This window comes from Pseudomonas sp. UBA6753 (assembly GCF_002453565.1).
Classification (GTDB): domain Bacteria; phylum Pseudomonadota; class Gammaproteobacteria; order Pseudomonadales; family Pseudomonadaceae; genus Aquipseudomonas; species Aquipseudomonas putida_Z.
In genome coordinates, this window is record NZ_DKHD01000002.1 from 253,174 (window position 1) to 310,575 (window position 57,402).

50 protein-coding genes, 1 pseudogene and 1 riboswitch (2 of these 52 cut by a window edge) are annotated in these 57,402 nt (G+C 64.3%); of the genes and pseudogenes, 13 read left to right on the top strand and 38 right to left on the bottom strand.

What is annotated here, in order from left to right:
• From B2790_RS24920 to B2790_RS01455, 12 genes and pseudogenes are all read right to left on the bottom strand, one after another.
• Window positions 1-649 (bottom strand): annotated as a pseudogene (locus B2790_RS24920) (methyl-accepting chemotaxis protein) (its annotated part extends 44 nt beyond the left edge of the window); the annotation flags it as partial.
• A 614-nt stretch (window positions 650-1,263) separates the two neighbouring features.
• On the bottom strand, window positions 1,264-2,556 hold the full coding sequence (locus tag B2790_RS01405) for an adenylosuccinate synthase (protein ID WP_013974430.1): 1,293 nt from the start codon (window positions 2,554-2,556) through the stop codon (window positions 1,264-1,266).
• Window positions 2,557-2,612: 56 nt separating this feature from the next.
• Window positions 2,613-3,800, bottom strand: a complete 1,188-nt coding sequence (locus tag B2790_RS01410) for an ATP phosphoribosyltransferase regulatory subunit (protein ID WP_286918092.1) — start codon at window positions 3,798-3,800, stop codon at window positions 2,613-2,615.
• Window positions 3,801-4,101: 301 nt separating this feature from the next.
• On the bottom strand, window positions 4,102-4,971 hold the full coding sequence (gene hflC, locus B2790_RS01415) for a protease modulator HflC (protein ID WP_013974432.1): 870 nt from the start codon (window positions 4,969-4,971) through the stop codon (window positions 4,102-4,104).
• Window positions 4,971-6,152 carry an FtsH protease activity modulator HflK gene (hflK, locus tag B2790_RS01420; protein WP_025340824.1) on the bottom strand — a complete coding sequence of 394 codons (1,182 nt, stop codon included), beginning with the start codon at window positions 6,150-6,152 and terminating at the stop codon, window positions 4,971-4,973. The genes hflC and hflK overlap by 1 nt, the downstream gene beginning before the upstream one ends.
• Window positions 6,153-6,248: 96 nt before the next feature.
• The gene (gene hflX / locus B2790_RS01425; protein ID WP_015272005.1) at window positions 6,249-7,550 is read right to left on the bottom strand and encodes a ribosome rescue GTPase HflX; all 1,302 of its coding nucleotides are present in this window, start codon (window positions 7,548-7,550) and stop codon (window positions 6,249-6,251) included.
• Between the two features lie 12 nt (window positions 7,551-7,562).
• Complete coding sequence (hfq, locus tag B2790_RS01430; RefSeq protein ID WP_003258160.1) at window positions 7,563-7,823, bottom strand: RNA chaperone Hfq; 261 nt, start codon at window positions 7,821-7,823, stop codon at window positions 7,563-7,565.
• Window positions 7,824-7,917: 94 nt separating this feature from the next.
• On the bottom strand, window positions 7,918-8,889 hold the full coding sequence (gene miaA / locus B2790_RS01435) for a tRNA (adenosine(37)-N6)-dimethylallyltransferase MiaA (protein WP_013974436.1): 972 nt from the start codon (window positions 8,887-8,889) through the stop codon (window positions 7,918-7,920).
• Between the two features lies 1 nt (window position 8,890).
• Window positions 8,891-10,786: a DNA mismatch repair endonuclease MutL gene (gene mutL, locus B2790_RS01440; protein WP_286918094.1), complete on the bottom strand. Its 1,896-nt coding sequence runs from the start codon at window positions 10,784-10,786 to the stop codon at window positions 8,891-8,893.
• Entirely contained in the window at window positions 10,783-12,213 is a 1,431-nt protein-coding gene (locus B2790_RS01445; protein WP_075046528.1) for an N-acetylmuramoyl-L-alanine amidase, read from the bottom strand. The genes mutL and B2790_RS01445 overlap by 4 nt, the downstream gene beginning before the upstream one ends.
• Before the next feature lie 11 nt (window positions 12,214-12,224).
• The gene (tsaE, locus tag B2790_RS01450; RefSeq protein ID WP_414708551.1) at window positions 12,225-12,683 is read right to left on the bottom strand and encodes a tRNA (adenosine(37)-N6)-threonylcarbamoyltransferase complex ATPase subunit type 1 TsaE; all 459 of its coding nucleotides are present in this window, start codon (window positions 12,681-12,683) and stop codon (window positions 12,225-12,227) included.
• A 2-nt stretch (window positions 12,684-12,685) separates the two neighbouring features.
• Window positions 12,686-13,546 (bottom strand): NAD(P)H-hydrate dehydratase, encoded by an 861-nt coding sequence (locus tag B2790_RS01455; protein WP_085691366.1) that lies wholly within the window; start codon window positions 13,544-13,546, stop codon window positions 12,686-12,688.
• A 65-nt stretch (window positions 13,547-13,611) separates the two neighbouring features.
• Between B2790_RS01455 and queG the strand changes: the two genes are divergently transcribed.
• Window positions 13,612-14,676, top strand: a complete 1,065-nt coding sequence (gene queG, locus B2790_RS01460; RefSeq protein ID WP_025340830.1) for a tRNA epoxyqueuosine(34) reductase QueG — start codon at window positions 13,612-13,614, stop codon at window positions 14,674-14,676.
• 227 nt (window positions 14,677-14,903) lie between these two features.
• Here the strand turns inward: queG and B2790_RS01465 are convergent, their stop codons facing one another.
• Window positions 14,904-15,515, bottom strand: coding sequence for a trimeric intracellular cation channel family protein (locus tag B2790_RS01465; RefSeq protein WP_103445901.1), 612 nt, complete (start codon window positions 15,513-15,515; stop codon window positions 14,904-14,906).
• Window positions 15,516-15,614: 99 nt separating this feature from the next.
• Window positions 15,615-16,157 (bottom strand): oligoribonuclease, encoded by a 543-nt coding sequence (gene orn, locus B2790_RS01470; RefSeq protein ID WP_025340831.1) that lies wholly within the window; start codon window positions 16,155-16,157, stop codon window positions 15,615-15,617.
• A 143-nt stretch (window positions 16,158-16,300) separates the two neighbouring features.
• Here orn and rsgA point away from each other — a divergent pair, with 143 nt between their 5' ends.
• Window positions 16,301-17,332 (top strand): small ribosomal subunit biogenesis GTPase RsgA, encoded by a 1,032-nt coding sequence (rsgA, locus tag B2790_RS01475; protein ID WP_137162514.1) that lies wholly within the window; start codon window positions 16,301-16,303, stop codon window positions 17,330-17,332.
• A gap of 174 nt (window positions 17,333-17,506) precedes the next feature.
• Here the strand turns inward: rsgA and motB are convergent, their stop codons facing one another.
• Together motB and motA are read right to left on the bottom strand one after the other, a co-directional pair.
• Window positions 17,507-18,520: a flagellar motor protein MotB gene (gene motB / locus B2790_RS01480; protein ID WP_085587910.1), complete on the bottom strand. Its 1,014-nt coding sequence runs from the start codon at window positions 18,518-18,520 to the stop codon at window positions 17,507-17,509.
• Between the two features lie 3 nt (window positions 18,521-18,523).
• On the bottom strand, window positions 18,524-19,375 hold the full coding sequence (gene motA, locus B2790_RS01485; protein WP_015272014.1) for a flagellar motor stator protein MotA: 852 nt from the start codon (window positions 19,373-19,375) through the stop codon (window positions 18,524-18,526).
• 130 nt (window positions 19,376-19,505) lie between these two features.
• Here motA and B2790_RS01490 point away from each other — a divergent pair, with 130 nt between their 5' ends.
• The 3 genes from B2790_RS01490 to asd are packed head-to-tail and all read left to right on the top strand — an operon-like array spanning window position 19,506 to window position 22,768.
• Window positions 19,506-21,041, top strand: a complete 1,536-nt coding sequence (locus tag B2790_RS01490; RefSeq protein ID WP_286918097.1) for an HDOD domain-containing protein — start codon at window positions 19,506-19,508, stop codon at window positions 21,039-21,041.
• 44 nt (window positions 21,042-21,085) lie between these two features.
• Complete coding sequence (locus B2790_RS01495) at window positions 21,086-21,895, top strand: rhodanese-like domain-containing protein (RefSeq protein ID WP_025340834.1); 810 nt, start codon at window positions 21,086-21,088, stop codon at window positions 21,893-21,895.
• Window positions 21,896-21,904: 9 nt separating this feature from the next.
• A complete protein-coding gene (asd, locus tag B2790_RS01500) occupies window positions 21,905-22,768 on the top strand; it encodes an archaetidylserine decarboxylase (protein WP_108480755.1) in 864 nt (287 codons plus the stop codon).
• 158 nt (window positions 22,769-22,926) lie between these two features.
• Here asd and serB read toward each other — a convergent pair whose 3' ends face one another.
• Entirely contained in the window at window positions 22,927-24,141 is a 1,215-nt protein-coding gene (serB, locus tag B2790_RS01505; protein ID WP_025340836.1) for a phosphoserine phosphatase SerB, read from the bottom strand.
• Between the two features lie 135 nt (window positions 24,142-24,276).
• Here serB and B2790_RS01510 point away from each other — a divergent pair, with 135 nt between their 5' ends.
• On the top strand, window positions 24,277-25,734 hold the full coding sequence (locus B2790_RS01510) for an AhpA/YtjB family protein (RefSeq protein WP_286918098.1): 1,458 nt from the start codon (window positions 24,277-24,279) through the stop codon (window positions 25,732-25,734).
• Window positions 25,735-26,151: 417 nt separating this feature from the next.
• Here the strand turns inward: B2790_RS01510 and B2790_RS01515 are convergent, their stop codons facing one another.
• From B2790_RS01515 to B2790_RS01555, 9 genes are all read right to left on the bottom strand, one after another.
• On the bottom strand, window positions 26,152-26,862 hold the full coding sequence (locus B2790_RS01515; RefSeq protein WP_025340838.1) for a PqiC family protein: 711 nt from the start codon (window positions 26,860-26,862) through the stop codon (window positions 26,152-26,154).
• Window positions 26,863-27,034: 172 nt separating this feature from the next.
• Complete coding sequence (gene parC / locus B2790_RS01520; RefSeq protein ID WP_075046538.1) at window positions 27,035-29,293, bottom strand: DNA topoisomerase IV subunit A; 2,259 nt, start codon at window positions 29,291-29,293, stop codon at window positions 27,035-27,037.
• 10 nt (window positions 29,294-29,303) lie between these two features.
• Window positions 29,304-29,822 carry a retropepsin-like aspartic protease family protein gene (locus B2790_RS01525; protein WP_085663629.1) on the bottom strand — a complete coding sequence of 173 codons (519 nt, stop codon included), beginning with the start codon at window positions 29,820-29,822 and terminating at the stop codon, window positions 29,304-29,306.
• Complete coding sequence (locus B2790_RS01530) at window positions 29,819-30,805, bottom strand: esterase-like activity of phytase family protein (RefSeq protein ID WP_286918099.1); 987 nt, start codon at window positions 30,803-30,805, stop codon at window positions 29,819-29,821. The genes B2790_RS01525 and B2790_RS01530 overlap by 4 nt, the downstream gene beginning before the upstream one ends.
• Window positions 30,802-32,706, bottom strand: coding sequence for a DNA topoisomerase IV subunit B (parE, locus tag B2790_RS01535; RefSeq protein WP_015272020.1), 1,905 nt, complete (start codon window positions 32,704-32,706; stop codon window positions 30,802-30,804). Before parE ends, B2790_RS01530 begins: the two co-directional genes overlap by 4 nt.
• Before the next feature lie 35 nt (window positions 32,707-32,741).
• On the bottom strand, window positions 32,742-33,350 hold the full coding sequence (locus B2790_RS01540) for a YqiA/YcfP family alpha/beta fold hydrolase (protein WP_025340842.1): 609 nt from the start codon (window positions 33,348-33,350) through the stop codon (window positions 32,742-32,744).
• Between the two features lie 241 nt (window positions 33,351-33,591).
• On the bottom strand, window positions 33,592-34,392 hold the full coding sequence (cpdA, locus tag B2790_RS01545) for a 3',5'-cyclic-AMP phosphodiesterase (protein WP_286918100.1): 801 nt from the start codon (window positions 34,390-34,392) through the stop codon (window positions 33,592-33,594).
• Window positions 34,393-34,477: 85 nt separating this feature from the next.
• Complete coding sequence (locus tag B2790_RS01550) at window positions 34,478-34,930, bottom strand: DUF1249 domain-containing protein (protein ID WP_016501905.1); 453 nt, start codon at window positions 34,928-34,930, stop codon at window positions 34,478-34,480.
• Window positions 34,921-35,538, bottom strand: a complete 618-nt coding sequence (locus B2790_RS01555) for an NUDIX domain-containing protein (protein WP_015272022.1) — start codon at window positions 35,536-35,538, stop codon at window positions 34,921-34,923. Before B2790_RS01555 ends, B2790_RS01550 begins: the two co-directional genes overlap by 10 nt.
• Window positions 35,539-35,723: 185 nt before the next feature.
• Here B2790_RS01555 and B2790_RS01560 point away from each other — a divergent pair, with 185 nt between their 5' ends.
• The gene (locus B2790_RS01560) at window positions 35,724-36,470 is read left to right on the top strand and encodes an RsiV family protein (RefSeq protein ID WP_286918101.1); all 747 of its coding nucleotides are present in this window, start codon (window positions 35,724-35,726) and stop codon (window positions 36,468-36,470) included.
• On the opposite strand, the gene cytX is transcribed toward B2790_RS01560, so the two are convergent.
• Together cytX and thiC are read right to left on the bottom strand one after the other, a co-directional pair.
• Window positions 36,439-37,722 (bottom strand): putative hydroxymethylpyrimidine transporter CytX, encoded by a 1,284-nt coding sequence (gene cytX, locus B2790_RS01565; protein ID WP_286918102.1) that lies wholly within the window; start codon window positions 37,720-37,722, stop codon window positions 36,439-36,441. The two genes, B2790_RS01560 and cytX, sit on opposite strands and share 32 nt — an antisense overlap.
• A 142-nt stretch (window positions 37,723-37,864) precedes the next feature.
• Entirely contained in the window at window positions 37,865-39,745 is a 1,881-nt protein-coding gene (thiC, locus tag B2790_RS01570; RefSeq protein ID WP_015272025.1) for a phosphomethylpyrimidine synthase ThiC, read from the bottom strand.
• A gap of 154 nt (window positions 39,746-39,899) precedes the next feature.
• Window positions 39,900-40,006: riboswitch (TPP riboswitch) on the bottom strand.
• 160 nt (window positions 40,007-40,166) lie between these two features.
• Between thiC and B2790_RS01575 the strand changes: the two genes are divergently transcribed.
• On the top strand, window positions 40,167-41,603 hold the full coding sequence (locus B2790_RS01575) for a TolC family outer membrane protein (RefSeq protein WP_085587887.1): 1,437 nt from the start codon (window positions 40,167-40,169) through the stop codon (window positions 41,601-41,603).
• A 152-nt stretch (window positions 41,604-41,755) separates the two neighbouring features.
• Here B2790_RS01575 and waaA read toward each other — a convergent pair whose 3' ends face one another.
• Window positions 41,756-43,027 (bottom strand): lipid IV(A) 3-deoxy-D-manno-octulosonic acid transferase, encoded by a 1,272-nt coding sequence (waaA, locus tag B2790_RS01580; protein ID WP_286918103.1) that lies wholly within the window; start codon window positions 43,025-43,027, stop codon window positions 41,756-41,758.
• Between the two features lie 11 nt (window positions 43,028-43,038).
• Window positions 43,039-43,929, bottom strand: a complete 891-nt coding sequence (locus B2790_RS01585) for a LysR family transcriptional regulator (RefSeq protein ID WP_025340850.1) — start codon at window positions 43,927-43,929, stop codon at window positions 43,039-43,041.
• A gap of 87 nt (window positions 43,930-44,016) precedes the next feature.
• Between B2790_RS01585 and B2790_RS01590 the strand changes: the two genes are divergently transcribed.
• The 4 genes from B2790_RS01590 (at window position 44,017) to B2790_RS01605 (ending at window position 47,514) form a co-directional block, all read left to right on the top strand.
• On the top strand, window positions 44,017-44,349 hold the full coding sequence (locus B2790_RS01590) for a DMT family transporter (RefSeq protein ID WP_137162525.1): 333 nt from the start codon (window positions 44,017-44,019) through the stop codon (window positions 44,347-44,349).
• Between the two features lie 161 nt (window positions 44,350-44,510).
• Window positions 44,511-45,686, top strand: a complete 1,176-nt coding sequence (locus B2790_RS01595) for an NAD(P)/FAD-dependent oxidoreductase (protein ID WP_286918104.1) — start codon at window positions 44,511-44,513, stop codon at window positions 45,684-45,686.
• Window positions 45,683-46,495 (top strand): aldo/keto reductase, encoded by an 813-nt coding sequence (locus B2790_RS01600; RefSeq protein WP_013974470.1) that lies wholly within the window; start codon window positions 45,683-45,685, stop codon window positions 46,493-46,495. Before B2790_RS01595 ends, B2790_RS01600 begins: the two co-directional genes overlap by 4 nt.
• Before the next feature lie 50 nt (window positions 46,496-46,545).
• Complete coding sequence (locus tag B2790_RS01605) at window positions 46,546-47,514, top strand: metal ABC transporter ATPase (RefSeq protein WP_075046548.1); 969 nt, start codon at window positions 46,546-46,548, stop codon at window positions 47,512-47,514.
• Window positions 47,515-47,642: 128 nt separating this feature from the next.
• Here the strand turns inward: B2790_RS01605 and hldE are convergent, their stop codons facing one another.
• The 3 genes from hldE to B2790_RS01620 form a co-directional block, all read right to left on the bottom strand.
• Complete coding sequence (hldE, locus tag B2790_RS01610; RefSeq protein WP_025340854.1) at window positions 47,643-49,064, bottom strand: bifunctional D-glycero-beta-D-manno-heptose-7-phosphate kinase/D-glycero-beta-D-manno-heptose 1-phosphate adenylyltransferase HldE; 1,422 nt, start codon at window positions 49,062-49,064, stop codon at window positions 47,643-47,645.
• A 130-nt stretch (window positions 49,065-49,194) separates the two neighbouring features.
• Entirely contained in the window at window positions 49,195-51,003 is a 1,809-nt protein-coding gene (msbA, locus tag B2790_RS01615) for a lipid A export permease/ATP-binding protein MsbA (RefSeq protein WP_286918105.1), read from the bottom strand.
• A gap of 15 nt (window positions 51,004-51,018) precedes the next feature.
• A complete protein-coding gene (locus B2790_RS01620) occupies window positions 51,019-52,194 on the bottom strand; it encodes an O-antigen ligase family protein (protein WP_286918126.1) in 1,176 nt (391 codons plus the stop codon).
• A gap of 101 nt (window positions 52,195-52,295) precedes the next feature.
• Here B2790_RS01620 and B2790_RS01625 point away from each other — a divergent pair, with 101 nt between their 5' ends.
• Window positions 52,296-52,901 (top strand): toluene tolerance protein, encoded by a 606-nt coding sequence (locus B2790_RS01625; protein ID WP_286918106.1) that lies wholly within the window; start codon window positions 52,296-52,298, stop codon window positions 52,899-52,901.
• Window positions 52,902-52,904: 3 nt separating this feature from the next.
• Here B2790_RS01625 and B2790_RS01630 read toward each other — a convergent pair whose 3' ends face one another.
• The 5 genes in view from B2790_RS01630 to B2790_RS01650 are tightly spaced (at most 58 nt apart) and all read right to left on the bottom strand, a layout consistent with a single transcriptional unit that may run on beyond the window.
• Window positions 52,905-53,996, bottom strand: a complete 1,092-nt coding sequence (locus B2790_RS01630) for a glycosyltransferase (protein ID WP_286918107.1) — start codon at window positions 53,994-53,996, stop codon at window positions 52,905-52,907.
• Between the two features lie 37 nt (window positions 53,997-54,033).
• Window positions 54,034-54,807: a glycosyltransferase family 2 protein gene (locus B2790_RS01635; protein WP_286918108.1), complete on the bottom strand. Its 774-nt coding sequence runs from the start codon at window positions 54,805-54,807 to the stop codon at window positions 54,034-54,036.
• A 58-nt stretch (window positions 54,808-54,865) separates the two neighbouring features.
• Window positions 54,866-55,822: a glycosyltransferase family protein gene (locus B2790_RS01640; RefSeq protein WP_075046554.1), complete on the bottom strand. Its 957-nt coding sequence runs from the start codon at window positions 55,820-55,822 to the stop codon at window positions 54,866-54,868.
• A gap of 48 nt (window positions 55,823-55,870) precedes the next feature.
• Window positions 55,871-57,274, bottom strand: coding sequence for a PIG-L deacetylase family protein (locus B2790_RS01645; protein ID WP_286918109.1), 1,404 nt, complete (start codon window positions 57,272-57,274; stop codon window positions 55,871-55,873).
• Window positions 57,271-57,402: the 3' portion of an antimicrobial resistance protein Mig-14 gene (locus tag B2790_RS01650; RefSeq protein WP_286918110.1), read on the bottom strand. Its footprint extends 765 nt past the window's final position; the window shows 132 of its 897 coding nt (coding positions 766-897); its start codon lies off the right edge, out of view; it ends in the stop codon at window positions 57,271-57,273. Before B2790_RS01650 ends, B2790_RS01645 begins: the two co-directional genes overlap by 4 nt.

Below are 57,402 nucleotides of genomic sequence, written 5' to 3' on the forward strand. Positions count from 1 at the left end.
GGTCATCGAGGGCGGCAATCAGCAGGCGCAGCTTGCTCAGCACTCGGCGGCCAAGCACCACAGCCACCACCACCAGCACACCCAGGCCGACCAGCATCAGGCCCAGGCCGATACGCCAGCGCAGTTCGGCGGCAGCATCACGCACGGTCTGTGCGGTATTGGCCTGCATCGCGACTGCGCTGCCCTGCGCCTTTTCCAGGCGCTCGCGCAAGGTTTTGCCACTGTCGGCTGCAGCACCGACCAGGCTGTCGCCGACCAGTTGCTCGCCGCTGGCGATCAGTGCGGCGAAGCGCTGGTCGAGGGCCTTGAGCTCCTGATCGATGCCGGCGGTGGAAACGCCCATCACCACCTTGCCGATTTCTGCACCATTGGGGTTGATCGAGGCCTCGACGAAGTACACCGCCGGGTCGCGCCGGGCCGCGTCGATCACCTTGTCCAGCGCACGCTCGCCCTGGCCTTTGTCCATCAATGCCTGGTTGATCGGGTTTTGCCGGTTCAGGTAGCGAGTCAGGTGCTGGCCCTGGGCGTCGTCGTAGACCACGAACAGCACGTTAGGGTTGCGCTGCGCACGCCGGGCGAAGTCGGAGAGCACCGGCACGTCGTTGTCCCATATCGCCCGCGGTGCGACCGACGCCAGCAGCTCGGCCATATCGTTGGCGGAGTCCTTGAGGTTCTTTTCCAACGTGCTGCGCAGCTGCTGCTGCTCGCTTTGCAGGCGCGCCGACAAACCTGCGCTAAGGCGCTGGCGGGTGCTGCTGGAGAGGCCGTCGAGGCCTGAGCGCACGTCTTGCCCGGCTTGCTCCAGCTCACTGGCGAGCTGGCGGCTGTCATTGCCCAGGCGTTCGCCCAGGTCGGCTTCCAAGGCGGTGACCGTGCTTCGGGTAAGCGCAACGGCGACCAGCACCTGCACCAAAAGAGCGATACCAAGGGCAACAAACACAGGCCGCAAAAGGCGGCTTCGTAACAGTGAGAGGATGGCAGACACGGTGTAACCCTCGTGTTTTCTGGCGCCACTATTTTGATGGCATCTTCAGAAACTTCTTACAGCAAGGGTTGTGCCGGGGGCAGCAGGGATAAGTGCCAAGGTTCAGCAATGGGTTTTCCTGCACTGGCCTCTTCGCGGGCTTGCCCGCTCCCACAGGTACTCCACATGTCTTGAGGCCTGTGGTGTGCCGGCGATAGGGCCGGGACAGGCATACCCCATAAATGAAAACGCCGCAGCCCCTTTCAGGGCCACGGCGTCAGATCAGCCTGGAAGGCAGATCAGGCGAACGGATGACGCAGAACGATGGTCTCGTTGCGGTCCGGGCCGGTGGAGATGATGTCGATCGGCGCGCCGATCAGCTCTTCGATGCGCTTGATGTAGGCGCGAGCGTTGGCTGGCAGTTCTTCCAGGGTTTTCACGCCCAGGGTCGACTCGCTCCAGCCTGGCATCTCTTCGTACACCGGCTCCAGGCCGATGTAGCTGTCGGCATCGGAAGGCGCGTCGATGACGGCACCGTTCTCGTTCTTGTAGCCAACGCAGATGTTGATGGTTTCCAGGCCATCCAGTACGTCCAGCTTGGTCAGACAGATGCCCGAGATGCTGTTGACGTCGATGGCGCGGCGCAGGATCACGGCATCGAACCAGCCGCAACGGCGCGCACGGCCGGTGGTGGAGCCGAACTCATGGCCACGCTTGGCCAGGGTAGCGCCAGTCTCGTCGAACAGTTCGGTCGGGAACGGACCGGAACCTACGCGAGTGGTGTAGGCCTTGGTGATACCCAGGATGTAGTCCAGGTACATCGGGCCAACGCCGGAACCGGTGGAGATACCGCCAGCGGTGGTGTTGGAGCTGGTGACGTACGGGTAGGTACCGTGGTCGATGTCCAGCAGCGAGCCCTGGGCACCTTCGAACATGATGTCCTTGCCGGCGCGACGCAGGTTGTGCAGCTCGGCGGTGACGTCGAGCATCATCGGCTTGAGCTGTTCGGCGTAGGCCATGCATTCGTCCAGGGTCTGCTGGAAGTCGATGGCCGGCTCTTTGTAGTAGTTCACCAGCTGGAAGTTGTGGTAGTCCAGCAGCTCACCCAGCTTGGCGGCGAAACGCTCGCGGTGGAACAGGTCGCCCACGCGCAGGCCGCGGCGTGCAACCTTGTCTTCGTAGGCTGGGCCGATACCACGGCCGGTGGTGCCGATCTTGGCTTCGCCACGGGCTTTTTCGCGGGCCTGGTCCAGGGCAACGTGGTACGACAGGATCAGCGGCGCAGCCGGGCTGATGCGCAGGCGCTCGCGCACCGGTACGCCCTTCTCTTCCAGCTTGGTGATTTCACGCATCAGGGCATCCGGGGCAACGACCACGCCGTTGCCGATCAGGCACTGTACGCCTTCACGCAGGATACCGGACGGAATCAGGTGCAGAACGGTCTTTTCACCGTTGATCACCAGGGTGTGACCCGCGTTGTGGCCACCCTGGTAGCGCACTACGGCGGCAGCATGTTCGGTCAGCAGATCGACGATCTTGCCTTTGCCCTCATCACCCCACTGGGTGCCCAGGACGACGACATTCTTACCCATTACATTGGTCCTCATTCACGCAAACTTGGTTGCCGGCCTACTGCCGGCGCAGAAACTCACTGGGCCAGCGGCAGAACCTGCCAGCGCCCGTCTTGCTGAATCAATTGCCGATCACAATCCGCCTCGAGAGCAGCACTCAACGGCTGGCCAGGCAGGGCCTGGACCACACGCTGGCCCTCGTTGCGCAACTGGCAGACTTGCTGCCAGAGGGCCGCGTCGCCACTGTCCGGCATCCAGATGCCGCCAGTTGGCAATACGACCTCCGCTCGCCCCAGTGTGACCAGGGTCTTCAAATCCGTGGAGAAACCGGTGGCCGGGCGGGCCCGGCCGAAATCGGCGCCGATGTCGTCATAGCGCCCGCCCTGGGCGATCGATTGACCTTCGCCCGGCACGAACACGGCGAACACCACGCCAGTGTGATAGTGGTAACCGCGCAGCTCGCCGAGGTCGAAGTACAGCGGCAGGTCCGGGAAGCGCGACGCCAGGCGATCGGCGATCGCCAGCAGGTCGTCCAGCGCCGCCAGCACGCTGGCCGGGGCACGGCCCAGGCGCACGCGGGCTTCGGCCAGCACTTCGCGGCCACCGCACAGCTCGACCAGCGCGCGCAGCATGTTGCCCAGGTCCTTCGGCAGGTCGGCGGTCAGCACCTGAACTTCATCCACGGCCTTGCGCTGCAGGGCGTCGAACAGCTGCTGCTCGACCGCACCGGACAGGCCGGCAGCACGGGCCAGGCCGCGGTAGATACCGACGTGGCCGAGGTCCATGTGCACATCCGGCACATCGGTCAGTTGCAGCGTGGCGAGCATCAGGCTGATGATTTCGACATCGCTGGTGGGGCTGGCGTCGCCGTACAGCTCGGCACCCAGCTGGATCGGGCTGCGCGAGGTGGACAGGGCACGCGGCTGGGCGTGCAGCACGCTGCCGGCATAGCACAGGCGGCTCGGGCCTTCACGGCGCAGGGTGTGGGCGTCGATACGTGCCACCTGCGGGGTGAAGTCGGCGCGGAAGCCCATCAGGCGGCCGGACTGCGGGTCCACTACCTTGAAGGTGCGCTGATCCAGGTCCTGGCCGGCGCCGGTGAGCAGCGACTCCAGGTACTCGATATGCGGGGTGACGACCAGTTCGTAGCCCCAACTCTGGAACAGGTCCAACACCTGGCGGCGCGCGATCTCGATACGCGCAGCCTCAGGTGGCAGTACTTCCTCGATGCCATCTGGCAGCAGCCAGCGGTCTACCGTTGCCATTACGCCATTTCCCCTCTGGTCCGGGCGGCTTGCCAGCAGGCTAGCCGTCAGTAAAGCCGGTATCGCGCACAGCAGCGGGCAGCACTGATCCCAGCGCAGCCACCGTACCCGACACCCTCGAATTGCCTTGCGACCTGACCAAACCGTCAACTGGCGGTTTGCCAATCAACCTTGCAGACGCAAAAAAGCCGGGAAATTTCCCGGCTGCCTCATCATACACCCCTTTTCATTCAGGATGCACCCCGCCTGGTGCTTTAGCTGCCAGGCGGGGCGCCGCTGCATGAAAATCAGGGCCTGAGCATCACGGCCTGCTCTTGTCCAGGAAGCGGAAGAACTCGTTCTTCGGGTCCAGGACCAGCACGTCGCTCTTGCTCGAGAAGCTCTCGCGGTACGCCTGCAGACTACGGTAGAACGCATAGAAATCAGCGTCCTGGGTGTAGGCCTTGGCGTAGATGGCGGCCGCCTGGGCGTCGCCGTCACCGCGGGTTTCCTCTGCTTCGCGATAGGCCTCAGCCAGCAATACGCGGCGCTGACGGTCGGCATCGGCACGGATACCTTCAGCCAGCTCGTTACCCTTGGCGCGGTGCTCGCGGGCTTCACGCTCACGCTCGGTGCTCATGCGGTCGAACACGCTGCGGTTGACTTCCTTCGGCAGGTCGATGGCCTTGACGCGCACGTCGACCACCTCGATACCCAGCTCCTTGGCGGCCATGCGGTTCAGCGAAGCAGTGATGTCAGCCATCAGCGCGTCACGTTCACCGGAAACCACTTCGTGCAGGGTACGTTTACCGAACTGGTCACGCAGGCCGCTTTCCAGACGACGCGACAGACGCTCGTCGGCGATCTGCTTCATGCCGGACGTGGCGGTGTAGAAGCGTTCGGCGTCCTTGACGCGCCACTTGGCGTAGGCGTCGACCATCACCGCTTTCTTCTCCAGGGTCAGGAACCGCTGGGTCGGGGCGTCGAGGGTCATCAGGCGGGCGTCGAACTTGCGCACCTGGTTCACGTACGGAATCTTCACGTGCATGCCCGGCTGGACATCCGCCTGGACCACCTTACCGAAGCGCAGCAGTACCGCACGTTCGGTCTGGGACACGATGTAGAAGCTGTTCCAGGCCACGATGGCCAGGACCACGGCGGCGATCAGGGCGATCAGCGATCTGTTGCTCATCAGCGGCTCTCCCTAGTGCGCAGCGGCTGCTGTTGCTGTTGCAGGTCCTGCGCCGCACGCGCGGCCGCATCGTTGACCGATGGCGACACACTGGCGGTCGGCGCGGACGGGTTGCGGCTGCCTTCGACCATCTTGTCCAGCGGCAGGTAGAGCAGGTTGTTCTGCCCGTCCTTGGTCGCCACCATGACCTTGCTCGAATTGCTGTAGACCTCTTGCATGGTCTCCAGGTACAGACGCTGACGGGTCACGTCAGGTGCCTTGCGGTACTCGGCGACCAGCTTGGTGAAGCGGTCGGCCTCACCCTTGGCGCGGGCGATGACTTCGTCGCGGTAACCGTTGGCGTCCTCGATGATGCGCTGGGCCTGACCACGGGCTTCCGGCACCACGCCATTGGCGTAGGACTCGGCCTGGTTGCGGGCACGCTGCTCGTCTTCGCGGGCACGGATCACGTCGTCGAAGGCTTCCTGCACTTCACGCGGGGCTGCCGCGCTCTGCACGTTGACCTGGGTAACGCTGATACCGGTGCGGTAGGTGTCGAGGAAGCGCTGCAGGCGTTCGCGGATATCCACGGCCATCTGCTCGCGGCCTTCGGTCAGCACCTGGTCCATCGAGGTGGAACCCACCACGTGGCGCAAGGCGCTGTCGGTCGCGTGCTGCAGGCTGACCTCAGGCTGGTCGACGTTGAGCACGAAGTCCTGCAGGTTGCTGATCTTGTACTGGACGGTCAGCGGTACCTCGACGATGTTCTCGTCTTCGGTCAGCATCTGGCCCTGCTTGGTGTAGGCACGCTCGCGCGTGACGTTCTCCATGTACTTGCGATCGATCGGCGGGAAGTAGATGTTCAGGCCGGGACCGACCGTCTCATAGTACTTGCCGAAGCGCAGCACCACGGCCTGCTCCTGCTCGTCGACCACGTACACGGCGCTGTACAGCCAGATAGCAGCCAGCACCGCCAGGCCGATGCCCAGCAGGCCCAGGCCACCGCCCTTGCCGACATTGCGGTCACCGCCGCCACGTTTCTTGCCACTGCCGAACATGCCGTTCAGGCTGTCCTGCAATTTGCGGAAGGCCTCGTCCAGGTCCGGTGGACCTTTCTTGTCACCACCGCCGCCACCGCCATTCCGGCGACCGCCCCAGGGATCCTGATTGTTCGAGTTGCCACCCGGCTCGTTCCAAGCCATAGCGCTCTCCATCTGATAAAGCAAAGACGCGCCCACGGCGCGCCGTCCAATGCTACAGAATGCCTGTCACTGCTGCCCGGCGACCTCGACGAGCATTTATTGCAAAGTGTGTTGCTCGACAAACACTTGCGGCTCCATGCCTTCGCGGCTGACCAGGCGATTCAGTTCGACCATGGGCAGTCGCACGCTCAGCAGGCTGCGCCCTTCTTCATCATGCTCTTCACTCTGCACGGCACCCAGGGCAAAGAATTGCGCGCGCAAGCGGGCAAAACGCTGCTCCAGACACAGGGTACCGACAAACAGATCATCCCCCAGCAACTCGGCAATCGCCTGGCCGACCAGCTCCAGGCCACGCCCATCGCGTGCCGATACCCAGACCCGTTCCGGCTTGCCATCGGCATTGCGCTGGATCTGCGGCTCGACATCTTCGAGCAGGTCGAGTTTGTTATACACCTCGAGGATCGGCAACCCTTCGGCACCAATCTCGCCCAACACCGCCAGCACCTGCTCGATCTGCTCCATGCGCTCCGGCTCATGGGCGTCGATCACATGCAGCAACAAGTCGGAGTTGCTCGACTCTTCGAGCGTAGCCCGAAATGCCTCGACCAGCTTGTGCGGCAGGTGGCGAATGAAGCCCACGGTATCGGCCAGCACGATCGGCCCCAGGTCGTTCAGCTCGAGCCGGCGCAGGGTCGGGTCGAGGGTGGCGAACAGCTGGTCCGCGGCATACACCTCGGATTCGGTCAGGGCGTTGAACAGCGTGGACTTGCCGGCGTTGGTATAACCCACCAGCGATACCGACGGGATGTCCGCACGCTTGCGCCCGCGGCGCGCCTGCTCGCGCTGGCTGCGCACCTTCTCCAGGCGTGACTTGATCTGGCGAATGCGCACCCGCAACAGGCGGCGGTCGGTTTCCAGCTGGGTTTCACCTGGGCCACGCAGGCCGATACCACCCTTCTGTCGCTCAAGGTGGGTCCAGCCGCGCACCAGCCGCGTGCTCATGTGCTCGAGCTGGGCCAGTTCGACCTGCAGCTTGCCTTCATGGGTACGCGCCCGTTGGGCGAAGATATCGAGGATCAGCCCGGTACGGTCGAGCACACGACACTCGAACACACGTTCGAGGTTGCGCTCCTGACTGGGCGTGAGGGTGTGATTGAAAATCACCAGGTCTACCTGTTCGGCATGGACCAGGTCGTGCAACTCTTCGACCTTGCCACTGCCAATCAGGTATTTGGCGGAAGGCTGATGCCTTGCCACCGTGACCAGCGAGACGATGTCGGCACCGGCCGACAATGCCAGCTCCTGGAACTCCTGCGGGTCTTCGCGCGCCTCAGGGTTCTGACCTTCCAAGTGAACGAGCAACGCCCGCTCACCACCACCGTGGCGCTCAAAGAACAATGCAGGCTCCTATCAGGCGTTGCCTGGCTCGCTGTCGCCGTGTTCGGAATCGGACGGGCTTGGCAGACGAACCGGACGGGCAGGAACCACGGTCGAGATGGCGTGCTTGTAGACCATCTGGCTGACGGTGTTCTTCAGCAGTACCACGAACTGGTCGAAGGACTCGATCGAACCCTGCAGTTTGATGCCGTTGACCAGGTAGATGGATACCGGGACCTTTTCTTTTCTCAAGGTGTTCAAGTAAGGGTCTTGTAGCGAATGCCCTTTTGACATATGCCGCACTCCTGTAAGGATAAATAATAGAAAATCAAGAAAATCGATAAATTAGGCCGCCCCTTCGCAAGAATAGACGGCAATCAGCAGGGACTCAGCTCAATATGGAGATGGCCCCAAGGTATTTCAAGGTGCGGGACAGATTGTCGCAGGCCAGGCTGTCAAGCCAGTGTACTTCGGGCCAGCCACGCAACCAGGTGAACTGCCGCTTGGCCAGCTGCCTGGTGGCAATGATACCGCGTTCACGCATCTCATTCTCAGTCAGCTTGCCGTCCAGGTAATCCCAGACCTGCCGATACCCCACTGCCCGTATAGACGGCAGCCCGGCGTGCAAGTCACTTCTGGCTCGCAGCGATCGGACCTCGTCGACGAAGCCCTGTTCCAGCATCTGTGAAAATCGTAACGCAATTCGCTGATGCAAAATGTGACGATCTGTAGGAGCAATCGCCAAACTCGCGACAGTATAGGGCAAATGTCCGCCAGCGCCTGCGTCTGCGCCGCGACTTTCCGCGAATTGACGCTGTCGATGTGCCGTCATGCTCTCGCCACTCACCCGGTACACCTCCAACGCCCGGATCAACCGCTGCGGGTCGTTGGGGTGGATGCGCGCCGCCGACTCAGGGTCAACCTCGGCCAACTGGCGGTGCAACTCGGCCAGGCCCAGCGCTTCGGCCTGGGCTTCCAGCTCGGCACGCACCGCGGCATCGGCCGCCGGCATGTCGGCCAGGCCATCGATCAACGCCTTGTAATAGAGCATGGTGCCGCCCACCAGCAGCGGGATCTTGCCGCGCGCGGTGATCTCGGCCATGGCCTCCAGGGCATCGGCACGGAACTGCGCAGCCGAATAGCTCTCGGCCGGGTCGCGAATGTCGATCAGCCGGTGCGGGTGAGCGGCGAGGATTTCTTTCGACGGCTTGGCCGAACCGATGTCCATGCCGCGGTAGACCAGCGCCGAATCGACGCTGATCAGCTCGCACGGCAGTACTTTGGTCAGCTCGATGGCCAGGTCGGTCTTGCCGGCCGCCGTCGGGCCCATCAGGAATATTGCAGGGGGCTTGCCGCTCATTTCATCGACCGCGCAGGAAGAGTTTGTCCAGGTCATCCAGGCCCATCTGGGTCCAGGTGGGGCGACCATGGTTGCACTGGCCGCTGCGCTCGGTGTTTTCCATGTCACGCAGCAGGGCGTTCATCTCGGGGATCGCCAGGCGCCGGTTGGCGCGCACGGCGCCGTGGCAGGCCATGGTGCCGAGCAGCTCGTTGAGGTGCGCCTGGATACGGTCGCTGGTGCCGTATTCCATCAGGTCGGCGAGTACATCCTGCACCAGTCGGTTGGCCTCGGCCTGCTTGAGCAAAGCCGGGATCTGGCGGATGGCCAGGGTCTCGGGGCCCAGCCGCTGCAGTTCGAAGCCCAGCCGCTGGAACCACTGCGCGTGCTCTTCGGCGCAGTCTGCTTCGCGCTGGCTCAAGGCAAGGGTCTCGGGCACCAGCAGCGGCTGGCCGCTGAGGCCTTCGCTGGCCATGGCCACCTTCAGGCGCTCGTACATGATGCGCTCGTGTGCGGCATGCATGTCTACCAGCACCAGGCCGATGGCGTTCTCGGCCAGGATATAGATGCCCTTGAGCTGCGCCAGCGCGTAGCCCAGCGGGGGAATGTCACCCTGGCTTTCGGGCAACGCCCTCGGCGCCGCGCCTTCATCCAGCGGTTTGTAAAACTCGCGATACACCGCCTGTGCCTCGGCGGCTGGCATCGGCTGCGAGGGTCGCGGGGTGTACTGGTACTGGTAACCCGCGCCACTGCCGCCACTGGAAAACGACTGCTGCGGGGCACGCGGCTGCTCGAGTACCGGCGAGGCCAGGCGCATTTCGCCCTGGGGGCCGAACTCACCGGCCTGCTGGCCCGTGGGGCGGACCACTTCGGGCACGGCAGCAGGCGCCGCCAACTGGTCTTCCGGGCGTACATCGGCCAGGGCGCGATGCAGGGTGCCATACAGGAAGTCGTGCACCGAGCGCCCCTCGCGGAAACGCACTTCGTGCTTGGTCGGGTGCACGTTGACGTCGACGCCGTTGGGCTCCAGCTCCAGGAACAGCACGAAGGTCGGGTGCCGACCATTGAACAGCACGTCGCGGTAGGCCTGGCGCACGGCGTGGGCAACCAGCTTGTCGCGCACCGCACGGCCGTTGACGAAGAAATACTGCAGGTCTGCCTGGCTGCGCGAGAAGGTCGGCAGGCCGACCCAGCCCCACAGGCGCAGGCCATTGCGCTCCACGTCGATCGGCAGCGCCTGCTCCATGAAGCCCGGGCCGCAGATGGCGCCCACCCGCCGCGCACGGGCGGTTTCATCGTGGGCCTCGTGCAGGCTGAGGATGCTCTTGCCGTTGTGGCGCAGGTGGAAGCCGACATCGAAGCGCGCCAGCGCCAGGCGCCGTATCACTTCCTGCAGGTGATCGAATTCGGTTTTCTCGGCCTTGAGGAACTTGCGCCGGGCCGGGGTATTGAAGAACAGGTCGCGCACTTCCACCGAAGTACCCACCGGGTGCGCCGCCGGCTGCACCCGCGGGGTCATGTCGCGGCCTTCGGTTTCCACCTGCCAGGCCTCGGTCGCGCTGGCGGTACGCGAGGTCAGGGTCAGCCGCGCCACCGAGCTGATCGAGGCCAGGGCCTCACCACGGAAGCCCAGGCTCAATACCCCTTCCAGGTCTTCCAGCTCGCGGATCTTGCTGGTGGCGTGACGGGCCAGGGCCAGCGGCAGGTCGTCGGCGGAAATGCCGCTGCCATCGTCACGCACCCGCAGCAGCTTGACGCCGCCCTGCTCCACTTCCACGTCGATACGCCGGGCGCCGGAGTCCAGGCTGTTCTCAAGCAACTCCTTGGCAACAGACGCCGGCCGCTCGACAACCTCACCGGCGGCAATCTGGTTGGCCAGCCGCGGGCTGAGCAGCTGGATGCGCGAACCACCACTCATTGCGAGGCCAACGTGGTAGCGGGGATATCGAGGCGCTGGCCGACCTTCAGCTCATCGGTCTTGAGGCTGTTGGTGCTGCGCAGGCTGGTCACGCTGACCTGGTAGCGCACGGCAAGCATCGCCAGGGTCTCGCCAGGGCGCACGGTGTGCTCCCGCGGGCCAGCGGCGATCTTGCCGGTGTCGCGCAGCCAGGCGATGTAGGTGCCAGGCGGCGGGTTCTGCTGGAAGTACTGGCGCACACCGGTGTGGATCGAACGGGCCAGGGCCTGCTGATGGCTGGCGGTGGCCAGCTTGGCGGCTTCGTTGTTGTTCGAGATGAACCCGGTTTCAACGAGGATCGACGGAATATCCGGCGACTTCAGCACCATGAAGCCAGCCTGTTCCACCCGCTGCTTGTGCAGCGAGGTAATGCGGCCCATGTTGCCCAACACCTTCTGCCCGACATTGAGGCTGGAGCTGAGCGTGGCGGTCATCGACAGGTCGAGCAGCACGCCGGCCAGCATGCGGTCCTTGTCGTCGAGGCTGACGTTACCGGCACCACCGATCAGGTCGGAACGGTTTTCCGTGTCGGCCAGCCAGCGCGCGGTCTCGGAGGTAGCGCCGCGGTCGGACAGGGCGAACACCGAGGCGCCAAAGGCGGCGCGGGACGGCGCGGCGTCGGCGTGGATCGAGATGAACAGGTCGGCGCCCTTCTTGCGGGCGATTTCCGTGCGCTTGCGCAGCGGGATGAAGTAGTCGCCGGTACGGGTCAGCTCGGCCCGGAAGCCTTTTTCGCTGTTGATCTGGCGCTGCAGTTCCTTGGCGATCTGCAGCACGATGTCTTTTTCATGCTGGCCACGCGACCCGGATGCACCCGGGTCTTCGCCGCCGTGACCGGCGTCGATGGCAACCACGATGTCACGCTTGCCGTTGGGAACCGGCGGCAGCTTGATGGCAGGCTGGGCCGGGGTCACCGGCACTGCTGGCGTGGTTGCAGGCGTTGGTGCCGGAGTCGGGGCCGGAGCCGGCGCGCTGGCCGCGATGGCGTCAGCCTCCTGGTCGTACAGGTCGACCACCAGGCGGTTGCCGTACTGGGCGTTGGGCGCCAGGGTGAAGCTTTTTGGGGTGACCGACTTTTTCAGATCGACCACCACGCGCAGGTCGGTCGGGGTGCGCTGAGCCGAACGCACGCTGCTGATCGGCGTATTGGAGGTAGCCACGTTCAGTGGCGCGGCCAAGGTCGCGCCATTGATGTCGATAACCAGGCGATCAGGTGCGCTCAGGGTGAAGACGCTGTGCTGCACGGGGCCAGACAGGTCGAAGACCAGCCGCGTGTTGTCCGGCGCGCGCCACAGGCGCATGCTCTTGACTTGAGTGACGGCCAGAGCGTCAACGGTCACCGTTGTCAGCAGCAGCCCAACGATGGCGACCAGTGCGCGTATGCGCATACCTACCCCACTTACTGTTTATGGTGTTCGGCCAGTGCAACGCACCAGGCCTCGCCGCGAGCCCCCTGCGGCGAAAGGATCAGCGAGCGTCCGCCCGCTTGGGGGCTTATGGTAATGGTCAGGTCGGGCTTTGGCAAAACGCCCGCACCCTTTTGTGGCCACTCGAACAGGCACAGCGGGTCGCCCTCGAAATAGTCACGAATGCCCATGAACTCCAGCTCTTCCGGATCGACCAGGCGATACAGGTCGAAATGGAACGCCCGCACCTCACCGATCTCGTAAGGTTCGACCACGGTGAAGGTCGGGCTTTTCACTGCACCAGTATGGCCCAGGCCACGAATCAGGCCACGCGACAGCGTGGTTTTGCCCGCGCCCAGGTCACCTTCCAGAAAAATCACGCCGTGACCGCCGGTCACCTCGGCCAGTTGTGCGCCGAATTTGACCGTGGCCGCTTCATCGGCCAGAAACAGGTTTAAGCCAGACACGCAGAATGCTCCTCCAACAACTCACGAATGACCGGCGCCAGATCGCTGGCAGCCAGGCCTCTACCTTTAACGCCCAGACGCTCGCCGGCACAGGCGTGCAGCCATACCCCCAGCCCCGCGGCATGCCAGGCATCCAGGCCCTGGGCCAGCAGCGCCGCCAATACACCGGTCAGCACATCGCCCAGGCCGGCACCGGCCATGGCCGGGTGGCCACGTTCGCACAGCAGCAGCTGCCCGGCCGGGTCGGCCACCAGAGTGCCAGCCCCCTTGAGCACGCAGACGCTGTTGTAACGGCGCGCCAGCTTGCGTGCGGCGCCCGCGCGGTCCGCCTGCACAGCCTCGGTGGAAATGCCCAGCAGCCGCGCCGCCTCCCCGGGGTGCGGGGTAAGGATGCTGCCACTGGGCAGGGCCAGCGGGGTGCGCGCCAGCAAATTCAGGGCATCGGCGTCCCACACCTGTGGGCGCTCGGCATTGGCCACCGCCGACAGCAGGCTGCGACCCCAGGCTGCCTGGCCCAGGCCAGGGCCGACCACCAGCACCGAAGCGCGCTCCAGCACGCCCATCAGCTGGTTGGCCGAAGTGGCGCCCAGGCACATGACCTCGGGCAGGCGCGCCAGGCTGGCAGTCACGTGTTCAGGCCGGGTCGCCACGCTGACCAGCCCCGCGCCACAGCGCAGGGCAGCCTCGGCACTGAGCAGCACGGCGCCGCCGGTACCGAGGTCGCCACCGACCACCAGTACATGGCCGAAGTCGCCTTTATGGGCATGCGCATGCCGTGCCGGCAGGTGCGCGACAGTCACGCTGCTGAGCAATTGAGGGGTATGGCTGGGGTGTTTGGTCTGCGGCATGGGGTCAAAGGCTCCAATGTCTGGCAGAATTATACGCACCTGAGCCCGTATTGCCTTGCCCATCCATGTCCGCCTGTACGCCTGACCTCGCCCAACTGGCCCAATCGATCAAGATTTGGGGCCAAGAACTCGGTTTTGCCCATGTTGGCATAGCCGGAGTCGACCTTGGCGAACACGAACACCATCTGCAGCGCTGGCTCGACGCCGGCTACCAGGGCGAGATGGATTACCTGGGCGCCCACGGCAGCAAACGAGCGCACCCAGAGCAACTGATCCCCGGCACGGTACGCGTGGTATCGCTGCGCATGGACTACCTGCCCGGCGACACGCAGATGGCGCAGCGCCTGGCACAGCCGGAAAAAGCCTACGTATCGCGCTACGCCCTGGGCCGGGACTACCACAAGCTGGTGCGCAAGCGCGTGCAGTTCCTGGCCGATCGCATTCAGGAAGCCATCGGCCCATTCGGCTACCGCGCCTTCGTCGACAGCGCTCCGGTGCTGGAAAAGGCCCTGGCCGAGCAGGCCGGGCTGGGCTGGATCGGCAAGAACACCCTGCTGCTCAACCGCAAGGCGGGCAGCTACTTCTTCCTCGCCGAACTGTTCGTCGACCTGCCGCTGCCGGTGGACGAAGCCACCACCAGCGAACACTGCGGGCGCTGCCAGGCCTGCCTGGACATCTGCCCGACCCAGGCCTTCGTCGGGCCGTATGTGCTGGATGCACGGCGCTGCATCTCCTACCTGACCATCGAACTGCGGGGGCCGATCCCCGTCGAGTTGCGTTCGAAGATGGGCAACCGGGTGTTCGGTTGCGATGACTGCCAGATCGTCTGCCCATGGAACCGCTTTGCCAGGCATAGCCAGGAACAGGACTTCCAGCCACGGCACGGGCTGGAGAATGCCGAGCTGGCGGAGATGTTCCTGTGGGATGAAAGGACCTTCCTGCGCAAGACCGAAGGCGGGCCATTGCGCCGGGCCGGGTATGAGCGCTGGTTGCGCAACCTGGCGGTGGGGCTTGGCAATGCGCCATCGACGATCCCGGTGATCGAAGCGCTGAAGGCGCGGCGCGAGGATGCCTCGGAGCTGGTGAGGGAGCATGTGGAGTGGGCGCTGGCGCAGCACGGCGTTCAATAGCGACCCAGCCCCAGAGCTTGCGCCACCCTTGTGGGAGCGGGCGTGTCGAGGCGTCGAACCGCCGCGAACACCGGCGGAGCCGGTGCCATACACCGCGTTGGCCGCTTCGCGGGCACGCCCGCTCCCACAAGGAAGGTGACATGCTCTCGAATATTGTCCCCTTTGCGACAGCGCAGCCCCAAGGGCTGGGCAATCTCCCACAGGGGCCATGTTGTGCCGGAACTGCGTTACTGCTGGTCGTTGTAGTGGAACTTGGGCATTTCCCAATGGAACCGAATCGCCAGCAACCGCACCAGGAACCCGCCAAACAAGGTCAGTAACATCGCCTGCTCCGCCGGCAACTTGAAATACACGCAGCCCAGGTAGAACCAAGCCGCGGCAAACGACACGCTGGCGTACAGCTCGCGGCGGAATACCAGGGGAATGTCGTTACAGAAGATATCCCGCAAGATCCCGCCGAATACCCCGGTGATCACCCCGCTGATCGACGCCACGAGCATGCCCTGCCCCATCTCCAGTGCGGTCATGCAACCGATCAGGGTAAAGGCCACCAGCCCCAGGGCATCGAGCACCAGGAACAACGAGCGCAGGCGGCGCATCATTGGCGCGATGAAGATGGTCAGCAGCGCCGCACAACTGGTCAGCACCAGGTACTCCGGGTGCTTCACCCAGGTCAGCGGGTAATGCCCGAGCAGCACGTCACGCACCGAGCCGCCACCCAAGGCGGTGACGCAGGCAATCAGCACCACGCCGAACCAGTCCATGCCGCGGCGGCCGGCAGACAACGCGCCGGTCATGGCTTCGGCGGTGATGGCGATGAGGTAGAGCATCAACAACATGGTGCGGGGTCCGTGCGGGCGGGCGAGAAGGCGCGCAGTCTAACCAGTTGCCCATGGCACCAAAAGAGGGCGCAGATACAATATCTGCGCCTTTTCGGCTCACACCTTGATGAAGTGCTCGCGATAGTGGCGCAGTTCGGCGATCGATTCGCGGATGTCGTCCAGCGCCAGGTGGGTGTTGCCCTTCTTGAAGCTGTCACGCACATCAGGCGCCCAGCGGGCAGCCAGCTCTTTCAGGGTCGAGACATCCAGGTTGCGGTAGTGGAAGTAGTTTTCCAGGTTGCGCATGTGCCGGTAGAGGAAGCGGCGGTCCTGGCAGATGCTGTTGCCGCAGATCGGCGACTTGCCTTTCGGTACCCACTGCTCGAGGAAGGCAATGGTCTGCGCCTCGGCTGCGGCCATGTCGACCTTGCTCTCGCGTACGCGCTGGGTCAGGCCCGAAGCGCCATGGGTGCGGGTGTTCCACTCGTCCATGCGCGCCAGCACTTCGTCACTGTGGTGGATGGCGATCACCGGCCCTTCGGCCAGGGTGTTCAGTTCGCTGTCGGTGACGATGGTGGCCATCTCGATGATGACGTCGCTGTCCGGATCCAGGCCGGTCATTTCCAGGTCGATCCAGATCAGGTTCTGTGGGTTTTGCATGCGGGGGCTCCTCGTATAGGCCGTCATAGTAGCGTAGTGGCCAAGGCACGCCCATTCACGGCGCGAAGGTAAGCCAAATGGTCCGGCGCCTGGCGTGCTAAACTGCCTGCCGTTTTCAACCTGCCCCCACGCACGGAATCTTCATGGCCAAACGCCAGCTCAATCGCCGCCAGAACTGGCGCATCGAAAAAATCCAGAACGAGCGCGCCGCGCGTGCGGCCAAACGCGAACAGCACGTGTTGCAGGAACTGGAGGGTGGCGACCTGGGGCCGGAGCAGCTGGGCCTGGTGATTGCGCACTTCGGTGTGCAGGTAGAAGTGGAAGCCCAGGACGGCGAAGCCGCAGGCCAGGTGTTCCGCTGCCACTTGCGCGCCAACCTGCCGGCGTTGGTTACCGGCGACCGCGTGGTATGGCGCTCGGGCAACCAGGGCATTGGCGTGATCGTCGCGCAGATGCCGCGCAGTACCGAGCTGTGCCGGCCAAACAACCACGGCCAGCTGAAACCGGTGGCGGCCAACGTCGACCTGATCGTGATCGTCTTCGCCCCCGCGCCCGAGCCGCACCCCAACCTCATCGACCGTTATCTGGTGGCGGCGGAGCACGCCGGCATTCGCCCGCTGCTGCTGCTGAACAAGGCTGACCTGATCAACGACGAGAACGGCCCGGGCCTGCATGCGCTGCTGGAGGTTTACCGCGAGCTGGGCTACCCGCTGCTGGAGGTCTCGGCCCACCAGGGTGACGGCATGCAACGCCTGCAGCAGATGCTCGACGGCCACATCAGCGTGTTCGTCGGCCAGTCGGGGGTGGGCAAGTCGTCGTTGGTCAACAGCTTGCTGCCGGACGCCGGCACCCGTGTCGGCGACCTGTCGGAGTGGTCTGGCCAGGGCACCCACACCACCACCACCGCGCGGTTGTACCACTTCCCCAATGGTGGCGACCTGATCGACTCGCCGGGCATCCGCGAGTTCGGCCTGGGTCATGTCAGCCGCAGTGATGTGGAGGATGGTTTCATCGAGTTCCGCGACCTGTTCGGCACCTGCCGCTTCCGCGACTGCAAGCATGATCGCGAACCGGGCTGTGCGCTGCTCAAGGCGCTGGACGAGGGGCGTATCAAGCAGCAACGGATGAACAGCTACCGCTCGATCATTGCCAGTTTGCCGGAAGACGCTTACTGACCACTTGCGCCACAGGCTCTGCACAAGGCTCGAGGGCTACGCCAATCCTGTGGGAGCGGGCGTGCCCGCGAAGCAGGCACCTCGGTGGTTGGCACGGGCTTCGCCCGTGTTCGCGGGCAAGCCCGCTCCCACAGGGTACGCGCTGGCTTCAGCTACAGCGCGATCCTGCAGGGTTTACTGGTCCTTGGCCTCATCCATCTTCAGCGTCCCTTCTTCGAAGATGTTCAGCTTCTGGCGCAGTTCACGCGGCTGCATGGGGGCCTGCCCGGCCTCCCCTGGCGCCGCCGGTGCCGCAGCGGCCGGCGGCGCAGGCTCGGCAGCCGGTGCTTCCGGCGCGCCCTGTTCGCCTTCGATATTGCGCTGGGCCTTTTTGGTCAGCACGATGATGTCGATGCGGCGGTTGACCGGGTTGAACGGGTCCTTGCGATCGAACAGCGACGACGAGGCATAACCCACCACCCGCGCCACCTGGTCATCCGGGTAGCCGCCGGCCACGAGTGCACGGCGCGCGGCGTTGGCGCGGTTGGCAGACAGTTCCCAGTTGCCGAACTCGCCACTACCGGCATAAGGCTTGGCGTCGGTGTGGCCACTGATGCTGATCTTGTTCGGCACCGCCTTGATGGTGTCGGCCATGGCCAGCAGGATGTCCTCGAAGTACGGCTGCAGGCGCGCGCTGCCAATGTCGAACATCGGCCGGTTCTCGGCGTCCATGATCTGGATGCGCAGGCCGTCCTGGGTGATCTCGAACAGGATCTGGTCCTTGAACTTCTGCAGCTGCGGGTTCTCTTCCACCTTGTTCTGCAGTTCCTGCAGCAGCAACTCCAGGCGCTCACGCTCGACCTGCTCGGCCATGGTCTCCACCTGGTCCTTGTCCAGCTGGATGCTGGTATCAGGCGTCGGCTCCGACTTGGCTTCGGGGTTGATGGTCTTTTCCGGCGCCAGCTGAGGCGAGCCGCCCAGGTCGATGACGTAGGGCGTTCCGCTTTCCGAGAAGCCGATCGGGTCCTTGAAGTAGCCGGCAATGGCGATCTTCTGTTCCGGCGTGGCCGTGGACAACAGCCACAGCACCAGGAAGAACGCCATCATCGCCGTGGCGAAGTCGGCGAAGGCGATTTTCCAGGCGCCGCCGTGGTGGCCGCCGCCAAAGCGCTTGACGCGCTTGACGATGATGGGCTGATTGTTCTCCATGACTCAGCGACCGCGAACCGCTTGTTCCAGTTCGGCGAAGCTTGGGCGGTGCTTGGGGTACAGCACCTTGCGCCCGAACTCGACCGCCAGCGAAGGCGGCATGCCCGAGGCCGAGGCCACCAGCGAAGCCTTGATCGATTCGTAGAGGTTCAGCTCTTCCTTGGCATCGTGTTCCAGGCACTTGGCCAACGGGCCGAAGAAGCCGTAGGCCGCCAGAATACCGAAGAAGGTACCCACCAGTGCCGCACCCACATGGAGGCCGATGGAGGCCTGGTCACCGTCGCCGAGCGAGGCCATGGTCACCACGATACCCAGTACCGCCGCAACGATACCGAAGCCGGGCATGCCGTCGGCGATGCCGGTCACCGCATGGGACGGGTGCTCCAGTTCTTCCTTCATGCTCAGCAGCTCCATGTCGAACAGGCCCTCGAGTTCGTGCGGGGCCATGTTGCCGGTGGACATGATGCGCAGGTAATCGCAAACGAACGCGGTCATGCGTTCATCGGCCAGCACCGTCGGGTACTTGGCGAAGATCGGGCTGGCGGCGGCATCCTCGATGTCGGCCTCGATGGCCATCATGCCTTCGCGCCGGCTCTTGTTGAGGATCTCGTACACCAGGCCCAGCACTTCCAGGTAGAAGGCATGAGTGAAGCGCGAGCCGAACATCTTCATCGACTTCTTGATGACGTGCATGGTCATGTGGCCAGGGTTGGCCTGCAGGAATGCACCAAAGGCCGCACCGCCGATGATCAGTACTTCGAACGGCTGGATCAGCGCCGCGATCTTGCCGTGGGAAAGCACGTATCCGCCGAGCACGCTCGCGAATACGACGATGATGCCGATAATTTTAGCCATAGGTTCAAAGCACTTGCTGTCGTGGTCAGGGGAAGAGACGGGAGCTTTAAAACTCTTCTTCTACTTATCGGCAGAACTGCGCCAGACTATAGCCACTCAATGCGAAAAGCCAGTTCGGACTGATGTCAAAATGCCAATTGAAACCAAGGTGCCCGCTCAGGCTCCACGTACGCTAGAGGCCTGGGTAAAGCTGCTCGAGAGTGTTCGCATCCCCGTGCCGAAGCACAGCTACGACCGGGTCATGGCCGCCATCCACGATAACCGCCGCTCGCTGCGCGATATCGCCGAACTGATGCAGGATAGCCCGGCACTGGTGCTGTCGGTGATGCGCGAAGCCAATCACCCCACCAATGCCAGCCTGGCAGAGCCTGCCGAAAGCCTGGAAGTCGCCCTCAACCGCCTGGGCCTGGAGCGCAGCGAACAGCTGCTCAAACGCCTGCCAGCTGTGCCCGTCGAAGAAATCCCACCGGTACTGTGCCAGTTCCAGCTGATCAGCCAGCACGCCTCGCAGCAGGCCAGCGGCCTGTTCGCCAGCCGCCTGGCACGGCTGTGGCAGGAAATCCACTGGGGCAGCCTGTTGTTCCTGTCGCCGCTCTGGCCGCTGGCGCTGGCCTACCCCAAGCTGCTCGATACCTGGGAGCTGCGGGTTATCCACAAGGGCGAAGACGCCGCCCATGTCGAGGAAGAACTGTTTGGCGTGCGCATCATGGAGCTTTGCCAGACCATGGCGGAGTACTGGCGCCTGCCACAATGGGTGACCCAGGGTTACCGCCTGTTGCTGGAAGAACGCGAACAACTGGCCCAGGTGCTCAGTATCGCCCGCGACCCGGACCTGCTCAGCCAGCAACACCGCCTGGACGCCGAGCCAGGCCTGCGCCGCTGGTTCAACCAGCCGGCCAACACCGTGCTGCTGGCCAACAACCTGGCCCTGGCGGCACAGGTGGGCTGGGACAACCCGCACCTGCTGCGCTGGCAGCTGTTGACCGCACTGTACCTGCAGACCTCGCTGGAAGACGTGCAGCAGCAGGTGCACCAGCAGGCTGCGGCCAGCGCCCGCCGCCATGCCCAGCATGCCCTGTTCCACCCGGCCGAAGCGCTGATCTGGCCCTGGCACCAGCGCCGCCCGCACCCAGACATGCTGGCTCCGCCACCGCCCACCAGCGACGAACTGGCGCGCTGGCGCAAGCTGTGCCAGGACCTTCTGGTCCAGCCCAGCCCGTTCACCAACAGCGTGCACCTGGCCACGCAGGTTATCGAGGCCCTTCTGGCCTCTGGCATGCAGCGGATCCTGCTGCTGAGCCTGGACAAGGTCAAAAACGAGCTGCGCGTGCAGCAGATGGCCGGCCTGCCCAAGGAAGCCGGGGCGCTGGTACTGCCGGTGGCGCAGAACAAACTGCTGCAAAAGCTGCTGGCCAAGGCCGGGCAATTGCGTATCACCCCGGAAAACCACAGCCAGTTCTCGGCCCTGCTGCCGGCCCCGCTGCGTGCCTTGTTCCGCAGCGAGCACGTGCTGCTGCGCTCGCTGGCGGTGACGGACCAGGTGCTGATGCTGATGGTGGCTGACCAGGGCTGCCGGCCGCTGACCGATATCAGCGTGCAAGCCTTCGGCAAGACCGCACAGTGCACCGAACGGGCGCTGTCGGTGTTTGCCAACCGCAAGGCCTGAGCCTTGCGCTACAATCGCCCCTCTTTCCACACTGGAGACCGTGGATGACTGACTTTTCCGGCCTGCCCCTGGTGATCGAAGCCGCGGACCTGCTGCCGCGCCTGGATTCGCCACAGCTGATCCTGGTCGACCTGAGCAGCGCCAACCGCTATGTCAGCGGGCATATCCCCGGCGCACGCTTCGTCGAAGGCAAGCGTACCCAGCTCGGCCAGCCCCCCGCGCCCGGCCTGCTGCCGGCCCTGGGCGAGCTGGAAAAACTGTTCAGCGAACTCGGCCACCGCGACGATGCCGTGTATGTGGTGTATGACGATGAGGGCGGCGGCTGGGCCGGGCGCTTCATCTGGCTGCTCGACGTGATCGGCCACAAGCGTTACCACTACCTCAATGGCGGCATCCAGGCCTGGCCCGCCGACAAGCTCTCCACAGAAGTGCCCGCCAGCGGCAACACGCCGGTGCACCTGCGCATCGACAGTTCGCCCACCGCCACCCGCGAGTACCTGCAAAGCCGCCTGGGCGCCGACGACCTGGTCATCTGGGACGCCCGTGGCCCGCAGGAATTCAGCGGCGAGAAAGTGCTGGCAGCCAAGGGCGGCCACATCCCCGGCGCGATCAACTTCGAGTGGACCGCCGGCATGGACCTCAACGACCACCTGCGCATTCGCCAGGACATCGCCGAAGTCCTGCAGAAACTGGGCATCACCCCCGACAAGGAAGTGATCACCCACTGCCAGACCCACCGCCGCTCCGGTTTCACCTACCTGGTGGCCAAGGCCCTCGGCTACCCGCGCGTCAAGGCCTACGCCGGCTCGTGGAGCGAATGGGGCAACCACCCGGACACGCCTGTAGAAGTCTAAGGAACCTGCATGAAATCCCGTTTGTTCATCATCAGCCAGTACCTGCTGCCGCACCACCTGCTGTCGCGGCTGGCCGGCTGCATCGCCGAGTGCCGCGTGCGCTGGTTCAAGAACGCCTTCACCGCCTGGTTCGCCAAGCGTTACCAGGTCAACATGAGCGAAGCGCTGGTCGAGGACCTGAGCGCCTACGAGCACTTCAATGCATTCTTCACCCGCGCCCTGAAGCCGGGTGCCCGCCCGCTGGACGAGACCCCGGGCGCCATCCTGTGCCCGGCCGACGGTGCCGTCAGCCAGCTTGGCCCGATCGAGCACGGCCGCATCTTCCAGGCCAAGGGCCACGGTTTCAGCGCGCAGGAGCTGCTGGGCGGTGACCCGGCCATGGCCGCGCCGTTCATGGGCGGCGAGTTCGCCACCATCTACCTGTCGCCCAAGGATTACCACCGCGTGCACATGCCGCTGGCCGGTACCCTGCGTGAAATGGTCTACGTGCCGGGCCGCCTGTTCTCGGTCAACCAGACCACCGCAGAGAACGTCCCCGAGCTGTTCGCCCGCAACGAGCGTGTGGTCTGCCTGTTCGATACCGAGCGCGGGCCGATGGCCGTGGTGCTGGTTGGCGCGATGATCGTCGCTTCGATCGAAACCGTGTGGGCCGGGCTGGTGACGCCACCCAAGCGTGAACTGAAGACCTTCCGCTACGACGAAGCCAGCCGCGCGCCGATCCACCTGGAGAAAGGCGCCGAACTGGGCCGTTTCAAGCTTGGGTCGACTGCTATCGTGCTGTTCGGGCCGGAGCAGGTGAAGTGGGCGGAGACCCTGGGTGCTGGTTCCGCGGTGCGCATGGGCCAGCAGTTGGCGGTGCCTGTGCAGGCTTGATTCGAGCAGTATGAAAAGGCCCTGCACTGCAGGGCCTTTTTATTGGGGCCGCTGTGCGGCCCTTCGCGGGCACGCCCGCTCCCACAGGGTAAGCGCGGCTCTCTCTGTGGGAGCGGGCGTGCCCGCGAAGGGCTGCGAAGCAGCCCCAAATTTGCAGATCAGCCGCGCGCGTCGCGGTCCCGCAGGCCCAGCAGATACAACACCCCATCCAGCCCCAGGGTAGAAATCGCCTGCTTGGCCGACTGGCGCACCAGCGGCTTGGCGCGGAACGCCACGCCCAGGCCGGCCAGCGACAGCATCGGCAGGTCGTTGGCACCATCACCCACGGCAATGGTCTGCTCCAGCTGCAAGCCTTCTTCGCTGGCCAGCTTCTGCAGCAGCTCGGCCTTGCGCTGGGCATCGACGATCGGCTCCACAGCCACGCCGGTCACCTTGCCATCGACCACTTCCAGCTCGTTGGCGAACACATAGTCGATGCCCAGGCGCGCCTGCACCTGGCGGGCAAAGTAAGTGAAGCCACCGGACAGGATCGCCGTCTTGTAACCCAGGCGCTTGAGCTCGGCAAACAGGTTCTCGGCACCCTCGGTCAGGCGCAGCGACGCACCGATCTCGTCCAGCACGCCCACATCCAGGCCCTTGAGCAGCGCCATGCGCTCCTTGAAGCTGGCGCGGAAGTCCAGCTCGCCACGCATCGCGCGCTCGGTGATCGCGGCTACCTGCTCACCCACGCCAGCGGCCTTGGCCAGTTCGTCGATGACTTCGGCTTCGATCAGCGTCGAGTCCATGTCGAACACCGCCAGGCGGCGGTTGCGGCGGAACAGGTCGTCCTTCTGGAAGGCGATGTCGATGCTCAGCTCTTCAGCCAAGGCGAAGAAGTCGGCACGCAGCGCCTGGGCATCGCTCGGCACGCCGCGCACGGAAATCTCGATGGCCGCCTTGCCCTTGTCGGTCTCGGCATCCAGCGCCACACGGGCCGACAGGCGCTCGATGCGCTCGATGGTCAGGCCGTACTGGCTGATCACCGCACTCACCCGCTGCAGCTGCTCGGGGGTGATCTTGCGGCTGAGCAAGGTGACGATGTGGCGCGCCTCGCCGTGGCCATCGGCCCAGTGCTGGTAGTCCGCCTCGGAAATCGGCGTGTAGCGGGCCTGCAGGTTCAGTTCGTGGGCCTTGGCCTGCACGCTCTGCAGCAGGGAGGTGGCCACTTCGTTGTCCGGGATATCGACCAGGATGCCGAACGACAAGGTACCGTGCATGACTGCCAGGCCAATGTCGAGGATGCTCACACCGCCCTGCAGCAGGACGCCGGTGATAGCCGCAGTGAGACCGGGACGGTCCTCACCGGTGATGTTGATCAGGACGATTTCGCGCACAACCTGGCTCCGACTTCGATGAAAAATGCGCATTCTACCGATTTTCCGTGACCGTCGGGCGCCAACGATACTTTGCCGACAAAACCCGGCTCGCTATACTGCCCCACACTTTCATGCCATTAAGAGCCGAGCTCAGTGAACCGGCCCACGCCCGTCAAAGCAGACAACTTCTTCCTGATGATCTATCGCGCCCTGAGTCAACGTCGCGTGCCGCTGGCACTGCGCATCGCCTGCACCAACATTTTCCTGGTGGCGCTGGCGTTGGTGATCTACGCCTGCGTGATGGGCCTGCAGTTCAAGCAGGCCATGCACGAGCAGGCCGATGCCCTGGGCCAGAGCCTGACCACCCAGACCGCCACCTCGGCGACCGAGCTGCTGGTGGCCAACGACATCCTCAGCCTCAACGTGCTGCTCGGCAACCTGGTGAAAAACCCGCTGGTGGCCCATGCGGCGATCTACAGCGTGGACAACCGTATCCTCGCCGAGGCCGGCCAGCGCCCGCGCAATAGCCTGCTGGGCGAGGCCGAAGGCCTGTACCAGACCAAGATCACCTTCCAGGACGTGACCGCCGGGCAACTGCGTATCAGCCTGGACATGAGCCAGTTCCAGCAGCCGATGCTGATCAGCCTGCAGAGCATGGGCATCCTTGCCGCCATCCTGCTGGTACTGGCACTGACCCTGAGCCTGCGCCAGGGCCGCTTCATCACCCTGCCGCTGCTGCAGCTGCGGGTGTGGCTGCGCGACCCGCAACCCTATACCCCGGCCACCGACCGACAGGACGAGATCGGCGACATCGCCCGCCAGCTGCACGCGCGCCTGGCCCCGCCGCCGCCACCTGAGCCGGAGCCCGAAGAAGAGGACGACGAGCAGTTCGACGACCTGCACGACGCCGCCCCGGCAGCCAAGGCTGCGCCGCGCACCAAGCTTGCCGCCCAGGCGGACGAGGATGACGATGAAGCCTTCGCCGGCCTGCTGGATGACGAAAGCGCGCCCAAGGCCGCCGTGGTCGAATCCGACGAGCCGCAGTACAGCGCCGTGCTTGCCGTGCAACTGGGTTCGCAGGAGCAGCTGCGTCGCCTGCCGCGCACGCGCCTGACCGAACTGACCGAGCGCTACCGCGATTGCCTGGAGCACGCCGCCTCGCTCTACGAGGGCGAAACCCACACGCTCAACGACGGAAGTACCCTGGTGCTGTTCCACAGCCGCGACTGCGGCGAGGACTACCTGACCAACGCCATCTGCTGCGGCGAGCTGTTGCGCGCCCTGGGCCATGCCCTGCAGATCGAGGTGGCGGACAGCGGCATCACCCTGCAGCTGCAACTGGGCCTGGCCCTGGGCAACGACCTGCAAGGGCTGGAGCTGGTAGACCTGCTGATGGCCGAAAAGGCCCAGGACGCTCTGGCGCTGTCGCAGCACAGCCGCAACCTGTTGCTGGTGGAGCGGCAGATCAGCGATGACACGCTGATTCGCCAGCGCGCCCGCATTCGCCCGATTGCCAGCCCTGAGGGCGCCTGCTGCGTGGAGCGCCTGATGGAGCCCTACCCGTCGATGCTGGAGCGGCAGTTGGCGCGGATGCACGAACGCCGGGCCTGATACAGCCCCCTGTGGGAGCGGGCAAGCCCGCGAATTAAGCCCGCGGTGTATGGCACCGGCTACGCCGGTGTTCGCGGGCACGCCCGCTCCCACAGGAACCGCGCATTTTCTGGGCCTCGCGCTAAACCTGGGAGCGGGCAAGCCCGCGAAGGGCCGCAAAGCGGCCCCAATTTGCTTAACTGACCGACATTAGGGCATGCCGGCTCCCACAGGAACCGCGAATTTTCTGGGCCTCGCGCTAAACCTGTGGGAGCGGGCAAGCCAGCGAAGGGTCGCAAAGCGGCCCCAATTTGCTTAACTGGCCGACATTAGGGCATCCCTGCTCCCACACGCCCCGGCAAAATCAGTGGGGTATGGTTTACAGCAGATACGAAAAAGCCCGCATCGTTGCGGGCTTTTTCGTATCTGGCCGTTGGATCAGAACCGGTAGACTTCCATATCGGTTCGAATCGGCGCAGCCATCGGGATCTTGGATTTCTCCGGCGTCTTTTTCACCTGCACCGGAGCAGCCGGCTTTTTTGGCGACTCTTCGGCAATCGCCGGCTGGTTGGCCAGCGGCTTGACCGCAGTGCTCAGCTGTTCGGCCAGCTTCTGCAGCAACTGGCCCTGGGCCTGTACCTGCGACGCTTCGCTGCCCGCGTGTGGCTGCTCGAGGTGAACGATGCGGTTGTCACGCACATGGCCACGGCGGTCCAACAAGCGCCACTGGGCATCCAGGACGGCCGGCTGGTCCTTGCCCGAGTCCAGGCGAGTAATCGACAGCAGTACTTGTACATCGGGGTTGAAACCGGTCGCCGCCGGGGCCAGCACCACGCGCTGGCTGTCCAGGCGCCAGGCGAGTTGGCGCACCAGCAGCTGGTCGATATCCGACGAAAGGCTGCCGGCCCAACGACCGTCGGTCGCCGAACTCAGGCTGCCATCGGCCTGACGCTGCAGGAAGGTTTCACGTTGCAGGTAATCGGCAACCGATACCGGGCCGAGCACCACGGCCATGCCCGCACTCTGCGAAGGCTGGCCAGGATCACCACTGTCGAGCTGGTACAGGGCAACCGGCTGGTGCATGGTGCACCCGCCAAGGCCCAGCAGGCCAGTCATCAACAGCGCAAATGGAAGGCGCAGAAATTTCATCATCCCATCCAGGCGGTCGCCAAAAGGCCAACCGCAGTGATACACATAGATTCAAACGGGCACACGGCCACGCCGGCACCGCAAGGGCCATATCATCCGCGAAATAACCGTCCGACTCCAGCATTTCTGCCCGGAACGACGCTGAAATTGCCGTTCCAGACATTTCAACCGGTTACGCCGGCACTTCCACCTGCAACCCATCGACCCGCTGGAACCCGCGTGGCAGCTTGCTGCCGCGCCTTCCGCGCTCGCCCTTGTAATGCTCCAGGTCGTCCGCTTTCAGAGATAGGGTACGCTTGCCGGCTTGCAATACAAGTGTCGCGCCATCGGCAATCACAGCCAAATCGGTAACAAATTCTTCACGGCTGGCTACCCGGTCGCCCGGCACCCCGATGATCTTGTTGCCCTTGCCTTTGCCCAGCTGAGGCAGGTCGCTGACCTTGAACACCAGCAGACGGCCTTCAGTAGTCACCGCCGCCAGCCAGTCCTGCTCGCGGTTGGCCACCGGGCGCGGGGTCATGACCTTGGCACCGTTGGGCAGGCTGAGCAAGCCCTTGCCGGCCTTGTTCTTGGCCTGCAGGTCTTCACCCTTGACCACGAAGCCATAGCCGGCGTCCGAAGCCACCACGTACAGCGCATCGTCGTCCGGCAACAGCACGCACTCGAAGGTGGCCCCCGGTGGTGGCGTCAGGCGGCCGGTCAGCGGTTCGCCCTGACCACGCGCCGACGGCAGGCTGTGAGCGGCTAGCGAGTAGCTGCGGCCAGTGGAGTCGATGAGCACGGCAAACTGGTTGGAGCGCCCGGCGGCGGCGGCCTTGAAGCCATCGCCGGCCTTGTACGACAGGCCGGTGGCATCGATGTCGTGGCCCTTGGCGCAGCGCACCCAGCCCTTCTCCGACAGCACCACGGTGACCGGCTCGGTCGGCATCAGTTCGTTTTCCGACAGCGCCTTGGCCTCGGCACGCTCGACGATCGGCGAGCGGCGGTCGTCGCCATAGGTTTCGGCATCCTTGATCAGCTCGCTGCGTACCAGTTTGCGCAGCTTGGCATCGCTGCCCAGCAGGGCGAGCAGTTTGGCCTGCTCTTTCAGCAGCTCGTCCTGCTCGCCACGGATCTTCATCTCTTCCAGGCGCGCCAGCTGCCGCAGGCGGGTCTCGAGGATGTAGTCGGCCTGGATTTCGGTCAGGTCGAAACGGGCGATCAGGGCTTGCTTGGGCTGGTCCTCGGTACGGATGATGTGGATAACTTCATCCAGGTTGAGGAACGCGGTCAGCAAACCTTCCAACAGGTGCAGGCGCTTCTCCACCTTGTCCAGGCGGTGCTGCAGGCGGCGACGGACGGTAGTGGTACGGAACTCCAGCCACTCCAGCAGCAGCGCTCGCAGGTTCTTCAGCTGTGGCCGGCCGTCCAGGCCGATGATGTTGACGTTGACCCGATAGCTGCTTTCCAGGTCGGTGGTGGCAAACAGGTGCTGCATCAGTTCATCGGCATCCACGCGGTTGGAGCGCGGGATGATGACGATGCGGCACGGGTTCTCGTGGTCCGACTCGTCACGCAGGTCGGCGACCATTGGCAGCTTCTTGGCCTGCATCTGCGCGGCGATCTGCTCCAGCACCTTGGCCCCGGAGACCTGGTGCGGCAGCGCGGTGACGACGATGTCGCCATCCTCGACGCGGTACACGGCGCGCATACGGATGGAGCCGCGGCCGCTTTCGTACATCTTAAGGATTTCTGCCCGCGGCGTGACGATCTCGGCCTCGGTCGGGTAGTCCGGCCCCTGAATGTGCTCGCACAGCTGCTCGATGGTGGCCTTGGGTTCGTCGAGCAGGCGCACACAGGCCGTGGCCACCTCACGCAGGTTGTGCGGCGGCACGTCGGTGGCCATGCCCACAGCGATACCAGTGGTGCCGTTGAGCAGGATGTTGGGCAGGCGCGCCGGCAGCACGGCCGGCTCCTGCAGGGTGCCGTCGAAGTTGGGCACCCAGTCCACGGTGCCCTGGCCGACTTCGCTGAGCAGCACTTCGGCGTAGCGCGAAAGACGCGCTTCGGTATAACGCATTGCGGCGAACGACTTCGGATCGTCCGGCGCACCCCAGTTGCCCTGGCCGTCGACCAGGGTATAGCGGTAGCTGAACGGCTGCGCCATCAGCACCATGGCCTCGTAGCAGGCCGAGTCGCCGTGGGGGTGGAACTTGCCGAGCACGTCACCGACGGTACGCGCCGACTTCTTGTGCTTGGCATCGGCATCGAGCCCCAACTCGCTCATGGCGTAGACGATGCGTCGCTGCACCGGCTTCAGGCCATCGCCGATGTGCGGCAGGGCGCGGTCCATGATCACGTACATGGAGTAGTTGAGGTAGGCCTGTTCGGTGAAGTCAGCCAGCGAGCGGCGTTCCACGCCGTCCAGGCTGAGTTCCAGTGAGTCGCTCATGCGGGCCTCGTCATTTCAGGTTCTGGCGCAGCAGCATGGTGCCGCCGCGCTGGGTAAATTCAAGTTGTTTCAGGGCACTCATGCCCAGCAATACGGTCTGCCCATCCAGGCCCGGCACCACGATGGCGCGTACGTCCTGCAGGCGGATATCCCCCAGCTGCAGGCTGGCCAGGCGCGTGCGGTAGCCTTCGGTACGGCCGTTGGCGGTACTGAGCTGCACCGGGCTGCCACGCTCCAGGCCCAGCTCGCGGCCCAGCGCCTCGGGGATGGCCACGTCGGTGGCACCTGTGTCGAGCATGAAATGCACCGCCTGGCCGTTGATCGCGCCATCCATCACGAAGTGGCCCTGGCCGTTGCCCAGCAGGCGCACCTCGATAAAGCCTTCGCCATGCGACGACTGCACCTGGGCATTGGGGTTGCGCTGGCTGTCTTCCCATTGGCCGAAGAAACGCGTGGCAAGGAACAGCGCCGCCGCCCAGGCGACGATCATCAATACCTTGCCAGCCCGCTTGCCCGGTGCCTGGCTCATGGCTTGGCGCTCCATCCGCCTTCCGGCGCATCGAAGCGCCAGACGATCGGGCGTGCCTCGCCATCGGCGCGGGCACCGTTGTTGTTGTCCACACCGATCCAGGCGCCCTTGGCATCGATCACCAGAGCCTCGGCCAGGCCAAACGGCTGTTGATAGCGGCGCGACTCGACCAGGGCATCGGCAGCGAACGACCAGCAGCGCTCGACCTTGCCACTGTCGGTATCCCGACGGCACACCCGGTATGCGTTGCGTTCGAGGGTGAACAGCTTGCCTTCGAACCAGGCAAGGTCAGCGAAGTCGCGCGACAGTGCCTGGGCATTGGGCATCTGCGCCGGCTGCATTTCGACGCCAGCCTCGCTCAGCAGCACGCAGCTGCGGCCACAGGTCCACACCGATTGCTGGCGCTCGATGGCCACCAGGCCCCGCCGCTCGCGCTCGGCGGCCAGCCACAGGCGGTCGCCCGCCGGGTTGATCGCCAGGCCTTCGAACAAGGCGTTGAAGTTCAGCAGCATGCCGCTGGCACGGGCCTGACGAACCATGGCCGGGTCGATCTTCAACCAGTCCGCTTCGCCTTCCAGCGCCAGTTGCAGCACCGCGGCATGCGCCTCGCTGACCAGGTACAGGTTACCCGCCTGGTCACAGCTGATGCCTTCGAAATCCAGCTCGCCACCACGAATATACGACGCCGCCCAGTTGCGCGACTTCAGGCCCCACGGCAAGCCACTTTCCGGCACCGCTGGCGGGGTGAAGGTGAGCGGCTGCGCGCGCCAGGTCGGGTTTTGCTGGTCGAAGCGGTAGATACGGTCGTCGTCGCGGTCGGACACGCCCCACAGCCCGCCCCGGCATTCCACCAGGCCAGACAGGTTGCCACCGCGCATGCCTTCGATCGGGTGCTCGGCGCTCAGCTTCAACTCTGGCCAGTTGCCCGCCAGGCTCGGCAGGGCAACCAGCGCCAGACAGGCAGCCAGAAGCCGCCGAATCAAACCATGACCTCGGCCAGGTTACCCTTGGTTTCCAGCCAGCTCTTGCGGTCACCCGCGCGCTTCTTGGCCAGCAGCTTGTCCATCAGCTCGCAGGTGGCCTGCACATCGTCCAGGGTCAGCTGCACCAGGCGCCGGGTGTTCGGGTCCATGGTGGTCTCGCGCAGCTGTGGCGGGTTCATCTCGCCCAGGCCCTTGAAGCGGGTGACCTGTGGCTTGCCGCGTTTCTTCTCGGCCACCAGGCGATCGAGGATACCGTCACGCTCGGCCTCGTCGAGGGCGTAGTAGATTTCCTTGCCCAGGTCGATGCGGTACAGCGGCGGCATGGCCACGTACACATGCCCGGCCTCGACCAGCGCGCGGAAGTGCTGGACGAACAGCGCGCACAGCAGCGTGGCGATGTGCAGGCCGTCGGAGTCGGCGTCGGCAAGGATGCAGATCTTGCCGTAGCGCAGCTGCGCAAGGTCAGTGGCCCCCGGGTCGACGCCAATGGCCACGGCGATGTTGTGCACTTCCTGGCTGGCCAGGACTTCGCCACCGTCCACTTCCCAGGTGTTGAGGATCTTGCCGCGCAGCGGCAGGATCGCCTGAAATTCCTTGTCGCGAGCCTGCTTGGCCGAGCCACCGGCCGAGTCACCCTCGACCAGGAACAGTTCGGCGCGCATCGGGTCCTGGCCGGCGCAATCGGCCAGTTTGCCGGGGAGTGCCGGGCCCTGGGTGATGCGTTTGCGTTCGACCTTCTTGCTGGCCTTCAGGCGGCGCCCGGCGTTGCTGATGGCCAGCTCCGCCAGCTGCATGCCCAGCTCGGGGTGGGCGTTGAGCCACAGGCTGAAGGCGTCCTTGACCACGCCGGAAACGAAGGCAGCCGCCTCGCGCGACGACAGGCGCTCCTTGGTCTGCCCGGAGAACTGCGGGTCCTGCATCTTCATCGACAGCACGAAGGTGATGCGTTCCCAGACGTCTTCCGGCGCCAGCTTCACGCCGCGCGGCAGCAGGTTGCGGAACTCGCAGAATTCGCGCATGGCATCCAGCAGGCCCTGGCGCAGGCCGTTGACGTGGGTGCCGCCCTGGGCGGTAGGGATCAGGTTGACGTAGCTTTCCTGGATGCTGTCGCCGCCTTCTGGCAGCCACAGCAAGGCCCAGTCCACCGCCTCCTTGTTACCGGCCAGGCTGCCGCAGAACGGCTCGTCAGGCAGACGCTGGAACTCGTTTACCGAGTCCACCAGGTATGAGCGCAGGCCGTCCTCGTAGTGCCATTCGACCTTCTCGCCGCTGGCCTTGTCCTCGAAGCTGACCAGCAGGCCCGGGCACAGCACGGCCTTGGCCTTGAGCACGTGCTTGAGGCGGCTGATGGAGAACTTCGGCGAATCGAAGTACTTGGGGTCGGGGCTGAAGTACACGCTGGTACCGGTGTTGCGCTTGCCGACCGAGCCGACCACTTCCAGCTCGCTGGCCTTGAAGCCATCGGCGAAGGTCATCTGGTATTCGTTGCCGTCACGTTTGACGCGCACGCGCACCTGGGTCGACAGGGCGTTTACTACCGAGATGCCCACGCCGTGAAGGCCACCGGAGAACTGGTAGTTCTTGTTGGAGAACTTGCCGCCGGCGTGCAGCTTGGTGAGGATCAGCTCGACCCCGGACACGCCCTCTTCCGGGTGGATGTCCACCGGCATGCCGCGGCCATCGTCGCTGACTTCCAGCGAGTGGTCGGCATGGAGGATGACCTGCACCGAACGGGCGTGACCGGCCAGGGCTTCGTCGACACTGTTGTCGATGACTTCCTGGGCCAGGTGGTTGGGGCGGCTGGTATCGGTGTACATGCCCGGCCGCTTGCGGACCGGGTCAAGGCCCGAGAGGACTTCGATGGCGTCTGCGTTATAGGCGCTAGCGCTGGGAGTGGCCATAGGGTCTCGTCGTCAGTCTGGTGAATGCAAAAAAGTCAAAATACAGAAAAATCGAGCGCTGCGTACTGCCCACGGGCAATGCCGGCAAAGGCCAGCAGTGCCGGCAGGCGCTCGGCGAAGCCCTGGAAGCTGTGGTCGCCACCGGCCTGGATGCGCAGCGCACAAGCACGGTAATAGCGCTCGGCGTGGCGATAGTCCAGGGTTTCATCGGCGGTCTGCAGCCACACTTGATAGCGGCTGGCGTCCACCGGCGCTGGTACTTCCAGCTCGGCCAGGGCCTGCACATGATCGTGGGTCAGCTCCCAGGCTTCACCGGTGTAGTGATTGTGCTGGGTGCCCAGGTAGCCGTCGAAATGCTTGTGCGGTGTTACCGCCGGGTTCACCAGCAGGGCCTTGAGGCCGTGGCGCTCGGCCAGACAGGTGGCATAGTAGCCGCCGAGCGAACTGCCCACCAGCAGTGGCGCGCCCAGCTCGGCGATGGCCGCTTCGAGCTGGGCGATGGCCTGCCGTGGGTGGTGGTGCAAGGCGGGCACCCGCAATTGGGCCGACAGGCCCAGTTGCTGCATCACGGCCTCGAGTTGGCGCGCCTTGGTCGAAAGTGGCGAGCTGTTGAAGCCATGGATATAGAGGATGGAACCCGACATGCTGCCCCCGGAATCTGTGGCTTCGCGCCCGGTGATATGGGCGCAGGGACGCGCAGTGTAGCGCGTTCGCCGGGTTTTGGCGCCGCACAGGGGTTTTAGCAACAAATTCTTCAACAGCTTTGAGAGTGCCGGGGGCGCTTTGCGCCCCTATCGCGACACAAGGCCGCTCCCACAGGGGTACGCGATCTCCTGTGGGAGCGGCCTTGTGTCGCGATAGGGGTGCGCAGCAGCCCCAAAATCCTCAATAACCAGGGCTATCGAAGTCGAGCTTCACCTGGAAATCCAGTGCCCGCTCTACCCTGGTCTCCAACCGCCCGTCGGCGTGCAGGCGCAGCCAGCGGTATCCAGGCTGCTCCTCGCTCACCTTGAAGTCCTCGCTGCGCGCCGCGAACTGGATGCAGGTCGACGGCGTGGCCAGCAGGCGACGGCCGTCGCGCACTTCATCCCATTCCTGGTGCACATGCCCCCACAGCAGCGCCCGCACCTGTGGATAACCCTCGACGATATCGAACAGCGCCTGGGCGTTGCGCAAGCCGATCGGCGCGATCCAGGCACAGCCGATATCCACCGGCTGATGGTGGAAGCACACCAGGCAATGCCGTTCACCCGCCTCTCGCAAGGCCGCTTCCAGCACTGCCAGCTGATCACCCTCCAACAGCCCATGCGTCGCCCCGGGTACGGCCGTGTTGAGCATGACGATGCGCCACGCACCGATATCGGTCACCGCCTGTACCAGTTCCGGCGCCACTTGCGCCATGACTCGGGCCTCGTCATGGTTGCCAGGCAACCAGCGGGTGGGCACGGCAAACGGCTCGGTCAGCTCACGGAACGCTTCATAGGACGCCACGCTGGCGTCCTGGGACAGGTCGCCAGTGCACAGCAGCAGGTCGACAAGCGGTTGCTCCCGCCGTACCTGGGCCACTACATGGCGCAGGCTGTCACGGGTATTGAGGCCCAGCATGCTGCCGGCCGGGTCGGCGAACAGGTGGGCATCGGTCAGTTGCACCACATGCACGGGGCGCGATTGGTCTGGCTGCGGCAACGGCCGTCTCCTCGAACGGATTCAGCGCGAATTATGGCTGCACAACGGGTGCGAGCAAACACCCACGAACGACCTGCGTCACACTTCAGCGAACGCTCGCCAGTTCGTGACCACAAGCCAGGCAGTGGCTCAGCCATTCACCGAGGAACAGGTTGAGCTGGGCCTTTTCGTCCGGCTGGTGCATGGCCTCGTTCGGATACGGGTAGATGCTGCGCAGGCGCCGGGTGTGTTCGGCACTGACCACTTCGGCCATGCGCGCATCGTGGTACACCTGCACTTCCAGGTGCGGCACCGGCAACCATGGCAGGCTGTGCTCCTGGCGCACGTGCAGGGTGGTGGTATACGGGCAGGCCAGCACCACGTCGAGTACCAGCACGCCGAGCATCTGGTCGCCCTGGGTCATGCCGATGCGGCGCGAGCTCTGGGTGGTGCGCATGTCGGGCAACAGGCGCATCAGCCGGGCGTAGTTGGCCTCGCAGGCTGCCTGCAGCCCGACCAGGTCGACCCGATAACGCTCGCGCAGCAGGTTCACTTCCACATACCTCGTACTTCGTCACGGTTCAGCGCCAGCCATTGCAGGCCGATGATGGTCGCCGCGTTGCAGATGCGCCCGTCGCGCACCGCCTGCATGGCATCCTCGAACGACCACACGCGCACGCGAATGTCCTCGCCCTCTTCTTCCAGGCCATGCAGGCCGCCCGCCCCTTCGCTGCTGCAACGGCCGAGGAACAGGTGAACGTATTCGTCACTGCCGCCGGGCGACGGGAAGTAACGGGTCATCGGCCACAGGGCGCTGAAGGCCAGGCCGGCTTCTTCTTCGGCTTCGCGGTGGGCGACTTCCTCGGGTTGCTCGTCCTTGTCGATCAGCCCGGCCACCATCTCGATCAGCCAGGGGTTGTCGACCTTGTCCAGAGCACCGACGCGGAACTGCTCGATCAGCACCACTTCATCGCGCAACGGGTCGTACGGCAGCACGCACACCGCATCATGGCGCACGAACAGTTCGCGGCTGATCTCGCGGCCCATGCCCCCGGCAAACAACTCGTGGCGCAGACGTAGCTTGTCGAGCTTGTAAAAGCCCTGGAAGCAGTTGGCCCGCTCAATGATTTCGAAGCCCTTGGGCACTGAGTTCAACGCGTCTGACATGGAAATCCTCATTACCTCGAATACCGCATCGCGCCATCCTACTCTGCACGCCTGCCGGTTTCACCCCTTTCCAGCAACCGTTCGCGCACTCGGGACAGCGCGCCTTCTCTCTGTTAGCTTAGTGGCGAACTGAAGGCCGCGCAGACGGTCAAAGGCCGACTTTTCCCTGTTCTGCAAGGATCCTCATGACACTTGTCAAACTGACTTCCGTGGCTGTGCTGGCCCTGGCCCTGGGTGCCTGCCAAAGCCTGTTCACGCCCAACTACCGGGCGCCGCTCGAGGTCAAGCGTGATGCCTGGGAGCATGTCAAACCCGGCTGCAGCGAAAGCGACTGCCCGCTGGTGAACATCGACATGATCCACTTCCCGGCCTTGCCCAAGCTCGATGGCATCGTCGAGAAACGCCTGCTGCAACTGACCGAAGACAACCAGCGCGGCAACGCACCGACCAGCCTGCAAGCCTACGAGCAGCATTACCTGGCCAGTGCCGACAAGCGCAACAGCAGCTACCTTCAGGCCAAGGTACGCGAGCAGCATGACGGACTGGTGATCATCGAACTGTCCAGCTACCTGGACAGCGGCGGCGCCCATGGCATGCCCGGGCGTGGTTTCATCAACTATTCGCGCAAGCTGGACAAGGTGCTGACCCTGCAGGACATGCTGGTGCCTGGCCAGGAAGACACCTTCTGGAAAACCGTCGAGGAGTCGCACCGCGCCTGGCTGATCAGCGTAGGCATGGACAAGGACGCCGAGTTCATCAAGACCTGGCCGTTCAAGCAGTCGCCGCACATCGCCCTGACGTACGGCGCGGTGGTGGTCAAGTACGAGGTCTATTCCATCGCGCCCTACTCCATGGGCCACGTGGAATTGAAGATCCCGTACCCACGCCTGAATGGCGTGCTCAAGCCCGAGCTGTTTCCCGGCCGCGGCTGAAGCTCAACAGCCCGTGCAGTAGCCCTGCCAGCAGCAATGCCGGCAGGGTCGCACCCAGGTCGGGCGCTTGCGCGGCGATCAGATGGTACGCGGCAACGCCCACCGCCCAGGCCAGCAGTGCCTGCCAGTGCAAGCCATGCACCTGTGCCGGCAAGCGGCGGCGACGGATCACGTAATGATCCATCAATACCACACCGAACAACGGTGCAAACACCGAGCCGATCAGCAGCAGGAAGTTCTCGTACTGTGCCAGTGGCGCCAGCAAGGCAATCAGCGTGCACAGCACGCCAATGGCCAGCGCCAGGTGCTCGACCTTCAGGCGCACCAGCACACCGGTGGAAACGGCCGCCGAGTGAATGTCGGCAAAAGCCTTTTCCGACTCGTCCAGCAGAATCAGCAGCAGTGGAATGCCCATGCCGGCGCCCGCCAGGGCCAGCAGCAGGGCGTTGGCTTCGCCACTGCCGGCGAAGGCCAAGGTGTAGCCCACGCCCAGGCTCATCAGCCAGGTGTTGCCGATGAAGTAGCCCACCACCGTACCGCCGAATACATGTTTGCCGTTACGGGCAAAACGCGAGTAGTCGGCGATCAGCGGCAACCACGACAGCGGCATGGCGATGGCGATGTCGAAGCCCACGGCCAGCGACATCGAACCGTCACCGGCACGGTCCCACAGTGCCGCCAGGTCGGCCTTGGCGAACAGGTTCCAGGTCAGCCACAGGCAAGCGCCCAGCAGCAGCCAGATGCCCCAGGTGCGCAGCACCTTGCGCACGAACGCCAGCGGCCCACCGACCGCGAGCAGGGTGGCCAGGGCGCCGAAGCACAGGGTCCAGAGCACAGGGCTGTTCCAGGCGCTGGCTTCGCCGAACGCCCGCGCGCCCAGCAGGCTGGCGGCATCGCGCATGACGATGATCTCGAACGCGCCCCAGCCCACCAGTTGCAGCAGGTTGAGCAGCGCCGGCAAACGCGCGCCGTGGCCGCCCAGGCTCAGTTTCAGCGTGCCCATGGCCGACAGGCCGGTATCGCTGCCGATGACACCGGCAGCCCCCAGCAGCAGCACACCCACACCGGTGCCCAGGGCGATAGCCAGCACCGCGCCAGCAAGGCCCAGGCCAGGGGCCAGCATGGCGCCGACCTGCAGCACCATCAGGCCGATGCCGAGGGAGAACCATAGCGAGAACAGGTCGCGCGCGCCGAAGATGCGCTGGGCGGTGGGGACAGGGTGGTCGGGGGAGAATTGGCTGGGGGTAGTCATTGTTATGTTCGCCGGAAGAATTAGGAATTGCACACAGCATTCTGTGGGAGCGGGCGTGCCCGCGAAGCAGGCACCGCGGTGCATGGCAAGGGCTTCGCCCTTGTTCGCGGGCACGCCCGCTCCCACAGGGTAAGGCTGCGTCTTAGACTTTGTGATACAGCTGGCTGCCTTCCTGGCGGAACCGCTCGGCCTGCTCACGCATGCCTTGCTCGACCGTCACATCCACGGTTTCGATCTTGGCGGCGTATTCACGCACTTCCTGGGTGATCTTCATCGAGCAGAACTTCGGCCCGCACATCGAGCAGAAGTGCGCGACCTTGGCCGACTCCTTCGGCAGGGTCTCGTCGTGGTAGGCACGGGCAGTGTCCGGGTCCAGGCCGAGGTTGAACTGGTCTTCCCAACGGAACTCGAAGCGTGCCTTGGACAAGGCGTTGTCACGAATCTGCGCACCTGGGTGGCCCTTGGCAAGGTCGGCGGCATGAGCGGCGATCTTGTAGGTGATGATGCCGGTCTTCACGTCATCCTTGTTCGGCAGGCCCAGGTGCTCCTTGGGCGTGACGTAGCAGAGCATCGCGCAACCGAACCAGCCGATCATAGCCGCACCAATGCCCGAGGTGATGTGGTCGTAGCCAGGAGCGATATCGGTGGTCAGCGGGCCGAGGGTGTAGAACGGCGCCTCGTCGCAGCATTCCAGCTGCTTGTCCATGTTCTCCTTGATCAGTTGCATCGGCACGTGGCCGGGGCCTTCGATCATGCACTGCACGTCGTGCTTCCAGGCGATCTTGGTCAGCTCGCCGAGGGTCTCCAGTTCACCGAACTGCGCGGCATCGTTGGCGTCGGCAATCGAGCCGGGGCGCAGGCCGTCGCCCAGCGAGAAGCTGACGTCGTAGGCCTTCATGATTTCGCAGATTTCTTCGAAGTGGGTGTACAGGAAGTTTTCCTTGTGGTGTGCCAGGCACCACTTGGCCATGATCGAGCCACCACGGCTGACGATACCGGTGACACGCTTGGCAGTCAGCGGCACATAACGCAGCAGTACGCCGGCATGGATGGTGAAGTAGTCCACACCCTGCTCGGCCTGCTCGATCAGGGTGTCGCGGAACAGCTCCCAGGTCAGGTCTTCGGCCACGCCGTTGACCTTTTCCAGGGCCTGGTAGATCGGCACGGTGCCAATCGGCACCGGCGAGTTGCGGATGATCCACTCACGGGTTTCGTGAATGTGCTTGCCGGTGGACAGGTCCATGACCGTGTCCGAACCCCAGCGGATGCCCCAGGTCAGCTTGGCCACTTCTTCCTCGATCGAGGAACCCAGGGCGCTGTTGCCGATGTTGCCGTTGATCTTCACCAGGAAGTTGCGGCCGATGATCATCGGCTCCACTTCCGGGTGGTTGATGTTGGCCGGGATGATCGCGCGGCCACGGGCGATTTCCTGGCGAACGAACTCGGGGGTGATTTCTTTCGGGATGTTGGCCCCGAAGCTGTGGCCGGCGTGCTGCTCGTCGAGCAGGCCGGCGGCGCGTGCCTCTTGCAGCTTCATGTTTTCGCGGATGGCCACGTATTCCATCTCGGCGGTGATGATGCCCTGGCGGGCATAGTGCATCTGCGAGACGTTGGCGCCCGCCTTGGCACGGCGCGGGTTGCGCACGTGGGCGAAACGCAGCTTGGCCAGTTCGGCATCGTTCAGGCGCTGCTGGCCGAAGTCGGAGCTAAGGCCAGCCAGGCGCTCGGTGTCACCGCGTGCCTCGATCCACGCCGAACGCACGTCGGCCAGGCCCTTGCGCACGTCGATGACAACGTTGGGGTCGGTGTACGGGCCGGAAGTATCGTAGACCAGCACCGGGGCATTGGACTCGCCACCGAAATCGGTCGGGGTGTCGTCCAGGCTGATTTCACGCATGGGCACGCGGATGTCCGGGCGCGAGCCTTCGACATACACCTTGCGCGAACGCGGGAACGGTTGCACGGACTGCTGATCGACTTGTGCCGATTCGCTGAGGTTGATCGCTTTTTCTTGTTTGGTCATCACAGGCTCTCCAGACGGCTTCCTAGCAGTGGAATGTCGGGGTGAACCTGAAAGGCGCGGACGCACCCTTGATGGGTGCAGTGCCGGATATGGGGGTGCCTGAAGCTGCATGCAGCTGCGACATTCCCGGACCTGGCACAAGAGGCTCCCCGGGAAGGCGAGCAATCTTGTTCCCTACGCAGGCGCTAACCTGATCAGGTTCAACGGGATCCGCAACTTTGCGATCTCAGCCTTTGCTTCAAGGCACCCCGACAAGAACATGCGCAGTCTAGACTGGAGTGGTCGGCAAAGCCAAGCAGGTAAATGCGCGGATGATGAAAGGCACCCCGAGCGATTGTTGCCGGGTGCGCATGGCACTACACTGGCCCATCGCTCGATACTCAACAGTTCAGTAATTCAATTTCGTACAAGGATTGCCTCTATGCTGCGCAAACTCTCACTGGCAATAGCCGTGTCTTGTGCGTCCAACGGAGTGGTCTGGGCAGCGGACGTGCCCACTACAGTGAAAACCGACCTGGTCAGCGTCTATCAGGAAGCGGTCGACAACAACGCTGACCTGGCTGCGGCCCGCGCCGATTACGGCGCCCGCCGTGAAGTGGTACCGCAGGCTCGCGCCGGGTTGCTGCCCAACCTTTCGGCCGGTGCCGAAATGCTGAACACCCGCACCAAGCTGGACGAACCATCGGCCACCAGCAACCGCAGCGGCAATACCTGGAGCGCGACCCTGGCGCAGCCTATCTTCCGCGCTGACCGCTGGTTCCAGTTGCAGGCGGCCGAGGCGGTCAACGAACAGGCAGCGCTGGAGCTGTCGGCGACCGAACAGAACCTGATCCTGCAAACCGCGCAGAATTACTTCGCCGTGCTCCGTGCCCAGGACAACCTGGCCGCGACCAAGGCCGAGGAAGCTGCCTTCAAGCGCCAGCTGGACCAGTCCAACGAACGATTCGACGTCGGCCTCTCCGACAAGACCGACGTGCTGCAATCCCAGGCCAGCTACGACACGGCCCGGGCCAACCGGATCATTGCCGAGCGCCAGGTACAGGATGCCTTCGAGGCCCTGGTGACCCTGACCAACCGGGAATACACATCGATTCAAGGCGTGGTCCATACCCTGCCGGTGCAGGTCCCTACGCCCAACGATGCCAAGGCCTGGGTCGAAACCGCCGGGCGCCAGAACCTCAACCTGCTGGCCACCAACCACGCGGTCGTCGCTGCCGAGGAAACCCTGCGCCAGCGCAAGGCCGGCCACGCGCCGACCCTGGACGCAGTTGCCAAGTACCAGAAGGGTGACAACGACAACTTCGGTTTCACCAACCCCGCACCGGCCCCCGTCACGCGCTATAGCGGCGACGTCGAGCAGACCAGCATCGGCCTGCAGTTGAACATCCCGATCTACAGCGGCGGCCTGACCAGTTCGCAGGTGCGCGAGGCCTACCAGCGCCTGAGCCAGAGCGAGCAGCAGCGTGAAAGCCTGCGCCGCCAGGTGGTGGAAAACACCCGCAACCTGCACCGCGCGGTAAACACCGACGTGGAACAGGTGCAGGCGCGCAAGCAGTCGATCATCTCCAACCAGAGCGCGCTGGAAGCCACCGAGATCGGCTACCAGGTGGGTACCCGCAATATCGTCGACGTGCTTGACGCCCAACGTCAGCTGTACACCTCGGTACGCGATTACAACAACAGCCGCTATGACTACATCCTCGACAACCTGAGCCTGAAGCAGGCAGCCGGCACCTTGAGCCCGCAGGACCTGCAGGACCTCAAGCGGTACCTGAAGCCAGACTACAACCCGGACAAGGACTTTCTGCCACCGGACCTGGCGGCTGCAGCGGCGAAGAACTTCGAGCGTCGCCCCTGAGATAGAGGTGGATTTTCCGCAGGGTGGGTTGCTTTTGATGGCCTCATCGCCGGCAAGCCAGCTCCCACAGGTTCTCCACTGGCCTTAAGCCTTGTGCAGTACCTGTGGGAGCTGGCTTGCCGGCGATGAGGCCAGAAAACCCAACACAGAACTCAGCGGATAAGTGCACCCAGGCCATCGAGCAAGCGCTGCAACGCGCCCTGATTGGCCCGCATTACCGCCCTGCCCGCCTCGCCCATGCGCTGCGCGTCCTGCGGCAACTCGACCAGCCGCCGCACCGCTTCAGCCAGCCCGTCGGCATCGTCCACCTGCTGCAACGCCCCCGCCTCGCGCAGCATCGCGCTGATTTCGAGGAAGTTGAACACATGCGGCCCCATCAGCACCGGCAAGGCCAGCGCCGCGGGCTCCAGCGGGTTGTGCCCACCGGTCGTTACCAGGCTGCCACCGACGAAGGCAATGTCGGCCAGGGCATAGAGGAACAGCAGTTCGCCCATGGTATCGCCGAGCAATACGCGAGTCTGCGCATCGACCGGCGCGCCGGCAGAGCGCCGCACGGTGGTGAACTGTTCGCTGCACAGCGTATGCACCGCTGCGAATCGCTCGGGGTGGCGCGGCACCAGGATCAGCAGGGCATCGCCATGCACCTGCAACAACTGCCGATGTGCCTGCAGGATCAACGCATCTTCACCTTCGTGGGTGCTGGCGGCGATCCACACCGGGCGCTGTGCAGCCCCCCACTGTTCACGCAATGCCCTTGCGCGCGGCAACAGTTGCTCATCGATCTTCAGGTCGAACTTGATCGAACCGGTGACCTGCACGCACTCCGGACGCGCGCCCAGGTCACGAAAACGCTGGGCCTCGGTTTCGGTCTGCACGGCAATCAGGCTCATATCGGCCAGCATCGGCCGGGTCAGCCCGGCAAAGCGCCCATAGCCACGGGCCGAGCGCTCAGACAAGCGTGCGTTGGCCAGCGCTACTGGAATACCGCGCTTCGCACACTGGTGGATGTGGTTGGGCCACAGCTCGGTTTCCATGATGATGCCCAACTTCGGCTGCACATGGTCGAGAAAGCGCCCTGCCGCCCAAGGCAGGTCGTAGGGCAGGTAGCAATGCTGCACGCGAGGTTCGTCAGCGAACATGGCGCGAATGCGCTCTGAACCGGTCGGGGTCATGCAGGTAAGCGTGATCGGCAATTCCGGGTAGGCCTTGAGCAAGGCGCGCACCATCGGTGCCGCCGCAATGCTCTCGCCCACCGATACCGCATGTACCCAGATGCCGCCCCGGCGCATGGCCGGCAGCCTGAAAGCAAAGCGCTCGCCGATGCGTTGGCCATAGGCCGGCGCCTTGCGCGCGCGCAGGTACAGGCGCAGCGCAACCAGCGGCAAGCCCAGGTGAAACAACAAGGTATAGAGAGTTCTGTTCATGGCCGCGGAGTTTACCCGATCGCGCGCAGGTGCACCGCAAAGCGCTCGGCCAGCCACTGCGCGGCAGGCCCCAGTGGCTCGTCGCGGCGCCAGGCCAGTTCCACCACCAAGGCCGGTGGCCGCCATTCGCTGTCCAGCTCGACCATGTGCGCCTGATAGGTCGGATACTGCACCACGTGCCGCGGCAACCAGGCCCAGCCCAGGCCGCGCATCAGCAGTTCGGCCATGGCATAGAAGCTGTCGGCGCGCCATACCTGCGGGCTGATCGCTTCGCCGCCGGGGTAGCCGCTTTGCTGCGGGGCAATCAGCAATTGTCGGTGGCGCGCCAATTGCTGCCGAGTAACCCGGCCTTCGCCGGCAAGCGGGTGGCCGACCGCGCACACCGTGACCATTTCCACACTGCCCAGGGCGCGCCGTTCCAGCGAGGCCGGGATGCTCTCGTGGTGGAAGAACAGGCCAAGATCGGCGCGCCGTTCCACCAGCTTGCGCGCCACATCGCCCTGGGCACCGCTGGCCAACTGCACCTCCAGGAATGGGTAGCGGCTGGCAAGCTCGTCGAGGCTGTCGATGACCGGCTGGTAGGGCATGGCTTCGTCCTGGGCGACCCGCAACAAGGCCTCCTGCCCGCGCATCAGCGCCAACGCACGACCATCCAGGCGCTCGCACTGGCGCAACAGTTCGCGGGCATCTTCCAGCAGGGCGCTGCCGTTCTCGGTCAGCTTGGGTTGCCGGCCACTGCTGCGCTCGAACAAGGTAACCCCCAGGTCGGTTTCGAGCAGGGCGATCGCGCTGCTGATCGCCGACTGGGCCTTGCGCTGCTCGCGGGCCACGGCAGAGAACGAGCGCAGTTCGGCAACACGCAGGAAGGTACGCAACTGTTCAAGGTTCCACTGCTCGGCCATCGACCTATCTCCAATAGTGATAGGTAATGACTTTACCCCATCCAGGTTACGTCTAGAATGCCCGACCAGTTACCGGAGGATCCCGCCATGAATGCCTACACCTACCTCGCCATCGCCATCTGCGCCGAAGTCATCGCCACCGCTTCCATGAAAGCGGTGAAAGGCTTGAGCACGCCCGTGCCGTTGCTGCTGATGGTGGTTGGCTATGGCATTGCGTTCTGGATGCTGACCCTGGTGGTGCGCAGCATTCCGGTGGGGATCGCCTATGCCATCTGGTCAGGGCTGGGGATTGTACTGATCAGCGTGGCGGCGCTGGTGATCTATGGGCAGAAGCTGGATGTGCCAGCGATGCTGGGGATGGCCATGATCGTGGGTGGGGTGGTGGTAATTCAGCTGTTTTCGAAGACTGCTGGGCATTGAGGCAGCCTGTACGGGCCTCATCGCCGGCAAGCCAGCTCCCACAGAGTTGATACAGGCCGCAGGGTCAACGCCATACCTGTGGGAGCTGGCTTGCCGGCGATAGGGCCATCACAGGTATACCCTGTATACTTGCCAGCTGTCCCAGTCTTCGAGGTACCGCCATGCCATCCGCCATTTCCACTGACGTGCTGATCGTCGGCGCCGGGGTCGCAGGCCTCTGGCTCAATGCCCGCCTGCGCCGGCTGGGCTACTCGACAGTACTAGTGGAACGCGCCAGCCTTGGCGGCGAGCAGACCATCAAGTCCCAGGGCATCATCCATGGCGGCACCAAGTACGCCCTGCACGGTGCCCTGACCGGCGCCTCGGAAGCCATCGCCGACATGCCGCGACGCTGGCGCGAAGCGCTGAGCGGCAGCGGCGAGCTGGACCTGACCCGCACCCGCCTGCTGTCCGACGCCCACTACCTGTGGTCACCAGGCACCCTGGCCGGCAACCTCACCAGCTTCTTCGCCAGCAAGGCCGTGCGCGGCCGGGTCGACCAGGTGAAGGGCGAGCAACTGCCGCCGGCGCTGCAGGACCGCGCCTTCAAGGGCAAGGTCTATCGCCTGGCCGAACTGGTCATCGACGTACCCAGCCTGCTGGCCAACCTGGCCGAACTGGCAGGCGACAGCCTGTTGGCCGGTGAGCGCATCGAGCCACTGCGCGAGGGCGACGACCTGGTCGGCCTGCGCGTCGACGGGCGCGACATCCGCGCACAGCGCATCGTGCTCAGCGCCGGCGCCGGCACCGAAGAGCTGCTGCATGCCCTGGGCCTGAACCAGCCAGCCATGCAGACACGCCCGCTACATATGGTGATGGCCAAGGGTGCCAACCTGAAACCGCTTTACGCCCATTGCCTGGGTGGCGGGCCAAAGCCACGGGTGACGGTTACCACCCACCCGGCCGCCGATGGCCAGTGGGTCTGGTACCTGGGCGGCGACCTGGCCGAAGCCGAAGGCGTTGCCCGCGAGCCGGCTGCGCAAATCGCCGCGGCACAGAAAGAAATCGCCAGCCTGCTGCCATGGGTTGACCAGAGCCAAGTGCGCTGGGCCACCCTGCGGGTCAACCGTGCGGAGCCGGCGCAATCGGGCCTGGTACGCCCGGACAACGCCTTCCTCGCCGACCAGCAACGCCTGCTGGTCGGCTGGCCGACCAAGCTGGCCCTGGCACCGGACTTCAGCGACCGGGTCATCAGCCACCTGGAGCGCGACGGTATCCACCCACAGGCGCAGGCCGACCTGGCCGACCTGCCACGCCCACCGCTGGGCGTACCGGCCTGGGAGCAACTGCTGCCATGAGCCTGCCGACCCTGCACGACTTCCATCGCCCCTTGGGCAGCACCGGCTTCAAGGTTTCGCCGCTGGGCCTGGGCACGGTCAAGCTGGGCCGCGACCAGGGCGTGAAGTACCCCACCGGCTTTACCATCCCCGGCGATGACGAAGCCCGCCTGCTGCTGGCCCAGGCCCGCGAGCTGGGCATCAACCTGATCGACACCGCCCCGGCCTACGGCCGCAGCGAAGAGCGCCTGGGCCCGCTGCTGCGCGGCCAGCGCGATGAATGGGTGATCGTCAGCAAGGTTGGTGAAGAATTCGACAATGGCCAATCGCACTTCGATTTCAGCGCCGCCCACACCCGCCGCTCGGTGGAGCGCAGCCTGCGGCGCCTGGAAACCGACCGCATCGAGCTGGTGCTGGTGCATTCCGACGGCAACGACCTGGCGATCCTGGAACAGCAGGAGGTCTACCAGACCCTTGCCGAGCTCAAGCAGGAGGGCAAGATCCTCGGCTTCGGCCTGTCCGGCAAGACCGTCGCCGGCGGCCTGAAGGCGCTGGAGCAAGGCGACTGCGCCATGGTCACCTACAACCTCAACGAACAGGCAGAACGCCCGGTGCTGGACTACGCTGCCGAACACGGCAAGGCCATCCTGGTGAAGAAGGCCCTGGCCAGCGGGCATATCTGCCTGGCCCCGGGCGTTGACCCGGTGCAGGCCAGCTTCGAGCTGCTGTTCGCCCACCCGGGCGTCAGCAGTGCTATCGTCGGCACCATCAATCCGTTGCACCTGGCCCACAACGTGGCCACCGTCGCCCGTATCCTGGGCCAGCATTGAGTTGCCCCAGGCCCCCGGGCCTGGACTGACCCGACGCAAGGAGGAGCCTCGTGGCGCGAACGCTGATCCGCAAGAATCCGAGCAACTTCAAGACACTGCCGCTGCATGTCGAGGCCACGCCCGAAGGGCTGATCTATCAGAGCATCGGCATGCCGCTGAACTTTGCCCAGATCCAACAACGGCGCAAGGCCATCCAGTTGCCCGACGTGCAGCGCTTCGTGATCGAACTGGCCAACCTGGGCGTGTCGGTACGGCTTACCCTGCATTGGCAGAACCGCGATTATTGGGTGCTGGTACGTCAGCGCCGGCAAGACCGTGGCGATGTGGTGCTGAAGCTGATTTCCGGCTATGTGCCGGCGCAGGAGCTGAACCTGCCATTGCACACGGCCGTGCAGGAAGTGGCCGAGGAATGCCTGCTGGAAACCCCGGAAGGCTGGCTGGGCGGGCGCTTCAACGACACCTGGTTGCCGGTGCCCTACGCTGCCGCCCTGCACTACCGCGAAACGCCGCACTTCGTGCTGGCCCCGGAGTCCGGTGCCGCGCGCCCGGTGCACTGCGGCAAGCTGATGCTGCTGGAGCGGCCACGGGCGTATGTGCACCTGCCCACCGCCTCGCTGCAACTGATCTACGACATGCGCCTGCAGGTACCCCGGGACGCCAAGAAGCTCAGCCTGTTCCACGTTGATGAGCGGCTGGAGGGCGACCAACTGGTGGCGCGGCTAAACCGCAAACGGCCAGACCTGTACCTGATGCCACTGAAGGACGGCCAGCCACTGGCTGAGCTGTATACCGTGAAGAAGGATGAACTGGTGCCGGCGAGCACACGCGGGCTGTACCTGGCCGAAAGTTTTGCCCGGCAGGAAGGCTGGGTGGTCACGGACGAGCGGGTGCGCTGGAAGGATTGGGTGAAGCAGCAGGGGTTGGTGGAGAACAAGCCGGTGCGGGCATCGCACCTGCAGCGGTTTGGCGACAAGGCGCGGGAACTGCTGGAGCGGGCGCGTACTTCACTGCATAAATGATGATTGGGGCCGCCAGGCGGCCCTTCGCGGGCATGCCCGCTCCCACAGGAGCGGTGTAATCCTCAATCCTGCGCCGTACTTGTGGGAGCGGGCACGCCCGCGAAGGGCTGCACAGCAGCCCCAAAGCATCAGTTCTTGCGAATCTTCTCGACGATCGCCGTGGTCGAGCTGTTCTCGACCAGCCCCAGCACCTTCACGGTACCGCCATAGGCCTTGACGATATCGGCACCCACCACCTGGTCGATGCCATAGTCGCCACCCTTGACCAGCACGTCCGGCTTGACCTGGCTCAGCAGGTTCTCCGGCGTGCCCTCGGGGAAGCTGATGACCCAATCCACTGCCCCCAGCCCGGCCAGTACGGCCATGCGCCGGTCGACGCTGTTGATCGGCCGGCCCGGCCCTTTCAGGCGGCTGACCGAGGCATCGTCATTGACCGCGACGATCAGACGATCGCCCTGGGCCCGCGCCTGTTCCAGGTAGGTGACATGCCCGGCATGCAGGATGTCGAAGCAGCCGTTGGTGAAGACGATCTTCTCTTTGTGCGCCCGCGCGTCGTCGATGGCCAGCAGCAGTTGCTCCAGGCCCAGCACGCCGCGCTCGGAGCCTTCCTCACGCTGGATCGCCCGGCGCAGCTCGGGGGCGCTGATCGCAGCCGTACCCAGCTTGCCGACCACGATACCCGCCGCCAGGTTGGCCAGGGCCACCGCGTGGGGCAGGTCCTCGCCGGCAGCGATGGCCGCGGCGAGGGTGGAGATGACGGTATCACCGGCACCGGTCACATCGAACACTTCACGCGCCCGCGCCGGCAGGTGCAGCGCCGGCTGGCCGACGCGCAGCAGGGTCATGCCGTGCTCGCCACGGGTCACCAGCAAGGCGCCAAGGTCCAGGTCCTGCAGCAGTTGCAGGCCCTTGGCGACCAGCTCGGCCTCATCGACGCAACGGCCGACGATGGTCTCGAACTCGCTGAGGTTGGGGGTGATCAGGCTGGCGCCACGATAGATGGAAAAGTCCTTGCCCTTGGGGTCGGCCAGCACCGGAATGCCCTTGGCCCGCGCCGCCTGGATCAGGCTCTGGTGGTTTTTCAGTGCACCCTTGCCGTAGTCGGACAGGACCAGCACCTTGACGCCCTCGAGCAGGCTGTCGACTTCCGCACCCAGCGACAGCGGGTCGGTGGCGAACGGTTCTTCGAAATCGATGCGCAGCAACTGCTGGTGACGGCTCATGACCCGCAGCTTGACGATGGTCGGCTGGTGCGCGATGCGCTGGAACACCGAGCGCACGCCTGCAGCCTGCAGGCTGTTGGCCAGGCTGTCGGCGGCCTCGTCCTGGCCGGTGACGCCAATCAGCGAAGCCGGCGCGCCCAGGGCGGCGATGTTCAAGGCAACGTTGGCCGCGCCGCCGGGGCGATCCTCGATCTGATCGACCTTGACCACCGGGACTGGCGCTTCAGGCGAGATACGCGAAGTACCGCCATGCCAGTAGCGGTCGAGCATGACATCGCCGACCACCAGTACCGGGGCTTGATCGAAACGCGGCATGGACAACTTCATGGGCAACCCATATGGAAATAATGAACAGGGGCAGGATATTAGCACAGGGTAGACGACGGCTTTATGGCCAGATCACCCCAGGAAAATTCCCGTGACAATCGGGGCCGCGATGGCCCCGATCAGCGAGGGGTCAGGTGATATCGGCCTTGGCCGGTTCATCCAGGCCCATGGCATGCAGGCGGGCATAATGGCCATTGGCCGCGAGCAGCTCGGCATGGGTGCCGCGCTCGACCAGGCGGCCCTGGTCCATGACCAGGATCTGATCGGCCTTCTCGATGGTCGACAGGCGGTGGGCGATCACCAGCGTGGTACGGCCCTGCATCACATGGTCCAGAGCAGCCTGGATATGCCGCTCGGACTCGGTATCCAGCGCCGAGGTAGCCTCGTCGAGGATCAGCAGCGGCGCGTTCTTCAGCAGTGCCCGGGCGATGGCCAGGCGCTGGCGCTGGCCGCCGGAGAGCAGCACGCCGTTTTCACCCACTTCGGTATCGAAGCCTTTCGGCAGCCGGTCGATGAACTCCTTGGCGTAGGCATCAGCCGCAGCGGCTTCTATGTCGGCGCGGGGGGCACCGGCCAGGTCGCCATAGGCGATGTTGTTGGCCACGGTATCGTTGAACAGGGTGACATGCTGGGTCACCTGCGAAACGTGGCGACGCAGGTTGCGCAGGCGATAGTTCTCGATCTCCACGCCATCGAGCAGGATCTGCCCCTGGTCGTGGTGATAGAAGCGCGGAATCAGCGCTGCCAGGGTCGACTTGCCGCTGCCAGAGCGGCCGACCAGTGCGATCATCTGCCCTGGCTCGGCGACGAAGCTGATATCGCTCAGCACCTCACGCTCGGTACCCGGGTAGGTGAAGCTGAGGTTGCGCACTTCCAGGTGCCCTTTCACTCGCTCCTTCTCGACGGTACCGCTGTCCACTTCAGGTGCTTCGTCCAGTTGCTCGAAGATGCTCTCGGCACCGGCCAGGCCCTTCTGGATGGTCGAGCTGACTTCCGAAAGCTGACGAATCGGCTTGGGCAACAGGCCGGCGGCCGTAATGTAAGCCACCAGATCACCGGCAGTGGAATCACCGCGCAGGAACAGCACCAGGAACATCAGCGCAGCCATGGCGGTGTAGATCACCAGTTGCAGCATCGGCGTGTACAGCGAGCCGGTCTTGGTCATTTGCAGCTGCTTGTCGGTGTTGCTCTGGCTGGCCTTGCCGAAACGCTGCTCTTCGTAGGCCTCACCGCCAAAGCTGCGCACCACGCGATAGCCCTGGATGGTTTCCGAGGCAACGTGGGTGACGTCGCCCATGGCCACCTGGATCTTCTTGCTCTGCTTGCGGAATTTCTTGCTGGCGACGCTGACCATTACTGCGATCACCGGCAGGATGGCGACCATCACCAGTGTCAGGTGCCAGTTCATCCACAGCAGATAGCCGAACAGGAAAACCACAGTCAGGCCTTCGCGGATCACCACCTTGATCGCATCGGTGGCGGCACCGGTGACCATGGTCACGTTGAAGGTGATGCGCGAAATCAGATGCCCGGAGTTGTGGTTGTCGAAGTAGCGGTTAGGCAGCACCAGCAGCTTGTTGAACAGTTCCACACGCAGGTCGTGCACCAGGCACAGGGAAACCTTGGCCAGGAAGTAGTTGCCGAGGAACGAGCCCAGGCCCTGCCACGCAGCGATCAGGATGATCAGCAGCGGCACCGCCTGCAGCAGTTGCAGGTCGCGCAGATAGGGGACGTTGGGGAACAACACCGCTTCGGGGTTGCTCAGCCCATCGACGAAATACTTCAGGATCCCGGCCAGCATTGGCTGGGTCGAGGCAAAGATCACGAAACCGATGATGCTCAGCAGGAAAATGCCGACATAGGGTTTCACATAGCTCAGCAGCCGAAAGTAGATCTTCAGGCTGGAGGTGTGTTCCGCCGGTCGCGGTGTTTCGGCCATTATCAAGCTCGCTGTTCAGGTTGAACCGGAAATTTTACCACAGGCATCATTTTCGGCACTCCCCCATGGCAGCAACATGGCCAGGCCCACAGGCAGCCAGCTGATGAACCATTCGGCACGTGGCGTACCAGTAAGGCTGGCGGCATCGAATTGCATGGCCAGGGTGGAGTACACCCAGAAACCGAGCAGGATCTTGCCGAACAGCGTGCCGCGTGCGCGGACGATTTCGCCCAAGGTATACAACCACACCAATATCCACAGCAGCATGCCAGGCAAGCCCATCTCCACAGCGACATGGGTGAACATATTGTGGGTGTGGTCAAAATGCCTGTTCCCAACAGTCACGTCGTAGGCTGCCCCCAGGCCAAGGCCGGACCAGGGAGCAGCAGCAATCATGTCGACTACGGCATGGAAGATCTCCGGCCGGTAGGACGAACCGCGGTGGGTGATCAGGTCATAAACGAAATAGAAGGCCAGGCCGGTGGCGATGGCGGCCAGGATGGAAAAAACCCGGCTATGACGGTCGCGGAACCAGAGCGGGCCCAGGACCACGGTAAACACCAAGGCCAGCAACGCCCCGCGACTCTGGCTAAGCATTACGAACACACCCAGACAAACCAGTGCTGCCAGCCACGCCAACTGCAGGCCACGCTGCTGCGGCGGCTGGTAAACCAGGAAAAGCACTGCCGAACCGATGACATAGGCACCGAGAATAGGGTGCGATATTTCGCCGATGCCCTCCAGGCGGACCAGCCAAGGCTTGCCCTCCAGGCCATAGAAATGAATGACCGAGATCAGCGCCGCCACCGCCAGCAAGGCACTACCGACCACCAGTAATTGGCGGACACGGGCCAGGCCAAGCTGGGCCAGCAGCGGAAACGCCAAAAGGAACAGCAGGATGTAGAGAAGGCGCTTGGCCTCGCGCCCTGGGTTTTCTGCGCTCGACCAGACCAGGCTGAGCCCGCTCCACACAAGCAGCAACAGCACGCTCCCCCACAAGGCCGGCTGACGCCGCCAGGCCTGCATTATTACTTGCCTTGCGGACCACGCCATTACCAGCGTCGGCAGCCACAGGAACAGCACCAGACCTTGCTGATAGACCTTGTTGCTCGGTGCCAGGGCGATCGCTGACAGGAACCAGACCAGACCAAACCCCAACCAGGCTCGCGCCCAGTTTTTTTGATACAACATCCCTTCCCCCGTTGAATCAAAGACACCATTGAATGGTGCTACAACATTATTTTCGGCATTATTGCCGGTCATTCCGTTCGCCCGACGACAAGGCTCTATTCATGCAATGCTCCCGGCTCCCCCAGGTCGACTTCGATCAGCTGACACACGGCGCACAGGTGCTTGAGGCAGACAGCCATGGCGCCAAAGTCTACCTGCTCGCGGATGGTAATTTCCTCAAGGTTTTTCGTAGGAAGCGGCTGATTTCATCTGCGCTGCTGCGCCCGTACTCGCAGCGCTTCGTCGATAACGCCGCACGCCTTGCACAACTGGGCATCCCTACACTGGAAGTAATCAGCCAGCACAAGCTCGACCTGCCAGGCCGTACCGCCGTGCTGTACCGCCCGCTGCCAGGGCGCACCTTGCTGCAGATGTCGCGCGATGAGGGTTTCAGCTGGGACACCTACCTGCCGCGCCTGATCGAACTGATCCGTCAACTGCACCGCAGCGGCGTGTACTTCCGCTCGTTGCACCTGGGTAATGTGGTGGTCACCCCCGACCAGCAACTGGGCCTGATCGACGTGGCCGACATGCGCTTCCTGCGCCCGCCACTGTCGGCGCGCATGATTCGGCGGAATGTGCAGCATATGGTGCGCTACATCGAGCGGGAGAACCTGGGCGATCGGTTCCCCCTTGGCGCCTTCGAGGCAGCCCTGCTGGCACGCTGAGTGTCAGCTGCGCAGCAGGCTTTGCGACCCATTGCAGAATGCCTGCCAGGCCTTCTCCGGGGCCAGCGCCTGGCGCTGCCGGGCAGCTACCTCCGCGGCACCGAGTACCGAGCAACGCTCGATTGCTTCGGCCCAGGCATTTTCATTGGCAACGGGCAGGTAGCCACCGGTGTCCTGCAACTGCTCGCGGAACACCTGCAGGTCGCTGCACACCACCGGCACGCCGGCAATGACCGCCTCCTGCACCACCAGCCCCAGGCCTTCGGAGCGCGAAGGCACCAATAGCCAGTCGAACGCACGGTACAGTTGCTGCAGGTCGTCGCGATGACCACTCAGGTGAACACGCCCGGCCAGGCCCAGCGCGTCGATACGGGCTTGCAGCACCTCACGCAGAGGGCCTTCGCCGATGATTGCCAACTGCAGGCCCGGCTGGTGCGCACTGGCCTTGGCGAACGCCTCGATCAGCATTTCGAAACCTTTGCTTTCCACCAGCCGCCCGACCGCGCCCAGCATTACCCCGGTTACCTGCGGCAACTGCAGGGACTGCCTGGCCGCCTCCCGGTTCAACAACGGCTCGGCGAAAGCCAGCGGGTCGAGGGCCATGCGCAAGGTTTGCACCGGCCTGCCAAGCTCGTGTTCGAGTGACGTTGCAAGCGTCTGCGAAACGGCGGCGATGCTCAGCCGCTCGGCCGGGAACATGCGCAGCAAGCGAATATCCCTGGCACTCAGGCGCGTCTTGCCGTGGAACAGCAGTTTGGCACGCACCTGCGGAACCTGCTGCAACAACGGCAACACCAACCGCGCCACACCGACACCGTCGAGCAGCACGACTTCAGCCTTGGCCTCGTTCAGCGCCTTGCGCAAGCGCATGCGCAACCATGGGCGCAACAGCCGCCAGAAGTGCCGCCCTTTCAGCGCCCGTGACGGCATATGCCACTCCCGGGTCGAACCAAGCCCACAACTGAGCCCGCTACCCAGCAGCAGCCAGTTGCTGATCCGGGCATCGGCACCCGCGTGCGACAGTACCTGCCGATGCACCTTGTGGATGGACATGTATGGCGTTCCACCCGCCCACATCATATTGACGATGTTCATGGGCCCTCTCCCGCTCATGTCAGGTGGGACAGCGACTTCATTGAACAAAAATGGTGATTCCCATGCCAATCACGGCACCCGCCACCAGCGTCAATGTCAACTTTATCCGATCACGTCTACGACGTTTGGCCTTGCGCTCCACTTCGATGGGCAAGGTCACGTGATTACCAAATCCGGTGTGCAATACTGCGTCACCCTCCAAGGTGACCGCTGTCAGATTTAACTCAGCGTAGCGCCGGGAAAGTGCCTTCTCTCCAGCATAGGCGGCAAATGGCGCGCAACGCTGGTAATCGCTCAAACGACGCAGCCCCGGGTTGAGCGAAAACGCCTGCCACTCGGCCTTGTCGGACAGCAGCGGGTAACAAGGCACCCCGGCGATCACCTGGCGATCGCCCAGGTGGATGTATGGGCTGTGAATGGCCAGGTCATGAGCATGGCTGCGCAGCCACACCTGCAACAGGTCGGGACTGGCGTCCAGGATGGCTCGGGAGTCTTCGACGAAGCCCTGGCGATAGAAGTGCCAGTCGTCCTCGCAATGGAAGATGTAGGGCGTCTTGACGTGGCTGTAGGCCAGGTCGATAGACGGCAACTGGCCCAGCTTGGGCCGGTTGACGAACACCTTGCAGTGCGGTTTCCAGTGCTCCGGCACAGCGGCATGCACGGCATCGTCACCGGAATCTTCGGTGATGAACACTTCGCGAATGGGCGCGGTATTGTAGCGATCGAAACTCTCAAGGGTATTTTTGAGCAGATCGAACCGCCCACAACTGGTCACGACAAGCGTGACGTCACTCTCATTTGAAAAGCGCACCGGACTCCCTCCGCATTGCGATAGCCGACTTCGCTCCCTAGGACCGAGAATTACTCGGTTAGATCCCTAGCTTCAGGCGCAATCGCTGCCATGCAGACAACGGCGGATGAGGCCTGAGCGCTGGGCGCATATGATCGACGATGCTACGTCCAACCGCCCCGAAACTGAAACGGGAAACCGCCAGATGGCGGCCGTTTTCTGCAATCTGCCGGGCCAGTTCAGGTTCCGCACGCAAGCGGCGAAGCTTTTCCTGGAGGGTCGGGATACTGTCATAGAACACCACGTTGTGCATGTCCTGCAGGCCCAGCGCGCGGTTCTCTTCCTCGCCCTGGTCATACGCCAGCAACACACAGCCACAGGCCATGGCTTCAAAGTTCTTGATCATGTATTCGCCCATGCCGACGTCGGCACTGACGAAGAAGCGGATCCGGTTGAGCGTGTTGCAGTAGTCCTCACCCGACTTGGTACGGGTCACCACCAGGTTCTCGACCCGGCCCAGCTCGTCCAGCAATGCCTTGCGGCCGCTGTAGGCCACGCTGTTGGTGCTGCCGACGAAGGCCAGTTCGATGTCGCGCTCACGCCCCTGGTCGGCCAGCAACTGCTCGTCGTAGCCCTTGGGCACGAACACGGCGTCGAAACCTTCCTGGCGCAGGCGCTCGCTGACCATGTAGCCGGAGCTGATCACCCGCGCCCAGGGCAGCTTGCGGTAATGGGCGCTGAACTTGCCGGTGTATTTGCACGGGATGTAGTTCTGGTAGGCATCGTGCTCGAGGATGACCAGGTTCGGCACGGTACGGATGAACGCCGCCTGGCGGATTTCCTGCTTGAAACGCAGGAAGAAGACAATGCGGTCATAGCGCTCGACCTGCACTTCACGCTTGAAATAGCGGCGCAGGTTGCGCTGGTCTTCGCTGGTCAACCAGCGCAGGTCGCACTCGCAGTTGGCCGCGACGCCATCGTACAGGCGGTCGAGAATCGCCCGCTGTTCCTTCTGCACCAGAAATAGGACTTTCATTGGGTTCCTTGGGCGCTCTGCGCCATCGCGGTCAACCATGGGGCGCGGCTACAGCTCACGCCGCCAGAACAGTTCATGTCGGCGCACGGCCTTGCGGAAGAATTCATTCTCGCCGTAAGGCGACGGCCGCCGCCCGGCCAGCCAGCGCTGCAACAAGCGGCGCAGGCGGCGCTTGAACGGCGCCGGCGGCTGCAGGTCGTGCATCATGCCCAGGGCCATGGCCTTGTCGCGCTGGGTTGCCAGGTCCAGTATCAGGCTGCAAGGTGCCCACGCCTGGGCAGCGCTCAGCTGCGGTGGCAAGGCCACGCCATCACCACTGTCGCCCATCGGCCAGCGGTCGTTGTCATGCAGGTGGTTGGCGTAGCACAGCAGGGTTTGCGGCTGCCAAGCCAGGCCTTGCAAGGCTTCCAGCACCGCTGCCTGGGCACATATGTGGTCGGGGTGCGGGTCGAGCTGCGGGTGCGGCATCACCAGCACCTCTGGCCTGGCCATTTCCAGCAAGGCCCGCAGGTCGGCCAGCAGGTTACGCCAGGTCGGCGCGCCATCGCCGTCGGCCGGCAGCGGGAACGGGTTGAAGCGGCGGAAGACGCGAATGTCGGCGAGGTCGGCCTCACGGGACGCGGCCGGCTGGTCTGGCGCAGCCTGCATGGCAGGCAGCTGCAGGCAGAAGTAGCCCAGCTGCACGCAACGCGATTCCGCCACACCGGCCCAGCGCGGCACGGCGATACTGTCCCAAGCCCGCAGGCGGCCCTTCAGGCGCGCGGCTTCGGCCTTTGCCAGGCCCATCTGCTGATAGTGTTCGGCCTCGATCTCACCGGCGGTCAGGGTCACTACCCAGGTTTCGTCGGCCTGACTGTAGAGACCGTAAGCGGCCAGCTCGGCATCATCGGCATGCGGCGCGATCACCATCACCCGGCGCCGTTGCAGCTCGACCGCCGGGGTTATCCACAAGCGTGGCTGGCCCGACAGCCGGCAATGCCGGCCACGCAGGCGCAACGCGCCAGCCTGCAGAGGTGCGGCGAGGCCGGTCAAGTTGAGGAAGCGCACGCCATCGACGCCGCGCTCGAAGGTTTGCCGGTCGGCCTGCTCGCCAGCCACCAGCTCGACCTGCGGGTCGAGGAAGCGCCCCAGCCAGCTGCTTTTTACCCGCAGTTCGAGAATCAGGGTTTCGTTGCCCTGCAGCACGCAGTCAGCCTTGAGCAAGCCGCCGCTCAGGCTGGCAGGAGCCTCCCGGGTCTGCTCGCCGAAGTCGTAGGCGTAGTCCTCGCCAGGCGCATAGAACAGGTGGTCGGCAAACCAGGCTTCATGGGCTGCCCACAGCAGCGGCAACAGCAACAGTGGCAACCACCACCAGCTGAACACACCTACGGCCACCAGCGCGACCAGGCCCGCCAGCAGGCCCAGGCGCTTGTTGCGCCGGTGGCGCTTGAGCAACTGCTGCTTGCGACTCACGCCTGATACACCGGCACGGGGTTGCACCAGCGGTCCTTGTACTCGCGGTCGGCACGGCCGAACGAGAACCGCAGCGGCTTGTTGCGCGCACGGGCGTCTTCCCAGGCGGCCTGGGTATTGAGGAAGCT

What these genes read in the sequence shown, in the direction of transcription:
- B2790_RS01405 (WP_013974430.1), bottom strand. Translation starts at nt 2,556, where the DNA reads ATGGGTAAGAATGTCGTCGTCCTGGGCACCCAGTGGGGTGATGAGGGC.
- B2790_RS01410 (WP_286918092.1), bottom strand. Translation starts at nt 3,800, where the DNA reads ATGGCAACGGTAGACCGCTGGCTGCTGCCAGATGGCATCGAGGAAGTA.
- hflC (WP_013974432.1), bottom strand. Translation starts at nt 4,971, where the DNA reads ATGAGCAACAGATCGCTGATCGCCCTGATCGCCGCCGTGGTCCTGGCC.
- hflK (WP_025340824.1), bottom strand. Translation starts at nt 6,152, where the DNA reads ATGGCTTGGAACGAGCCGGGTGGCAACTCGAACAATCAGGATCCCTGG.
- hfq (WP_003258160.1), bottom strand. Translation starts at nt 7,823, where the DNA reads ATGTCAAAAGGGCATTCGCTACAAGACCCTTACTTGAACACCTTGAGA.
- miaA (WP_013974436.1), bottom strand. Translation starts at nt 8,889, where the DNA reads ATGAGCGGCAAGCCCCCTGCAATATTCCTGATGGGCCCGACGGCGGCC.
- mutL (WP_286918094.1), bottom strand. Translation starts at nt 10,786, where the DNA reads ATGAGTGGTGGTTCGCGCATCCAGCTGCTCAGCCCGCGGCTGGCCAAC.
- B2790_RS01445 (WP_075046528.1), bottom strand. Translation starts at nt 12,213, where the DNA reads ATGCGCATACGCGCACTGGTCGCCATCGTTGGGCTGCTGCTGACAACG.
- B2790_RS01455 (WP_085691366.1), bottom strand. Translation starts at nt 13,546, where the DNA reads ATGCCGCAGACCAAACACCCCAGCCATACCCCTCAATTGCTCAGCAGC.
- queG (WP_025340830.1), top strand. Translation starts at nt 13,612, where the DNA reads ATGTCCGCCTGTACGCCTGACCTCGCCCAACTGGCCCAATCGATCAAG.
- B2790_RS01465 (WP_103445901.1), bottom strand. Translation starts at nt 15,515, where the DNA reads ATGTTGTTGATGCTCTACCTCATCGCCATCACCGCCGAAGCCATGACC.
- orn (WP_025340831.1), bottom strand. Translation starts at nt 16,157, where the DNA reads ATGCAAAACCCACAGAACCTGATCTGGATCGACCTGGAAATGACCGGC.
- rsgA (WP_137162514.1), top strand. Translation starts at nt 16,301, where the DNA reads ATGGCCAAACGCCAGCTCAATCGCCGCCAGAACTGGCGCATCGAAAAA.
- motB (WP_085587910.1), bottom strand. Translation starts at nt 18,520, where the DNA reads ATGGAGAACAATCAGCCCATCATCGTCAAGCGCGTCAAGCGCTTTGGC.
- motA (WP_015272014.1), bottom strand. Translation starts at nt 19,375, where the DNA reads ATGGCTAAAATTATCGGCATCATCGTCGTATTCGCGAGCGTGCTCGGC.
- B2790_RS01490 (WP_286918097.1), top strand. Translation starts at nt 19,506, where the DNA reads ATGCCAATTGAAACCAAGGTGCCCGCTCAGGCTCCACGTACGCTAGAG.
- B2790_RS01495 (WP_025340834.1), top strand. Translation starts at nt 21,086, where the DNA reads ATGACTGACTTTTCCGGCCTGCCCCTGGTGATCGAAGCCGCGGACCTG.
- asd (WP_108480755.1), top strand. Translation starts at nt 21,905, where the DNA reads ATGAAATCCCGTTTGTTCATCATCAGCCAGTACCTGCTGCCGCACCAC.
- B2790_RS01515 (WP_025340838.1), bottom strand. Translation starts at nt 26,862, where the DNA reads ATGAAATTTCTGCGCCTTCCATTTGCGCTGTTGATGACTGGCCTGCTG.
- parC (WP_075046538.1), bottom strand. Translation starts at nt 29,293, where the DNA reads ATGAGCGACTCACTGGAACTCAGCCTGGACGGCGTGGAACGCCGCTCG.
- B2790_RS01525 (WP_085663629.1), bottom strand. Translation starts at nt 29,822, where the DNA reads ATGAGCCAGGCACCGGGCAAGCGGGCTGGCAAGGTATTGATGATCGTC.
- parE (WP_015272020.1), bottom strand. Translation starts at nt 32,706, where the DNA reads ATGGCCACTCCCAGCGCTAGCGCCTATAACGCAGACGCCATCGAAGTC.
- B2790_RS01540 (WP_025340842.1), bottom strand. Translation starts at nt 33,350, where the DNA reads ATGTCGGGTTCCATCCTCTATATCCATGGCTTCAACAGCTCGCCACTT.
- B2790_RS01555 (WP_015272022.1), bottom strand. Translation starts at nt 35,538, where the DNA reads ATGTCAGACGCGTTGAACTCAGTGCCCAAGGGCTTCGAAATCATTGAG.
- B2790_RS01560 (WP_286918101.1), top strand. Translation starts at nt 35,724, where the DNA reads ATGACACTTGTCAAACTGACTTCCGTGGCTGTGCTGGCCCTGGCCCTG.
- cytX (WP_286918102.1), bottom strand. Translation starts at nt 37,722, where the DNA reads ATGACTACCCCCAGCCAATTCTCCCCCGACCACCCTGTCCCCACCGCC.
- thiC (WP_015272025.1), bottom strand. Translation starts at nt 39,745, where the DNA reads ATGACCAAACAAGAAAAAGCGATCAACCTCAGCGAATCGGCACAAGTC.
- B2790_RS01575 (WP_085587887.1), top strand. Translation starts at nt 40,167, where the DNA reads ATGCTGCGCAAACTCTCACTGGCAATAGCCGTGTCTTGTGCGTCCAAC.
- waaA (WP_286918103.1), bottom strand. Translation starts at nt 43,027, where the DNA reads ATGAACAGAACTCTCTATACCTTGTTGTTTCACCTGGGCTTGCCGCTG.
- B2790_RS01585 (WP_025340850.1), bottom strand. Translation starts at nt 43,929, where the DNA reads ATGGCCGAGCAGTGGAACCTTGAACAGTTGCGTACCTTCCTGCGTGTT.
- B2790_RS01590 (WP_137162525.1), top strand. Translation starts at nt 44,017, where the DNA reads ATGAATGCCTACACCTACCTCGCCATCGCCATCTGCGCCGAAGTCATC.
- B2790_RS01595 (WP_286918104.1), top strand. Translation starts at nt 44,511, where the DNA reads ATGCCATCCGCCATTTCCACTGACGTGCTGATCGTCGGCGCCGGGGTC.
- B2790_RS01600 (WP_013974470.1), top strand. Translation starts at nt 45,683, where the DNA reads ATGAGCCTGCCGACCCTGCACGACTTCCATCGCCCCTTGGGCAGCACC.
- hldE (WP_025340854.1), bottom strand. Translation starts at nt 49,064, where the DNA reads ATGAAGTTGTCCATGCCGCGTTTCGATCAAGCCCCGGTACTGGTGGTC.
- msbA (WP_286918105.1), bottom strand. Translation starts at nt 51,003, where the DNA reads ATGGCCGAAACACCGCGACCGGCGGAACACACCTCCAGCCTGAAGATC.
- B2790_RS01620 (WP_286918126.1), bottom strand. Translation starts at nt 52,194, where the DNA reads ATGTTGTATCAAAAAAACTGGGCGCGAGCCTGGTTGGGGTTTGGTCTG.
- B2790_RS01625 (WP_286918106.1), top strand. Translation starts at nt 52,296, where the DNA reads ATGCAATGCTCCCGGCTCCCCCAGGTCGACTTCGATCAGCTGACACAC.
- B2790_RS01630 (WP_286918107.1), bottom strand. Translation starts at nt 53,996, where the DNA reads ATGAACATCGTCAATATGATGTGGGCGGGTGGAACGCCATACATGTCC.
- B2790_RS01640 (WP_075046554.1), bottom strand. Translation starts at nt 55,822, where the DNA reads ATGAAAGTCCTATTTCTGGTGCAGAAGGAACAGCGGGCGATTCTCGAC.